Source organism: Halomonas sp. KM-1 (assembly GCF_000246875.1).
Classification (GTDB): domain Bacteria; phylum Pseudomonadota; class Gammaproteobacteria; order Pseudomonadales; family Halomonadaceae; genus Halomonas; species Halomonas aerodenitrificans.
The window spans coordinates 1-56,931 of sequence record NZ_BAEU01000044.1 but is presented as its reverse complement, the minus strand read 5'-3'; the positions used below and the strand labels follow the sequence as shown (position 1 = coordinate 56,931).

At 65.2% G+C, this 56,931-nt stretch carries 50 protein-coding genes and 1 pseudogene (1 of these 51 only partly in view); 25 read left to right on the top strand and 26 right to left on the bottom strand.

The window, feature by feature from the left end; all coding sequences use genetic code 11:
• Together B8115_RS03885 and B8115_RS03880 are read left to right on the top strand one after the other, a co-directional pair.
• Positions 1–87 carry the final stretch of an ATP-binding protein gene (locus tag B8115_RS03885; RefSeq protein WP_010626446.1) on the top strand. It extends 1,830 nt beyond the left edge of the window, so only the last 87 of its 1,917 coding nucleotides appear in the window; its start codon lies beyond the left edge, outside the window; its stop codon occupies positions 85–87.
• The gene (locus tag B8115_RS03880) at positions 80–1,462 is read left to right on the top strand and encodes a sigma-54 dependent transcriptional regulator (RefSeq protein WP_010626445.1); all 1,383 of its coding nucleotides are present in this window, start codon (positions 80–82) and stop codon (positions 1,460–1,462) included. The genes B8115_RS03885 and B8115_RS03880 overlap by 8 nt, the downstream gene beginning before the upstream one ends.
• Here the strand turns inward: B8115_RS03880 and B8115_RS03875 are convergent.
• From B8115_RS03875 to B8115_RS03860, 4 genes are all read right to left on the bottom strand, one after another.
• Entirely contained in the window at positions 1,438–2,109 is a 672-nt protein-coding gene (locus B8115_RS03875) for a metal-dependent hydrolase (RefSeq protein ID WP_010626444.1), read from the bottom strand. The two genes, B8115_RS03880 and B8115_RS03875, sit on opposite strands and share 25 nt — an antisense overlap.
• A gap of 87 nt (positions 2,110–2,196) precedes the next feature.
• Positions 2,197–2,787, bottom strand: a complete 591-nt coding sequence (locus B8115_RS03870; protein WP_010626443.1) for a LysE family translocator — start codon at positions 2,785–2,787, stop codon at positions 2,197–2,199.
• Positions 2,784–3,344, bottom strand: coding sequence for a gamma carbonic anhydrase family protein (locus B8115_RS03865; protein WP_010626442.1), 561 nt, complete (start codon positions 3,342–3,344; stop codon positions 2,784–2,786). Before B8115_RS03865 ends, B8115_RS03870 begins: the two co-directional genes overlap by 4 nt.
• Positions 3,345–3,386: 42 nt before the next feature.
• Positions 3,387–4,727, bottom strand: coding sequence for a sodium-dependent transporter (locus tag B8115_RS03860; RefSeq protein WP_010626441.1), 1,341 nt, complete (start codon positions 4,725–4,727; stop codon positions 3,387–3,389).
• A gap of 157 nt (positions 4,728–4,884) precedes the next feature.
• Here B8115_RS03860 and prlC point away from each other — a divergent pair, with 157 nt between their 5' ends.
• From prlC to B8115_RS03830, 6 genes are all read left to right on the top strand, one after another.
• A complete protein-coding gene (gene prlC / locus B8115_RS03855) occupies positions 4,885–6,936 on the top strand; it encodes an oligopeptidase A (protein WP_010626440.1) in 2,052 nt (683 codons plus the stop codon).
• Positions 6,937–7,011: 75 nt separating this feature from the next.
• A complete protein-coding gene (locus tag B8115_RS03850; protein ID WP_010626439.1) occupies positions 7,012–7,257 on the top strand; it encodes a YheV family putative zinc ribbon protein in 246 nt (81 codons plus the stop codon).
• 2 nt (positions 7,258–7,259) lie between these two features.
• Entirely contained in the window at positions 7,260–9,011 is a 1,752-nt protein-coding gene (locus tag B8115_RS03845) for a Na/Pi cotransporter family protein (RefSeq protein WP_051004593.1), read from the top strand.
• A 198-nt stretch (positions 9,012–9,209) separates the two neighbouring features.
• Positions 9,210–10,193: a TAXI family TRAP transporter solute-binding subunit gene (locus B8115_RS03840; RefSeq protein WP_010626437.1), complete on the top strand. Its 984-nt coding sequence runs from the start codon at positions 9,210–9,212 to the stop codon at positions 10,191–10,193.
• Between the two features lie 86 nt (positions 10,194–10,279).
• Positions 10,280–12,442: a TRAP transporter fused permease subunit gene (locus B8115_RS03835; protein ID WP_010626436.1), complete on the top strand. Its 2,163-nt coding sequence runs from the start codon at positions 10,280–10,282 to the stop codon at positions 12,440–12,442.
• Positions 12,443–12,518: 76 nt separating this feature from the next.
• On the top strand, positions 12,519–13,565 hold the full coding sequence (locus B8115_RS03830; protein WP_010626435.1) for a TAXI family TRAP transporter solute-binding subunit: 1,047 nt from the start codon (positions 12,519–12,521) through the stop codon (positions 13,563–13,565).
• 135 nt (positions 13,566–13,700) lie between these two features.
• On the opposite strand, the gene sodC is transcribed toward B8115_RS03830, so the two are convergent.
• Both sodC and metF read right to left on the bottom strand, forming a co-directional pair.
• The gene (gene sodC / locus B8115_RS03825; RefSeq protein ID WP_010626434.1) at positions 13,701–14,243 is read right to left on the bottom strand and encodes a superoxide dismutase family protein; all 543 of its coding nucleotides are present in this window, start codon (positions 14,241–14,243) and stop codon (positions 13,701–13,703) included.
• Positions 14,244–14,325: 82 nt separating this feature from the next.
• Positions 14,326–15,162, bottom strand: coding sequence for a methylenetetrahydrofolate reductase [NAD(P)H] (gene metF / locus B8115_RS03820; RefSeq protein WP_010626433.1), 837 nt, complete (start codon positions 15,160–15,162; stop codon positions 14,326–14,328).
• A gap of 307 nt (positions 15,163–15,469) precedes the next feature.
• Here metF and B8115_RS03815 point away from each other — a divergent pair, with 307 nt between their 5' ends.
• From B8115_RS03815 to B8115_RS03795, 5 genes are all read left to right on the top strand, one after another.
• Positions 15,470–15,781 (top strand): hypothetical protein, encoded by a 312-nt coding sequence (locus B8115_RS03815; RefSeq protein ID WP_010626432.1) that lies wholly within the window; start codon positions 15,470–15,472, stop codon positions 15,779–15,781.
• Between the two features lie 56 nt (positions 15,782–15,837).
• The gene (locus tag B8115_RS03810) at positions 15,838–16,206 is read left to right on the top strand and encodes a hypothetical protein (RefSeq protein WP_010626431.1); all 369 of its coding nucleotides are present in this window, start codon (positions 15,838–15,840) and stop codon (positions 16,204–16,206) included.
• Positions 16,207–16,298: 92 nt separating this feature from the next.
• Positions 16,299–17,228 (top strand): AEC family transporter, encoded by a 930-nt coding sequence (locus tag B8115_RS03805; protein WP_010626430.1) that lies wholly within the window; start codon positions 16,299–16,301, stop codon positions 17,226–17,228.
• Positions 17,229–17,298: 70 nt separating this feature from the next.
• The gene (locus tag B8115_RS03800) at positions 17,299–17,649 is read left to right on the top strand and encodes a DUF6152 family protein (RefSeq protein WP_010626429.1); all 351 of its coding nucleotides are present in this window, start codon (positions 17,299–17,301) and stop codon (positions 17,647–17,649) included.
• 9 nt (positions 17,650–17,658) lie between these two features.
• Positions 17,659–18,123 carry a hypothetical protein gene (locus tag B8115_RS03795; protein ID WP_010626428.1) on the top strand — a complete coding sequence of 155 codons (465 nt, stop codon included), beginning with the start codon at positions 17,659–17,661 and terminating at the stop codon, positions 18,121–18,123.
• Positions 18,124–18,194: 71 nt separating this feature from the next.
• On the opposite strand, the gene ahcY is transcribed toward B8115_RS03795, so the two are convergent.
• The 7 genes from ahcY to metK all read right to left on the bottom strand — a co-directional run bounded on the left by ahcY (position 18,195) and on the right by metK (position 31,725).
• The gene (ahcY, locus tag B8115_RS03790) at positions 18,195–19,604 is read right to left on the bottom strand and encodes an adenosylhomocysteinase (protein ID WP_010626427.1); all 1,410 of its coding nucleotides are present in this window, start codon (positions 19,602–19,604) and stop codon (positions 18,195–18,197) included.
• A gap of 202 nt (positions 19,605–19,806) precedes the next feature.
• Complete coding sequence (locus B8115_RS03785) at positions 19,807–21,405, bottom strand: SLC13 family permease (RefSeq protein ID WP_010626426.1); 1,599 nt, start codon at positions 21,403–21,405, stop codon at positions 19,807–19,809.
• Positions 21,406–21,508: 103 nt separating this feature from the next.
• Positions 21,509–23,617, bottom strand: a complete 2,109-nt coding sequence (gene lpdA / locus B8115_RS03780) for a dihydrolipoyl dehydrogenase (protein ID WP_010626425.1) — start codon at positions 23,615–23,617, stop codon at positions 21,509–21,511.
• Positions 23,618–23,629: 12 nt separating this feature from the next.
• Positions 23,630–24,946 carry a dihydrolipoyllysine-residue acetyltransferase gene (aceF, locus tag B8115_RS03775; protein ID WP_010626424.1) on the bottom strand — a complete coding sequence of 439 codons (1,317 nt, stop codon included), beginning with the start codon at positions 24,944–24,946 and terminating at the stop codon, positions 23,630–23,632.
• 17 nt (positions 24,947–24,963) lie between these two features.
• Entirely contained in the window at positions 24,964–27,633 is a 2,670-nt protein-coding gene (gene aceE / locus B8115_RS03770) for a pyruvate dehydrogenase (acetyl-transferring), homodimeric type (protein ID WP_010626423.1), read from the bottom strand.
• 52 nt (positions 27,634–27,685) lie between these two features.
• A complete protein-coding gene (locus tag B8115_RS24120) occupies positions 27,686–29,956 on the bottom strand; it encodes an NADP-dependent malic enzyme (RefSeq protein WP_010626422.1) in 2,271 nt (756 codons plus the stop codon).
• Between the two features lie 548 nt (positions 29,957–30,504).
• On the bottom strand, positions 30,505–31,725 hold the full coding sequence (gene metK, locus B8115_RS03760; RefSeq protein WP_010626421.1) for a methionine adenosyltransferase: 1,221 nt from the start codon (positions 31,723–31,725) through the stop codon (positions 30,505–30,507).
• 352 nt (positions 31,726–32,077) lie between these two features.
• Here metK and tkt point away from each other — a divergent pair, with 352 nt between their 5' ends.
• On the top strand, positions 32,078–34,069 hold the full coding sequence (gene tkt / locus B8115_RS03755; protein WP_010626420.1) for a transketolase: 1,992 nt from the start codon (positions 32,078–32,080) through the stop codon (positions 34,067–34,069).
• Positions 34,070–34,186: 117 nt separating this feature from the next.
• Here tkt and B8115_RS03750 read toward each other — a convergent pair whose 3' ends face one another.
• The 3 genes from B8115_RS03750 to B8115_RS03740 form a co-directional block, all read right to left on the bottom strand.
• Positions 34,187–35,239: a class I fructose-bisphosphate aldolase gene (locus B8115_RS03750; protein WP_010626419.1), complete on the bottom strand. Its 1,053-nt coding sequence runs from the start codon at positions 35,237–35,239 to the stop codon at positions 34,187–34,189.
• A 114-nt stretch (positions 35,240–35,353) separates the two neighbouring features.
• On the bottom strand, positions 35,354–35,743 hold the full coding sequence (locus B8115_RS03745) for an Hsp20/alpha crystallin family protein (RefSeq protein ID WP_010626418.1): 390 nt from the start codon (positions 35,741–35,743) through the stop codon (positions 35,354–35,356).
• Between the two features lie 51 nt (positions 35,744–35,794).
• Positions 35,795–36,253 carry an Hsp20/alpha crystallin family protein gene (locus B8115_RS03740; protein WP_010626417.1) on the bottom strand — a complete coding sequence of 153 codons (459 nt, stop codon included), beginning with the start codon at positions 36,251–36,253 and terminating at the stop codon, positions 35,795–35,797.
• 242 nt (positions 36,254–36,495) lie between these two features.
• Here B8115_RS03740 and B8115_RS03735 point away from each other — a divergent pair, with 242 nt between their 5' ends.
• The 6 genes from B8115_RS03735 (at position 36,496) to B8115_RS03710 (ending at position 42,533) form a co-directional block, all read left to right on the top strand.
• Positions 36,496–37,536 carry a type I glyceraldehyde-3-phosphate dehydrogenase gene (locus tag B8115_RS03735; RefSeq protein WP_010626416.1) on the top strand — a complete coding sequence of 347 codons (1,041 nt, stop codon included), beginning with the start codon at positions 36,496–36,498 and terminating at the stop codon, positions 37,534–37,536.
• Between the two features lie 42 nt (positions 37,537–37,578).
• Positions 37,579–38,742 carry a phosphoglycerate kinase gene (locus B8115_RS03730; RefSeq protein ID WP_010626415.1) on the top strand — a complete coding sequence of 388 codons (1,164 nt, stop codon included), beginning with the start codon at positions 37,579–37,581 and terminating at the stop codon, positions 38,740–38,742.
• A 78-nt stretch (positions 38,743–38,820) separates the two neighbouring features.
• Positions 38,821–39,885, top strand: coding sequence for a class II fructose-bisphosphate aldolase (gene fba, locus B8115_RS03725; protein ID WP_010626414.1), 1,065 nt, complete (start codon positions 38,821–38,823; stop codon positions 39,883–39,885).
• Positions 39,886–40,067: 182 nt separating this feature from the next.
• Positions 40,068–40,424 (top strand): hypothetical protein, encoded by a 357-nt coding sequence (locus B8115_RS03720; protein ID WP_010626413.1) that lies wholly within the window; start codon positions 40,068–40,070, stop codon positions 40,422–40,424.
• A gap of 60 nt (positions 40,425–40,484) precedes the next feature.
• The gene (locus tag B8115_RS03715; protein ID WP_010626412.1) at positions 40,485–41,066 is read left to right on the top strand and encodes a hypothetical protein; all 582 of its coding nucleotides are present in this window, start codon (positions 40,485–40,487) and stop codon (positions 41,064–41,066) included.
• Positions 41,067–41,147: 81 nt separating this feature from the next.
• The gene (locus B8115_RS03710; protein ID WP_010626411.1) at positions 41,148–42,533 is read left to right on the top strand and encodes an SLC13 family permease; all 1,386 of its coding nucleotides are present in this window, start codon (positions 41,148–41,150) and stop codon (positions 42,531–42,533) included.
• A gap of 76 nt (positions 42,534–42,609) precedes the next feature.
• Here B8115_RS03710 and B8115_RS03705 read toward each other — a convergent pair whose 3' ends face one another.
• Positions 42,610–42,933: a hypothetical protein gene (locus B8115_RS03705; RefSeq protein WP_010626410.1), complete on the bottom strand. Its 324-nt coding sequence runs from the start codon at positions 42,931–42,933 to the stop codon at positions 42,610–42,612.
• Between the two features lie 423 nt (positions 42,934–43,356).
• A complete protein-coding gene (locus B8115_RS23550) occupies positions 43,357–43,746 on the bottom strand; it encodes a hypothetical protein (protein ID WP_010626409.1) in 390 nt (129 codons plus the stop codon).
• A gap of 475 nt (positions 43,747–44,221) precedes the next feature.
• Here B8115_RS23550 and B8115_RS03695 point away from each other — a divergent pair, with 475 nt between their 5' ends.
• From B8115_RS03695 to B8115_RS03685, 3 genes are all read left to right on the top strand, one after another.
• The gene (locus B8115_RS03695; RefSeq protein WP_010626408.1) at positions 44,222–44,920 is read left to right on the top strand and encodes an HAD family phosphatase; all 699 of its coding nucleotides are present in this window, start codon (positions 44,222–44,224) and stop codon (positions 44,918–44,920) included.
• Between the two features lie 128 nt (positions 44,921–45,048).
• On the top strand, positions 45,049–45,423 hold the full coding sequence (locus B8115_RS03690; protein ID WP_010626407.1) for a translation initiation factor Sui1: 375 nt from the start codon (positions 45,049–45,051) through the stop codon (positions 45,421–45,423).
• A 13-nt stretch (positions 45,424–45,436) separates the two neighbouring features.
• Complete coding sequence (locus B8115_RS03685) at positions 45,437–45,847, top strand: YbaY family lipoprotein (protein WP_010626406.1); 411 nt, start codon at positions 45,437–45,439, stop codon at positions 45,845–45,847.
• Here B8115_RS03685 and B8115_RS03680 read toward each other — a convergent pair.
• Positions 45,819–46,691, bottom strand: a complete 873-nt coding sequence (locus B8115_RS03680; RefSeq protein ID WP_010626405.1) for an NAD-dependent protein deacetylase — start codon at positions 46,689–46,691, stop codon at positions 45,819–45,821. The genes B8115_RS03685 and B8115_RS03680 overlap by 29 nt on opposite strands.
• Positions 46,692–46,856: 165 nt before the next feature.
• On the opposite strand from B8115_RS03680, the gene B8115_RS03675 reads away from it, so the two are divergent.
• Entirely contained in the window at positions 46,857–47,771 is a 915-nt protein-coding gene (locus tag B8115_RS03675) for a nuclease-related domain-containing protein (protein WP_010626404.1), read from the top strand.
• Between the two features lie 45 nt (positions 47,772–47,816).
• Here B8115_RS03675 and B8115_RS03670 read toward each other — a convergent pair whose 3' ends face one another.
• From B8115_RS03670 to glnA, 7 genes are all read right to left on the bottom strand, one after another.
• Positions 47,817–49,154, bottom strand: a complete 1,338-nt coding sequence (locus B8115_RS03670) for a deoxyguanosinetriphosphate triphosphohydrolase (RefSeq protein WP_010626403.1) — start codon at positions 49,152–49,154, stop codon at positions 47,817–47,819.
• A gap of 131 nt (positions 49,155–49,285) precedes the next feature.
• Positions 49,286–49,885, bottom strand: a complete 600-nt coding sequence (locus B8115_RS03665; protein ID WP_010626402.1) for a hypothetical protein — start codon at positions 49,883–49,885, stop codon at positions 49,286–49,288.
• Positions 49,886–49,927: 42 nt separating this feature from the next.
• A complete protein-coding gene (locus tag B8115_RS03660; protein ID WP_010626401.1) occupies positions 49,928–51,097 on the bottom strand; it encodes a zinc-dependent alcohol dehydrogenase in 1,170 nt (389 codons plus the stop codon).
• A gap of 204 nt (positions 51,098–51,301) precedes the next feature.
• Positions 51,302–52,711 carry a nitrogen regulation protein NR(I) gene (gene ntrC / locus B8115_RS03655; protein ID WP_010626400.1) on the bottom strand — a complete coding sequence of 470 codons (1,410 nt, stop codon included), beginning with the start codon at positions 52,709–52,711 and terminating at the stop codon, positions 51,302–51,304.
• Positions 52,704–53,750 carry a nitrogen regulation protein NR(II) gene (gene glnL / locus B8115_RS03650; protein WP_010626399.1) on the bottom strand — a complete coding sequence of 349 codons (1,047 nt, stop codon included), beginning with the start codon at positions 53,748–53,750 and terminating at the stop codon, positions 52,704–52,706. The genes ntrC and glnL overlap by 8 nt, the downstream gene beginning before the upstream one ends.
• Positions 53,751–54,083: 333 nt before the next feature.
• Entirely contained in the window at positions 54,084–54,653 is a 570-nt protein-coding gene (locus B8115_RS03645) for a DUF4124 domain-containing protein (RefSeq protein WP_010626398.1), read from the bottom strand.
• A 120-nt stretch (positions 54,654–54,773) separates the two neighbouring features.
• Entirely contained in the window at positions 54,774–56,180 is a 1,407-nt protein-coding gene (gene glnA, locus B8115_RS03640) for a glutamate--ammonia ligase (protein ID WP_010626397.1), read from the bottom strand.
• A 560-nt stretch (positions 56,181–56,740) separates the two neighbouring features.
• Here glnA and B8115_RS03635 point away from each other — a divergent pair.
• Positions 56,741–56,931, top strand: a pseudogene (locus B8115_RS03635) (hypothetical protein); the annotation flags it as partial.

The window sequence follows — 56,931 nt, the reverse complement described above, 5'->3', positions numbered from 1 at the left end:
GCACGCTTCACCATTACTCTGCCCCGAATGGAGAAACCCGACGACGCTCAGCCATCGCCAATCCAGGAGCAGCAATCCCATGCATGACCCGGCGCCCATACCGGTACTGATCATCGATGACGAACCCCACCTGCGCATCACCGCCGGCCAGACCTTGGAGCTGGCCGGCTACCAGCCACAGTCCTACGCCAGCGCCGAGAGCGCCCTGAAGACTCTCACCCCCGACTTCCCCGGTGTGATCGTCAGCGACATCCGCATGCCGGGCATGGATGGCATGGCACTGCTGCGCGAGGTACGGCTACGCGACCCGGACCTGCCGGTCATCCTGATTACCGGTCACGGCGACATCTCCACCGCCGTGGAAGCCATGCGCGAAGGCGCCTGGGACTTTCTGGAGAAGCCGTTTGCCGGCGAACGCCTGGTCGAGATGGTGCGTCGCGGCATCGACAAGCGTCGTCTTAGCCTGGAAAACCGCCAGCTCAAGGCCGAACTGGAAGCCCAACAGGCCGCCCCCGGGCCGCGCCTGGTGGGCAGAACACCGGCGATTCAGCGACTCGCCTCCATGGTACAGCGCATTGCTCAGGTGGAAACCGACGTCCTGCTGTTCGGCGAAACGGGTACCGGCAAGGACCTGGTGGCCCGTGCCATCCACGAACGCAGCCCCCGCGGCGGGCACCCCTTCGTGGCCATCAACTGCGGCGCCGTGCCCGAAAGCATCATCGAATCGGAGCTGTTCGGCCATGAGAAGGGCGCTTTCACCGGCGCCGTGGAACGACGCATCGGCAAGTTCGAGCATGCCAACGGCGGTACGGTCTTTCTCGACGAGATCGAGTCCATGCCGCTGGCCCTGCAGGTCAAGCTGCTGCGCGTGCTGCAGGAGCGCTGTATCGAACGCCTCGGCGCCAACGAACACGTCCCTCTCGACATTCGCGTCATCGCCGCCACCAAGGTCGACCTGAAACTCGCCGCCGAGGCCGGCGAGTTCCGCGAGGACCTCTACTACCGCCTCAACGTGGTCACCCTGCCGCTCCCGCCCCTGCGTGAACGGCGCGAGGACATTCCCCTGTTGTTCCAGCACTTCGCCGTGGTCGCTTCCAACCGCAGCGGTCTGGAAGCGCCACCGCTGGGCACCAGCGGCGTGTCGACGCTGATGGCCCACGACTGGCCGGGTAACGTGCGCGAGCTGCGCAACCTGGCCGAACGCTATGTGCTGCTCGGCTCGGCCTTCGACTACCGGCTCGACATGCTGCTGGAGGGCGTCGAATCGGACGTTGCCGAGCTGGCCCTGCCGCAGCAGGTGGAGCTGTTCGAGAAGAGCCTGATCAGCCAGTCGCTGGTCAGCCATCGCGGCAGGATCACCGAGGTCTGCGAACACCTCGGACTGCCGCGCAAGACCCTCTACGACAAGCTGCGCAAGTACGGCCTCAAGGCCGAGGACTATCGCCACAAGGTCGCTCCCTGAGCCAGCAGCTCCAGCAGTACTGACCAGGCCGGCAGCCATGGCAGCAACGCCACACCGGCCATCAGCATAGCCAACGAGTTGCCCGGAGACTTGATGTCGAGGGGCTTGAGTGCCGTGCCGAAGGAGCGCTTGATGCGCGCCCCGGTGAGATCGACGCTGTAGATTTCATCCAGCGCCAGATGGATGACGAAGCCGAGGCAGACGGCAACGCCGTGCACCCATGCCAGCCGGGGCGGCTGGACGAACAGCTGGTGGCTCACCACTGCCGCCGCCAACCCGCACAGAACGGCAGCCAGCAGCGAATGCCAGATGCCCCGGTGCACGGTAAAGCGGCTGAATACGCCACCGGCAACATGGCGCACCGTGAGATAGAGCAAACCGCACACCACCAGCAAGTAGCCCGGGGCCAGATGCGCCTGCAACAGCACCGCTCCCAACACCACGCTGGGCACCGCCAGCAGATTGAAGATCAGGCGAATCGCCTTGGAACTGTCGGCATCGATGTCGGGCAGAATACCCCCGAAGCTCACCAGCCCGAACACGACCCCGCCCTGCCAAAGCTCCCACAGCCCTACCTGCCAACCGCCATGGGCCAATACGGCGCCGCCGGCGGCGGCCACGCCAAGGTGGGTGCGAAAATCGGCCATGCCGGGACGAGCCCTCTACTGGATAAAAAGCCAGATTATCGCTTGCCAGCGCAACCGAAGACAATGCCGACCGAGCGCCGGCTTGTCTCAGTGCAGCGTGCTCCACCCCAGAGAGAGGGAAAAACCGGCCAGTACCACAGCGGCACCGCGCTGGATGACAAAGGGCGATAGCCACGTCAGACGACCGCTGGCCACGGCGGTGCCGAACGCGATCCAGAACGCGGCTATCGGTATCAGCAGCAGGCTGAAGAGCAGCGCGGGCAGTACGAACTCGACGGGCCCGCGGAAAGCGCTTTGAGGGAAGATCGCGGCGGCGAACAGCAATGCCTTGGGGTTGAGCAGCGTGGCCAGGAACAGCCCCGAGTGGCTCACCACGGCCTTGGCGGCCACCTCCATGTCAGTGGCACTGCGCCACATGCGCAACGCCAGGTAAGCGATATAGAGCGCACTGGCAATGCGCAGTGTCACCGTCAGCCACTCCCACCGCTCCCCCAGGCTGCCCAGCACGCTGCCCCACAGGGCGATCGCCAGCAGGTAGCCGGCCAATTCGGCAGGAATCAGGCTCACCGATGCACGCATACCGCGCTGGCTGCCCGAGGCCGCCAGCAGGGTATTGGTGGGCCCGGGAGTGATCAGCAGGCCGATGACCGCTGCCATGAACCCCAAGGTTTCCGTCATGTCGCAGTCGCTCCTGCTTCAGCCAGGTAGTGGTCCTTGAGCTTGACGTAGTTGCCGGCGGTATAGGGAAAGAACTGCCGCTCGCTCTCCTTCAGCGGACGCAACGCCTTGGCCGGGTTACCGGCGTAGACATGACCGCTCTCGAGGCGCTTGCCCGGGGTCACCACGGCACCGGCGGCGATGATCACCTCGTCTTCGACCACGGCGCCGTCCATCACGATGGCCCCCATGCCCACCAGGATGCGATTGCCCAGCGTGCAGCCGTGCAGGATCGCCTTGTGACCGATGGTGACGTCGTCGCCGATGGTGAGCGGGAATCCGCCCGGGTTGAAATCGCTGGCGTGGGTGATGTGCAGCACGCTGCCATCCTGCACGCTGGTACGCGCGCCGATGCGAATACGGTGCATGTCGCCACGGATCACCGCCATGGGCCACACCGAGCAGTCGTCGCCCAGCACCACGTCACCCAGCACCACGCAGGCCGGATCCACGTAGACCCGCGCGCCCAGAGTGGGGCGCTTGCCCTGCCAGCTGCGCAGGGGATCGTTGACGCTCATGCAAACCTCCAGCCCGGCTTATGCGCCGGTCACATCGAATGGTTACAGCAGCCCGGCCGCCAGTACCACGACCGTCAGGGGAATCGAGATCCAGCGTAACACCGTTAGCCACAATACAAAGCTGGGCGCAGTCACACCAAGCGCCGCCTGTGCATCGCCTCGCGGCATCACCCAGGCGGCAAAGATGGCGATCAGCAGCCCACCCACCGGCAGGAAGATCTCGGTGGGAATGGTGGTCATCAGGTCGAAGGCGTTCATCCCGAACAGCGGCCGCCATTCGGCCAGGGCGGAGAACGACAGCACCGACAGCAGACCAAGCAGCCACACGGCGATGCCGACCGCCGCAGTGGCCTTGCCACGACCGAACCCCAGCCCCTGCAGCGTGGCCACCATCGGCTCGGCCAGATTGATCGACGAGGTCCAGGTCGCCAGCAACAGCAGCAGGAAGAACACGCTGAGCCACAGCGCCCCCCAGGGCAGCTCGGCAAAGGCAATAGGCAGGGTGACGAACATCAGGCCGGGCCCCTCGCCGGGGTCCAATCCCTGAGAGAATACCACCGAGAAGATGGCGATACCGGCCAGCAGCGCCACGCTCACGTCCAGCACCGCCACGGCAGCGGCGGCGCGCGGTAGGCTCTGGCGCTCCGGCATGTAGGCGCCATATGCCATCAGCGCGCAGGCCCCCACCGCCAGGGTGAAGAAGGCATGACCCATGGCATGCAGCACCACCAGTGGTGTGATAGCCGAGAAGTCCGGCATGAACAGCCATGCCAGCGCCGGGCCGAAACCGTCGGTGGTGGCGGCATAGAGCGCCAACAGCACCAGCAGCAGATACAGCAGCGGCATCAGCAGGTTGTTGAGCCGCTCCAGCCCCTTGGCCACGCCGGCCGCCACCACGGTCATGGTCATGAACAGGAACAGCGTGTGATTGAAGGTCATGCGCAGCGGGTCGGCGAGGAAGGCCTCGAAGCCGGCGCCGACCTCGGCCGCACTCAGCCCCACGAAACCGCCGTTCACCGCAGTGACGAAGAACTCGATGGACCAGCCCGACACCACCGAGTAGAACGACAGGATGCAAAAGACGGTAAAGGCACCGAACAACCCCAGCAGCCGCCAGTGAGGGCTGGCTCCGGCCTGCCCGGCCAGATAACCCAGCGCCTGCATCGGCGCGCGCCGGCCGGCCCGGCCGATCATGATCTCGGCCATCATCACGGGTAACCCCAGCAGCAGCACGAAGGCGATGTAGAGCACCAGGAAGGCAGCCCCACCGTTTTCGCCGGTGATGTAGGGAAAACGCCAGATGTTGCCCAGGCCCACGGCTGCGCCGGTCACCGCCAGGATGAAGGCGCGCCGCGTGCTCCAGCGCTCCAGGGTTGCATTCATGCCGTTGCCTCGACTTTCGTGGAGGCGCAAGCCTATCAGGCCGACACTCCGCGACCAATCCCCGGCGGGATTGAAACCCGTGACACCTGGCCGCATCTAATCGCTATTCTGCTCCCATATCCACTACGCTCTCATATCCACTACGCCCGAGGTGCGCATGTCCCACAACCCCCTGCTTGAATCCCACGAGCTGCCCCCTTTCGCCGAGATCAAGCCGGAGCACGTGGTACCGGCCATCGACAAGCTGCTGGCCGACAGTCGCGCCGACATCGAGGCGCTGGTCGAACGCGCCGAGCAGGAGACGCCCAGTTGGGACAGCCTGGCCGCACCGCTCGAGGCACTCAACGACCGGCTGTCGCGGGCCTGGTCGCCGGTAAAGCACCTCAACGGCACCATGAACTCGCCGGCCCTGCGCGAGGCCCATCAGGCCTGTCTGGGCAAGCTTTCGGATTACAGCACCTGGCTGGGCCAGCACGAGGGGCTGTTCCGTGCCTGGCAGGCCCTCAAGGAGGGGCCCGCCTGGGCCGAGCTGGACGAGGCGCAGCGCCGCAGCGTCGACAATGCCCTGCGCGACTTCCGCCTTGCCGGTGTCGATCTGCCGCCGGCCCAGCAGCAGCGCTACGGCAAAATCACATCGCGCCTGTCGGAGCTTTCCAACACTTTCTCCAACCAGCTGCTCGACGCCACTCAGGCCTGGCACAAGGACATCGACGATGCAGCCAGGCTGGTCGGCCTGCCCGAGAGCGGCCTGGCGACGCTTGCCGCCAACGCCGAGGCCAAGGGGGCGAAGGGCTATCGCATCACCCTCGACTTTCCAAGCTTCTATCCGGTGCTGACCTTCGCCGACGACCGCGAGCTGCGCCGTGAGGTGTACACCGCCTTCGTTACCCGCGCTTCGGACCAGGGCCCCAACGCCGGCGAGTACGACAACGCCCCGATCATCGAGGAGACGCTGCGCCTGCGCCGTGAACTGGCCGAGCTGCTGGGTTTCGCCAGCTACGCCGACTATTCGCTGGCCACCAAGATGGCCGAATCGCCACGCCAGGTGCTCGATTTCCTGGAGGATCTGGCCCGCCGAGCGGTGCCCCAGGCACGGGAGGAGTTCGCCGAACTCGAAGCCTACGCCCGCGATACCCTGGGCCTGACCGAGCTCGCTCCCTGGGACATCGGCTACGTCAGCGAGAAGCTGCGCGAAGCGCGCCATGCCATCTCCCAGGAGCAGCTGCGCCCCTACTTTCCCGCCCCCCGGGTCGTGGATGGGCTGTTCCAGGTGGTGGAACGGCTCTACGGCGTCACCGTCGAGGAAGACTTGCAAGCCCCCCGCTACCACCCCGAGGTGCACTATTTCCGCATTCTCGAGCAGGGCGAGCCGATTGCCGGCTTCTATCTCGACCTCTACGCCCGCGAGGGCAAGCGCGGCGGCGCCTGGATGGACGAGTGCCGGGTGCGCCGCTGCCGGGAAGATGGCGGACTGCAACTGCCCGTCGCCTACCTGACCTGCAACTTCACCCGCCCGGTGGGCGACCGGCCGGCCCTGCTCACCCATGACGAGGTCACCACCCTGTTCCATGAATTCGGCCATGGCCTCCACCACATGCTGACCCGGCAGACGGTGGCCGACGTTTCCGGCATCAACGGCGTGGCGTGGGATGCGGTGGAACTGCCCAGCCAGTTCATGGAGAACTACTGCTGGGAACGTGAAGGGCTCGATCTGATTGCCGGTCATGTCGACAGCGGCGAGGCACTGCCCGCCGAACTGCTGGAGCGCCTGCAGGCGGCCAAGAACTTCCAGTCGGCGATGGGTCTGGTGCGCCAGCTCGAATTCTCGCTGTTCGATCTGCGCCTCCATCATGAGCTGACCGCCCCTACGGCAGCCGAGGTGCAGGCGCTGCTCGACGAAGTGCGCAACGCCGTGTCGGTTGTGCCCAAGGCCGACTTCAACCGCTTCCAGAACGGCTTCAGCCATATCTTCGCCGGCGGCTATGCGGCGGGATACTACAGCTACAAATGGGCCGAAGTGCTCTCTGCCGACGCCTGGAGCGCCTTCGAGGAGGCCGGCATCTTCGATGCCGAGACCGGCCAGCGCTTCCGCAGCGAAATCCTCGAACAGGGTGGCGCTCGCGACGCCGCGGCGCTGTTCCGCGCCTTCCGCGGTCGCGAGCCCAGCGTCGAGCCACTGCTGCGTCACAGCGGCATTCGCGCCGCCTGACAGCGCAGGCACGGCACGCTATCGTAGCCACACCGCCGCCGGCGCTGCCGGCGGCTCTTTGCTCATGGAGGCAACATGGCCGTTCAGAAACGCTTCATCGCCGGCGCCGTCTGCCCCCGCTGTGCCGAGATGGACAAGATCCGCACCTGGGAGCAGAGCGGCGTGCGCTATCGCGACTGCGTCAACTGCGATTTCTTCGAACAGGCGCCCATCGAAGAAGAGACGGCGGCCGAGCTCGAGACCCGCGTCAATCGCGAGCGTGAGGAGCAGCGCCGCAATACCATCCAGACGGTGAGAATTCTCGACCCCGGGAGACGTTGAGCGTGGCGGAGGCGACCGACGCCGCCGGGTCGCGGTCGAGCAGTCGGCGACGCCTGGAGTTGCTCGGTCTGGCAGCCGCCGGCGCGCTGCTGCTGTCACGCCCCGACCTCGCCACGCTGGCCGCCGGTCTGGGGCTGTTCCTGTGGGGCATGAGCCTTCTGGAAGAGGCCATCAAACGGCTCTCCGGTGGCACTCTCGACCGCTGGCTGTACGCCGCCACGCGCCACCCCGGGCGTGCCATTGGCGTCGGCGCCCTGGCCACCGCCCTGGTCCAGTCCAGTTCGCTCATCACCCTGCTGGCGATGTCCTTCGTCAGCGCCGGCCTGGTCGCCCTGCCCGGCGCCATCGCTCTGCTGTTCGGCGCCAACCTCGGAACGACCACCGGGGCCTGGCTGATCGCCACGTTCGGCCTGCGCTTCGACCTGGCCCACTATGCCATGCCGCTGCTCGCCCTCGGCCTGCTCGGCCGTTACCGCCTCAGCGGCCCGCTGGCCGGTATCGCCGGGTTGCTGCTGGGCATCGGCCTGCTGTTCCTCGGTATCGACTTCATGAAGCTCGGCTTCGAGGCCTGGCAGGATGGCCTGCGGCTGGACGGCCTGGCCGGCGACCGGCTGTGGCACTGGCCGCTGTTCGTGGCAATCGGCATCGTCGCCACCGTGGTCATGCAGTCGAGCCATGCGACGCTGCTGCTCACCCTGACGGCCCTGGCCTCGGGGCAACTGCCCTACCTGCCGGCGCTGGCCATCGCCATCGGCGCCAACATCGGTACCACGGTCACCGCCGTGCTGGGCGCGCTTTCCGCCGGCGTCGCGGCACGCCGTCTGGCCGGTGCGCATGTAATCTTCAATCTGGTCACCGCCGCGGTCGCCCTGGTGCTGCTGGTACCACTGGCCTGGCTGGTGGATGTCCTTGCCGAACTGGTGGGACTGGCGGAAACGGCCTGGCCGCTCAAGCTGGCCCTGTTCCACACTCTATTCAACCTGCTCGGCATCGTGCTGATGCTGCCCTGGATCCCGCAGTTGGCCAGCCTGCTCGAGCGCCGTTTTCCCGAGCCCGCCCGACTGCCGCCGTCGCAGGCACGCTACCTCGACAGCTCCGCCCTCAATCATGCGGATACCGCCGCTGCCGCCATGGAGCAGGAGTGTCGGCGCCTCGACCGGCGTGCCTACCATCTGCTGTGCAGCGCCATCCTGCTGCCCAGTGCCGAGGTGATCGGCCACCCACCGCAGCGCCAAGCGGTGGCGGCCCGCATCGACCCCGACGCCTGGCCAGGCATCGATGCCCGCTATCAGGAGCGAATCAAACCGCTGCTCACCGAGATTCTGGAATTCCAGGCACGCCTCGACGTACCGCTGACAGACGCTCAGCAGGCGAGGCTGGACGAGCTGCAGGAACGTTCGCTGCGCATGGTGGAAGCAGTACGCCTCGGCGAGGTGCTGCAGCGTAGCCTTCTGCGCCATGCCGCGCCGGCCAGCCCGCTGCGTGAAGCCCACGACGATCTGCGCCTGGCCATTGCCACCGGCCTCAACCGGCTCGCCGAGGAGAAGGAGGCCGCCACCATCGCCGCGCCCGTCGAAGAAGTGCGCCGTCACTGGCAGCATGAGCTGGCCAAGCGGTTGCGGGAACATCGCCTCGATCCATGGCTCGCCTCGTCGTTGATGAACGACCTGCACCAGGCTGGCCGACTGATCGCAACGCTCACCGAAACGTTCTGCGCCACCCAGCGTGCGGATATCCACACACATATTACGTAACTAGTGCGAAATCCCAGCCAGATCTCATTTTCTCCATCTCGACTTTCGTCGAATGCAAAAAAAGTAATGTCTTGTTTTTACAAGCACTACCCCTGCATGGCGCAGCAATTGCCTATACTCATGTGCGTTACAACGTATTTCATAAGGACCCACTTCAGGTGGGCTCCAATAACGACAAAGGCAAATCGGAGTACTCCAATGCGCTATACCGCCTCCAAACTGATCGCCACCTCCGTGCTCGGTGCGGCTCTGGTCGCCGCCGGCGCCCAGGCCGACGACCGCAGCGACTGGCCCCGTAGCCTGACCGTGGGCACCGCCAGCCAGGGTGGCACCTACTACATCTACGGCTCCGGCTGGGCCAACATGGTCGGCGACGCCCTTGGCGTTTCCTTCGGCGCCGAAGTGACCGGCGGCCCCGTACAGAACGCCACTCTGGTACAAATGGGTGAGCACGACTTCGGCATGGTGACCATGGGTCCGGCCTACGAGGCGTGGACCGGCAACAGCGAACTTGCCCCGGGCGTCGAGCACACCGACATTCGCGCCGTATTCCCGATGTACCAGACCACCCTGCAGATCGTTGCCATGTCCGGCTCGGGCATCAGCTCCGTTGCCGACCTGGACGGCAAGACCGTGGGCGTCGGCCCGGCGGGCGGTACTTCGGACATGTACTATCCGCAGCTGTTCGAGAAGCTCGGCCTCAACGTCAGCACCCGCAACGGCGGTGCTGCCGACCAGGCAGGCCAGTTGCAGGACGGCCTGATCGACGCCTTCGCCTTCGCCGCGGGCGTGCCGATCTCAGCCTTCAACCAGCTCGAAGCCCAAGCCAACGTCAACATCTTCTCCTTCTCCGAGGAAGAGATGGAGCAGTTCCTGGGCGACTTCCCTGAGCTGAGCCCGGCCAGCATCCCGGCTTCCGTCTACAACAGCCTGGACGAAGACCTGCCGGCCGTTTCGATCTGGAACTTCGCCATCACCCATAAGGACATGCCGGAATCTCTGGTCTATGAAGTGACCAAGACCGTGATGGAAAACAACGACCGCATGGTCCAGATCCATGGTGCCGCCAGCGAGACGGTGGCCGAGAACTTCGAGTTCAACACCTTCCTGCCCTGGCATCCGGGTGCCGTACGCTGGTTCGAAGAGAACGGCTACGAGATCCCGGAGGATCTGCGCGGTTGATCTATACGCGCATCGACGCCGGCCTTCGGGCCGGCGTCAACGCCTTAGCCCTCTAAGGCAACTGTAACCCCTCAAGGCATCCCGGCATGACCCACGAAACCCAACCCGAACAAGCCGCCTCGAAGATCGGCACCGAAGGTGTCTCCGACATCCCGATCGCCCATAACGAGCGCGTGCTTTCCGGCCTGCTCGGCCAGACGGTATTTGCCGCCTGTGTCCTCTTTACGGCCATGCATCTCTATGCACTCAACGTCTCACCCATCGAGACCTGGGCGTTTCGCATCATTCACGTGGCCGGTGGCCTGGCCGTAGGCTTCGCCATCACCGCCGCCTATACTCTGGACCGCAGCCCGGGCGAAAGGCACATAGCCAAGGTCGAGTGGTTAGCCATGATTCCGGCCATAGCCGCCATCGTCTATGCCGCCTTCGCCATCGGTTATGCCTGGTTCATCCGGGAAACCCAGGGCACGCCCCCTGCCGGCTGGGTGCTGGTGCACATGAGCTGGGCACTGACGATCGCCACCGGCATCGCCATGATCAGCAGCTGGATCTGGCGCAGCTCGAGCCGCTCCGTCCATTGGGCCGACGCCGTCCTGATCGTCGCTTCGATCATCGTCGCCGCCTACCTGCTGTTCGTGCTGCAGCGCTGGCGCATGGCCGCCGGCACACCGTTTGCCGGACAGACCGAGTTCCTCGTCTCGGCCGTCGGGGTGGCCCTGATCATGGAACTCACCCGCCGCGTAGCGGGGCTGGCGCTGATCCTCATCACCGCCGTGTTCCTGGTCTATGCCTTTGCCGGCCCTTACTTGCCCGGCCTGCTGGAACACCGCGGCTACTCGCCGCAGCGCTTCTTCACCTATCTGTATACCGACAACGGTATCCTCGGCGCGACCACCGCGGTCTCGTCCACCTACATCATTCTGTTCATCACCTTCGCCGCCTTCCTGCAGGCCTCCCGCGTGGGTGACTATTTCGTCAACTTCGCCTTCGCCGCCGCCGGTCGCGCGCGTGGCGGCCCGGCCAAGGTGGCAGTATTCGCTTCCGGCCTGATGGGCATGATCAACGGCACCTCTGCCGGCAACGTCGTGGCGACCGGCTCGCTGACCATTCCGCTGATGAAGAAGGTGGGCTACCACCCGCGCAGCGCTGGCGGCATCGAAGCCGCAGCTTCCACCGGTGGCCAGATCGTACCGCCGATCATGGGCGCGGGCGCCTTCATCATGGCCGAGATCACCGGTATCCCCTATACCGAAATCGCCATTGCCGCACTGATTCCGGCCGCCCTGTACTTCCTCTCCATCTACCTGATGGTGGACCTGGAAGCCCGCCGCGGCGGCATGCAGGGTCTGCCCAAGGACCAACTGCCGGTATTCCGCAAGATGGTCAAACAGGTCTACCTGTTCCTGCCCATCATCATCCTGATCGGCACCCTGTTCATGGGCTACTCGGTGATTCGTGCCGGTACCCTGGCGATGGTCAGCGCCGCCGTGGTGTCCTGGTTCACGCCCCACTGGATGGGCCCCAAGGCGCTGCTCAACGCCCTCTCGCTGGGCGCGCGCATGGCCATTCCGCTGATCGCGGTGTGTGCCTGTGCCGGTATCATCGTCGGCGTCATCGCCCTGACCGGCGTCGGTGCCCGCTTCGCCTCCATGCTGCTGGGGATCGCCGATGCCAGCCATCTGCTGGCACTGTTCTTCGCCATGTGCATCTCGATCCTGCTCGGCATGGGCATGCCCACCACGGCGGCCTACGCGGTAGCCGCTTCGGTGGTGGCGCCGGGCCTGCAGCAGATCGGCATTCCGCCGCTGGTGGCGCACTTCTTCGTGTTCTACTACGCGGTACTCTCGGCCATCACCCCGCCGGTGGCACTGGCCGGTTATGCCGCCGCCGCCATCTCGGGAACCGATCCGCTGAAGACGGCCGTGACCTCCTTCAAGTTCGGTCTGGCCGCATTCATCGTGCCCTTCATGTTCTTCTACAGCCCGGCGCTGCTGATGGACGGCACCTGGATGCAGATCCTGCGCGTGGCCCTCACCGCGGGTGTGGGGATCTACCTGCTGGCCGCCTCGGTGCAGGGCTGGTTCCTCAACGGTGGCGTCAACTTCGTGCAGCGCGTGATGCTGCTGGCCGCCGCGCTGTCGATGATCGCCGGTGGCTGGATGACCGACCTGCTCGGCGTCGGCATCGGCGGGCTGGTGTTCATGTGGCAGGCTGCCGCATTGAAGGCCAAGCCCAAGGCCCTGACCTGATCCGAGATCGGGCGCAAGCCAAGGTGGCCTCGGCCACCTTGGCTTCACCGCCCACCTCACCGACAGGAGACACACCATGAGCACTGGACGGTTCCCCACGCTGTATCCGCTAGTCGCTTCCTGCGCCCTGCTGTTCGGGAGCGCCCCCACCCTGGCCGATGAACGGGCCGATTGGCCGACGGAAGTCCTGTTGGGCACTGCCTCCCTCGGTGGCACCTATCAGGTTTATGGCGACGGTCTGGTGACCCGCCTCATCGACGAACTCGGCATTGACGCCGTCTCCCAGGCGACCGGCGGGCCCTATCACAACATGACGCTGGTCCATACCGGCGAGGCGGAGCTGGGCCTAGTCACCTTGGGCCCGGCCCGCGAACTCTGGGACGGCGAGGCCGAATTCGCCCCCGGCGAGGAGATGCGCGACGTGCGCGCGCTCTTCCCCATGTACCAGACCCCCTTCCATGTGGTGACGCTGGCCGGCTCGGGCATCGAGAGCATCGCCGATCTGAGCGGCAAGCGAGTCGGGGTCGGCCCCATGGGCGGTACCTGCGCCGCCTATTGGCCGCAGTTTCTGGATGCACTGGGCGTCGAGGACGTGCATCTGCAGTATGCCGATGCCAACCATCTGGCCGACTACCTGACCTCTCGGCTGAGTGACGCCTTCGCCTTCTGCGCCGGCCTGCCGATCAGAGCCTTCGAGCGTCTCGAGCGGCGTCGTGACGTGCACATGTTCGGCCTGACGGAGCAAGAGCAGAGCACCCTGCTGGACGCCTTCCCGGTGTCGGCCTTCGAGATTCCCGCCGATACCTATGCCTCGATGGATGCCCCCCACGCTTCGGTGTCGTTCTGGAATTTCGCCATCGGCCACAAGGACCTGCCGGAAAGCTTCGTCTACGAATTGATGAAGCTGGTGCTGGACCACCCCGACGCCATGATGGAGATCCACCCCGCCGCCATCGAAACCCGGGCGGAGCACCTCGACAAGAATGGCGTGATCTGGTTCCACCCCGGGGCGGTACGCTACTACGAGGAGCAAGGCCTCGAAGTGCCGGTCGAAATGCTGCCACCCGAAATGCGCCCGGACGAGGATGCAGACGACGAAGACGCCAGCGACACGGACGACTGACGCCATACCTCCTGACACCCAATCTCACTGACACCCAATGAAGCGGCCCCGCCAGATGGCGGGGCCGAGTCGTTCAAGGGCCGAGTCGTTCAAGAGCTATGTCATTTAAGGGCTAGGAAGCGCAAGCGATAGCGCTCAGGACTCGACCACGCCACAGGCCATACGACCGCCGCCGCCGCCATCCTCCGGCTCGTCGGAGTAGGTGTCGCCGCCTTCGTGGATCATCAGGCTGCGGCCCTGCACGTCATCGACGGTGAGCCGCGGCGCCAGCACCGGCAGGTTCGCCTCGCCGTCTTCGTTGACGATCAGCACCGGCAGGTCGCCCAGATGACCGTCACCATAGGGCCCCTGGTGGCTATCGGTCTCCTCGGGATCGTAGTGGCCTCCCGCCTCGCCGGCGGCCGCCATGTTCCCGTCCTCGTCTTCACCCGGCTCGCAGCTGGGATTCTCGTGGACGTGGAAACCGTACACGCCGGGCGGCATCTCGCGCAGGTCGGGGGTTAGCAACAAGCCGTGGTCGGTATCTTCGAGCGTGATGGTACCGATGGAATCCTCGACGCCATCGGCACTCACCCAATTGATCTCGACTTCGTGGCCTTCCTGGGCCTGGGCTTGTCCCATTCCCGCAGCTAGCATCAGGGAGGCGAAAGCGACTCCCGAAAGGTTGGCATGGCGCATCTAGCGACCTCCTGTTCCTGATTCCATGGACATGCAGGAAACAGGCTAGTCGCAGATGCGCCCCAGCGCCAAAGCGATGGACTCAGCCCAGGTTGTCGAGGATGCGCAGGCAGGGCTCCGCCTGGTTGAGGGTGTAGAAGTGCAGGCCGGGCGCACCGCCGTCGAGCAGGCGCTGACAAAGCCGCGACACCACCTCGGTGCCGAAGGCCGCGATGGCCTCGCTGTCGTCACCGTAGGCCTCGAGCTGCTTGCGGATCCAGCGTGGAATCTCGGCGCCGCAGGCATCGGAGAAACGGGCCAGCTTGGTGTAATTGGTGATTGGCATGATGCCGGGCACGATCGGCGCCTCGACGCCCAGCGCCTGGGCGCGCTCGACGAAGTGGAAGTAAGCCTCGGCGGTGAAGAAGTATTGGGTGATGGCGAGATTGGCCCCCGCTTTCACCTTGCGCGCGAAGTTCTCCAAGTCGCGCTCGAAGCTCGGCGCCTGCGGGTGGGATTCCGGATAGGCCGCCACGGCGATCTCGAAGTGGTCGCCGGTTTCCTCGCGGATGAACTCCACCAGCTCGTTGGCATAGCGCAGCTCACCGATGCCGCCCATGCCCGAGGGCAGATCGCCACGCAGTGCCACCAGGCTGTCGATGCCCTCTTCGCGGTACTGAGCGAGCAGGTCACGCAACTGGGCCTTCTCGCTGCCGATGCAGGAAAGGTGCGGCGCGGTGGTGATGCCGGACTCACGCACGCTTCTCACGGTGTTGAGCGTGCGTCCCTGGGTCGAACCGCCGGCGCCATAGGTGACCGAGAAGAAGCGCGGGTCCCGCTCGGCCAGAGCGTCACGCACCCCGATCAGCTTCTCGCGTCCCGCCTCGGTGTTGGGGGGAAAGAACTCGAAACTGATGCCTAGCGGATATGAGCTGCTCATGAAAATCTCTCTGGTTTGCCGGGAGCGATGCGAATTCCTGCATTCTGCCGTTCGGCCGGACGCCTGACCAATGAAAAGTTCCACGCTGCCACATGAGCTTTCATCATATAGAGCCGGACGATTATAACCGTTCGGTCTGAATTGAGGCAGGTGGCAGACGGGCCTCGGCTGCAAAAGCTCAAACTTCGCTAACAAATCTTCGCTCATGTCACGTTGACCCACGCTCGCGAGACAACGACGCTGGGATAAGAGAAAAGGCGACCGGCCCGGTACGGACACCGGGTTACTCACCAATGAGGAGAACCCCATGACACAGGAACTGATCACCGGTACCGCCGTCTTCGACGACGAGGGCAAGCAGGTCGGCAAGGTGGCGGATACCAGTGACGTGGACAAGGTCGGCATCATCACCGAGACGGGCAGCCGCTTCTGGGTACCCAGCGCACTGCTTACCCACCGCGACCAACGTTGGATGCTGGAGCCTGGCTATACCGAGATATCGCCGGCCGAGGCGAAGACGCAGCAGGCGGAGCGTGAGCTGGATGAAGCCAACGCCGAGACCTTCCCGGCCAGCGATCCGCCCTCCTTCACCATGGGAGACGAGGGCAAGGGCGGCTGAACAGACGCCAACAGCGAAGGATAGGGATGCACGGAGCGCAAAGCAGGAGGTTGAACATGGAGAGATCACGCCAAGAGCGCAATGGCGGACAAAGCACGCAGATGAGCGAAAAAGAGCGTGAATCGTTGCGCGAGGGGGCTCGGCGGCTGACTGAGCGCGACGCTCCCGCCGACCACAAGCCCGACGAACACAGCCCCAACGACAGCGCCGGTCACAAAGGCGGGCGCTCACCCGCCCAGGACGACGTCTACCGTCCGGACGCCAACGTCGACGACCAGAAGCACAGCGGCAAGAAGCCCGGTATCGATACGCGGCGCGAGACGACCCCAGTAGGCGGCACCCAGGTCGTGCGCGACAAGACCTCGCACAAGGAGAACATCGACGACCAGGCCGAGCGGGCCAGGTCGAGCCGGCGCAACGGCTGATTTCGCCACCGCTGAGCGGGTCGATCATGCATGGCTGACAGCCGTCTCGCCGACAGGCATCATATCGGCTTTCGGCGATGGAATGGCGAGCGATGATCGACCCCAGTGCCCTGCTGGGCCCCCTCTGGACCCTTCTGGCCTTCGTCGGCCTCGGCTGGCTGGCGGCACGGCGGCTGGCCATCGATCCACGCCCCATCGCCACGCTGCTGATCTACCTGATCGCGCCGGTCACCTTCTTTCGCGGCCTGCTGCTGGGCGGCCCCACGCCCCACTATCTGCTGCTGACCCTGGCGCTGTTCCTGCTGGCAAGCCTGGTCGCCGCTGCCATCAACCCGCTGGCCAAGCGCTTCCTGTCACCACAGGAGGGCGCGGTGCTCGCCTTCTCCTCCGGCACCGGCAACACCGGCTATTTCGGCCTGCCCATCGCCATGATCCTGCTCCCTCCGGAAGGCGTGACGCTGTACCTGTTCTGTCTGCTCGGCGTGACACTCTACGAGTTCACGGTGGGCTTCTACCTCAGCGCCCGCGGCCAGTTCTCGGTGCGTCAGAGCCTGAGCAAGATCGCGCGCCTGCCCTTGATCTATGCCTTTCTCGCCGCGCTGCTGGTAAGCGGGCTCGGCCTGACGCTGCCGGCCGCGCTGATCGACAGCCTGGCGGTGTTTCCCTCCACCTACACCTTGCTCGGCATGATGATCATCGGCATGACCCTGGGCCGAGTCACGATTCGCGAGATCGACTTGCGTTTCATGACCGGCTGCGTGGCGATCCGCTACCTGCTGTGGCCCTGGCTGATGCTGGCGGTGGTGGTGCTGCTGCAGACGCTGATGACGCTGCCCGACGAGCTAGCCCTGGCGCTTCTGCTGATCGGCGTGGTGCCGATGGCGGCCAACGTGGTGGTGGTCGCCATGGAGCTCGGCATCAAGCCAGAAAAGGGCGCCCTGGCGGTACTGGCCACCACTCTGGCCGCCCCGCTGCTGATTCCGCTCTACCTGCCGCTGCTGATGCGCCTGGCCGGCCTGTAGAACGATTGGCCTTGAAGCCCGGCCCGGTAGAGCTAGCCTGAAGCAAGACACCTTCTGGAAGGAGACCATCATGCATCGTCATGCATATTGGGCGCTCGCCATCGTCATGCTGCTTTTCCTCGCCCCCGCCCAGGCCCACCACGGCTGGGTCGGCGGCGAGACCATCGAGATAGAAGGCACCATCACCCAGGTGCGGCTGGGCAATCCCCACGGCGAAGTGCAACTCGACGTGGATGGCGAAACCTGGACGGTCGAGGTCGGCCAGCCCTGGCGCAACGAACGCGCCGGGTTGGAAGAGGGCGACCTCGCCGAAGGCGTGGAGCTGCGCGTCTCGGGCGAACATGCGCGTGAACGTGTGCTCAAGGCCGAGCAGCTGTGGATCGGCGAGGAGCACTACGTGCTCTATCCAGGGCGAATCTGAATTGGTGACGTGGAAGCCCTGCTGACATCGCTCGCCGATACTGCCCTGGCTGAATGGGTGCGGCTCTCACGCTGGGGCTATGCGGCGATCAATGCCCTGCACGTGCTGGGCATCGCCCTGCTGATCGGCGCCATCATTGCCCTTGACCTGCGCCTGCTGGGTTGGCGCAAACGCTTGCCGCTGCAAGAGCTGGGCCGGCTGCTGCAGCCGGTGGCCGTCGCTGGGCTGCTGCTGGCAATGGCCACCGGGGCGCTGCTGTTTCTCGCCGACCCCAGCGGCTATGCCGCCATGCCGCTGTTCCTGCTCAAGCTGGCGCTGATCGCACTGGCCATCGCCAACGCCCTGCTGCTCAACCTGGGGCCGGGTCTGGCACATGCCACGCCCCGACGGCTGCTCGTGGCCGGCCTTCTGTCGCTGCTGCTATGGCCGGCAGTGCTGCTGGCGGGCCGCATGCTTGCCTTCGTCGATGGCTGACCAATGGAAGCGCCGCCCGCAGGCGGCGCTTCGTTCTCCGTTACTTCGCTTTCCGTTGCCTCGCGATACGCTCAATAGCGATAGGCGTCCGGCTTGTACGGCCCCGCCACCGGCACGCCGGTGTACTTGGCCTGCTGCTCGGTCATCTGCGTGAGTACGCCGCCGAAGCCCTCGACCATGTAGCGAGCCACCTCCTCGTCGAGATGGCGCGGCAGCACGGTAACAGCCAGGCCGCCCTCCTTCTCGGCCGGCGGCAGGTCGGCGAAGCGCTGCTGATAGAGGTGGATCTGCGCCAGCACCTGGTTGGCGAAGGAGCCATCCATCACCCGCGAGGGGTGCCCGGTAGCGTTACCCAGGTTGACCAGGCGCCCTTCGGAGAGCAGCAACAGGTAGTCGCTGCTGGCGGGGTCGAAGTGGCCCGGCGTGCTGTCGCGATAGACCTTGTGCACCTGCGGCTTGACCTCCTCCCAGTGCCAGTGGCGGCGCATGAAGGCGGTATCGATCTCGTTGTCGAAGTGGCCGATGTTGCACACCACCGCGCCGGGCTTGAGCGCCTCGAGCATGGCGGCGTCGCAGGCCTCGATGTTGCCGGTGGCGGTGACCACCAGGTCGATGCGCGAGAGCAACTGGCAATCCACGCTCTGCTTGCCGCGATTGATGCCGTCGACATAGGGCGAGACCACTTCATAGCCGTCCATGCACGCCTGCATGGCGCAGATCGGGTCGATCTCGGCGATCTTGACGATCATGCCCTCCTGGCGCAGCGAGGCCGCCGAGCCCTTGCCCACGTCGCCGTAGCCCACCACCAGCGCCTGCTTGCCAGCCAGCAGGTGGTCGAGGCCACGCTTGATGGCGTCGTTGAGCGAGTGGCGACAGCCATACTTGTTGTCATTCTTCGATTTGGTCACGGCGTCGTTGACGTTGATCGCCGGTACCTTGAGCGTACGGTCGCGCAGCATCTCCTGCAGGCGATGCACGCCGGTAGTGGTCTCCTCGGAGATCCCGTGGATGGCATCGAGCAGCTCGGGGCGCTTGTCATGCAGCAGCGCGGTGAGGTCGCCGCCATCGTCGAGCACCATGTTGGGGGTCCAGCCGTCGGGCCCCGCCACGGTCTGCTCGATGCACCACCAGAACTCCTCTTCCGTCTCGCCCTTCCAGGCGAACACCGGGATGCCCGCCGCGGCAATGGCGGCAGCGGCGTGATCCTGAGTCGAGAAGATGTTGCACGACGACCAGCGCACCGACGCCCCCAGGTCGATCAGGGTTTCGATCAGCACCGCGGTCTGGATGGTCATGTGAATGCAGCCGGCGATGCGCGCCCCGGCCAGCGGCCGTTCGTTGCGATACTTGGCGCGAATCTTCATCAGCGCCGGCATCTCGGTCTCGGCGATGCGGATCTCGCGCCGTCCCCAGTCGGCCAGGCTGATATCGGCGACCTTGAAGTCCTGCGCGGTCGCGGCGGAAACGGCGGGCTGGTTCATGCGTCACCTCTCTCGAGCGGAAAACGGTGCCCCTCACTATAGGCAGGGAACGCCGGCAGCGACAATCAACGCTCGCCTTCCCCTCGCTCATCGATACACTCGAACGGCACCGGAGGCGCCGCACGAAGCGGGGTGGCGGTCCGCTGGAGCCCAACCCGGCAAGAGCCCCAAGAGCCCGTCACGGTGCCACCCCCAGAGGGGATCAGAACTGCAGGCCCAGCGCAAAGCCGCCGAGCAGATAGCAGAACAGCGTGATCAACACGATCCCGACGATGTTGAGGACGACCCCACCCCGGGCCATCTGACCGATGCTGACCGCGCCGGTGCCGAACACGATAGCATTGGGTGGCGTGCCGACCGGCAGCATGAAGGCGCAGGTCGCGGCGAAGGCCGCCGGGATCAGCAGCGTCATCGAGTCGGTGCCGATGCCCACCGCCACACCGCCGAGCACGGGGATGAAGGTCGCGGCCGTGGCCGTGTTGCTGGTCACTTCCGTGAGGAACAGCACGATGGTGGCCACGGCAGCCACCAGCAGCAGGATTGGCAGCACGCCCAGTCCAGTGATCTGCTGACCGAACCAGCTGTCCAGGCCAGTGCCTGCCACGGCGCCGGCAAGGCTCAAGCCGCCGCCGAACAGCAGCAGCACCCCCCAGGGCAGCCCATCCTCGGCATCCTTCCAGTTCAGCACCATCTCGTTGCGACCTCGCGCCGGCAGCACGAACAGCGCAATCCCGGCGGCAACGGCGATGGCGGTATCGTCGAGATTACCCAGCGGCCCCAGCCACTGCCCCACCCCCGGGATGTTGCCGAGAACACCGGGCACCACCCACAGGAACGCCGCCGAGCCGAACACCAGCAGTACCATCTTCTCGCCCTGGGTGAGCGAGCCGAGCTTGCGGACCTCCCCTTCGATCATCTCCTGGCCGCCGGGAATCTCCTCGACCTTGAACGGGTAGAGCACCCGGGTCATCAGTACCCAGCCAACCAGGATGAAGGTGAAGGCCAGCGGCACGCCGAGCATCATCCAGTCGAGAAAACCGATATTGCGGCCCAGCTCGTCGGCGGCGTAGCCGGCGACGATGGCGTTGGGCGGGCTGCCGAGCAGGGTGCCGAGGCCACCCATGCTGGCCGACCAGGCGATGGCCAGCAGCAGGCAGAGGCCGAAGCGCTTGATGTTCTCGTCGGCGATGAAGTCGACGTGACCGGCCCGGTGATGGTCGTGGCCGGCGCTGACCGTCTCGGTGGATTCACCGCTGCGTTCCGCCACCAGGGCCAGCACGGAGAGCCCGATCGGCAGCATCATCAGGGTCGTCGCGGTGTTGGAGACCCACATCGACAGGAACCCCGTGGCAAGCATCATGCCGAGCACGATCCGGTGCGGCGAGACCCCGACCCGGGCCAGGGTCAGCAGCGCGATGCGCCGGTGCAGGTTCCACTTCTCCATGGCGATGGCGATCAGGAAGCCACCGAGGAACAAAAACACGATAGAGCTGGCGTAGGGCGCCGTGGCCTGGGCCACGGTACGCTCCGTCAGCATCGGGATCAGCACGATCGGCAGCAGGGCGGTGGCCGAGAGCGGGATAGCCTCGGTCATCCACCATACCGCCATCAGGGCGCCGATCGTCGCCACCCAGCGCGCATCCGGCGACAGCCCTTCGGCCTGGCCCATGGCGAGCCAGACGATCAGTGCCACCAGCAACCCGAAGGCGCGTAGCCCCCATATCAATCTGGCGGAACGCCCGCCGGCCTCTTCGCCTCCCGGCGCCTCGCCCTGTGTCTGCTCGTGGGGTTGCTTGTCCATTTGTCGGTCTCTCCATTACTTGCTTTACAGTCCTGGTCAGCGAGCGGCGGCCTGCCGGACCTCCATATGTTGGCTCCGACAGCAGCCGCCCGCTGGTGTTCGCCTATCGCTTCTTCTGCGGTGGCAGATCGGTACACACCCCCTCGAACAGTTCGGCGGCCATACCGACCGACTCACCCAGGGTCGGGTGAGGATGGATGGTCTTGCCGATGTCGACCGGGTCGCAGCCCATCTCGATGGCCAGGCACAGCTCGCTGATCAGATCCCCCGCCTGGGTACCGACGATGGCGCCGCCGATGATGCGATGGGTCTCCTCGTCGAAGATCAGCTTGGTGAACCCTTCGTCACGACCGTTGGCGATGGCCCGACCGGAGGCGGCCCAGGGGAAGACCGCCTTGCCGTACTTGATGCCCTCGGCCTTGCACTCGGCCTCGGTCTTGCCGGCCCAGGCGACTTCCGGGTCGGTGTAGGCCACCGAGGGTATCTGCCGGGCATCGAAGAAGCTCTTGTGGCCGGCAGCGGCCTCCGCCGCGACATGCGCCTCGTGCACCGCCTTGTGAGCCAGCATCGGCTGACCGACGATGTCGCCGATGGCGAAGATGTGCCCGACGTTGGTCCGCATCTGTTTGTCGGTGGCGATGAAACCACGTTCGTCGACCGCCACGCCAGCGTTCTCGGCACCGATCTTGTGGCCGTTGGGGCTGCGACCGACCGCTTGCAGAATCATGTCGTACAGCTGCGGTTCGGCGGGAGCGCCCTCGCCCTCGAAGCTGACCTTGAGGCCGTTCTTCTGCGCCTTCACGGCGGTGGTTCGGGTCTTGAGCATCACCTTGTCGAAGCGCGGCTGATTGACCTTCTCCCACACCTTGACCAGGTCGCGGTCGGCGCCGGCCATCAGCCCGTCGAGCATCTCGACCACGTCGATGCGCGTGCCCAGGGTGGAGTAAACCGTAGCCATCTCCAGGCCGATGATGCCGCCGCCGATGACCAGCATGCGCTTGGGAATGGTGGTCAGCTTCAGCGCCCCGGTGGAATCGACCACCCGAGGGTCGTCGGGGATGAAAGGCAGTTTCACCGACTGCGAACCGGCGGCGATGATGCACTTGTCGAACTTGATCACCTGCTTGGCGCCGGTCGGCTCCTGGCCGTCGCCATCGGTCAGGGCGACTTCCAGGTGATGCGGGTCGAGGAAGGTGCCGACCCCGCGCACGACCTCGACCTTGCGCGCCTTGGCCATGCCGGCCAGCCCCCCGGTGAGCTTGCCGACGACCTTCTCCTTCCAGCCGCGCAGCTTGTCGAGATCGATCTTCGGCTTGCCGAAGGCGATGCCATGATCGGCCATGGCGTTGGCCGCATCGGTGACCGCCGCCACATGCAGCAGCGCCTTGGAGGGGATACAGCCGACGTTCAGACACACCCCGCCGAGGCTGCCATAGCGTTCCACCAGCACGGTCTTCATTCCCAGATCGGCGGCCCGGAAGGCGGCCGAGTAGCCGCCCGGCCCGGCACCGAGCACCAGCATCTCGCACTCGAGATCGGCGCCGCCGGCATAGCTGGCCGCCGTGGGGGCGGGCACGGCCGCCGGCGGCTCCGCTGCCTGTGCGGCCGCAGGTGTGGCTGCGTGGGCCGCCCCTTCCGCCTCCAGCATCAGGATCGGCGTGCCTTGCGAAACCCTGTCGCCCACCGCCACCAGCACCTCGGCGACCCTGCCGGCCTTGGGCGCTGGCACGTCCATAGAGGCCTTGTCGGACTCCAGGGTGATCAGCGAATCCTCGGCGCGGATCGTATCGCCGGGGCGTACCAGCACCTCGATCACCGGGACGTCATCGAAATCGCCGATGTCCGGCACCCGCACCTCTTCCAGCCCGCCGCCGCCATAACCACCGCCGGCATCGCCGGGCGCCGGTGAACCGACCCCTTGCTCATGCACTACCGGCTGCGGTTCGCGGTCCATCACCCGGGAGCCCGTCTCGGCCGGCTCCAGCATCAGGATGAGCGAGCCCTCGGAGACCGTGTCGCCCTCCTTGACCTTGAGCGCTGCGACCGTACCCGACACCGGGGAGGGCACGTCCATGGAGGCCTTGTCGGTCTCCAGGGTGATCAGCGGGGTTTCGATGTCGATGGCATCGCCCGGCTTGACCAGCACCTCGATGATCTCGACGTCCTTGAAATCGCCGATATCGGGCACCTTGACTTCGATTGCATTGGCCATGTCGTCGACTCCTCACATAATGATGCGCCGCATGTCGGCGAGCAGGTTGGCGAAATGGACGTTGAAGCGGGCCGCGGCGGCGCCGTCGATCACCCGGTGATCCCAGGAGAGCGACAGCGGCAGCATGTAGCGCCACTCCGAGTGCTTGCCGTCCGGCGAGACCTGCTTCCAGAAGGAGCGACACACGCCCATGATGGCCACCTCGGGGGCGTTGATGATGGGCGTGAAATAGAGCCCGCCGATGCCGCCGAGGGAGGAGATGGTGAAACAGCCGCCCTGCATCTGATCGGGCTTGAGCTTGCCGTCGCGGGCCAGCTTGGCCAGCGCCCCCATTTCCTGGGCGATCTCGACCACGCCCTTCTTGTCCGCGTCACGGATCACCGGCACCACCAGGCCGTTGGGCGTATCGGCGGCGAAGCCGATATGGTAGTAGCGCTTGAGGATCAGCTGGTCGCCGTCCAGCGAGGCATTGAACTCGGGGAACTGCTTCAAGGTGGCGACCGCGGCCTTGATCATGAACGCCAGCATGCTGACCTTGGCGCCCGACTTCTCGTTGTCCTTGTTGAACTGCACCCGGAAGGCTTCAAGTTCGGTGATATCGGCCTCGTCGTGGTTGGTGACATGGGGAATCTGCACCCAGTTGCGGTGCAGGTTGGCGCCGGAGATCTTCTTGATACGCGACAGCGGCTGGGTCTCCACCGGGCCGAACTTGCTGAAGTCCACCTGGGGCCAGGGCAGCAGATCCAGCCCCCCGCCGCCGGCTGGAGCGCCGGTTGAAGTGCTAGCCGCCGCCGAGGCACCGCCCCCAGAGAAGTTGTGGACAGCGAAGTTGCGGATGTCCTCCTGAGTCACCCTCCCCTTGAGGCCGGTCGCCGGCACGCGGGTCAGGTCCACCTCCAGCTCGCGTGCCAGGCGGCGCGCAGAGGGGCTGGCATGAACCCTGCTGAAATCCGCGATCGGACCGCTCGGCGCTGCGGTAGCGGTCGCCGTAGATGAAGCAGCCGGAGCAGCGGCCGCTGCCGCTGGCTGCCCTTCGCTGCCGCCGGGCGCCGCTGGCTTTTCATCCGCCCCGCTCGGTGCCGCCGCCCCCGCTTCGCTCTCCAGCAGCAGCACCAGGCTGCCCTCGGAGACCGTGTCGCCGAGCTTGACCTTGAGCTCCTTGACCGTGCCCGCCGCTGGCGCCGGCACATCCATCGACGCCTTGTCCGATTCCACGGTGATCAGCGGGTCCTCGACCTGGATCGTGTCGCCGGCCTGGACGTGGATTTCGATGATCGGGACATCGGTGTAATCGCCGATGTCCGGTACCTTGATCTCTTGAATGGCCACTGTTGTTCTCCTTCGGCTCAGGCGTACAGGGGGTTGGGCTTTTCGGGGTCGATGCCGTACTTGGCGATGGCATCGCGCACCTTGGCGCTCTTGAGCTTGCCCTCGTCGACCAGGGCCTGCAGCGCGGTCAGGACGACGTAGTGCCGATCCACCTCGAAATGGCGGCGCAGCGCCTCGCGGCTGTCGGAACGACCGAAGCCGTCGGTACCCAGCACCTCGTAGCGCCGCGGCACGAAAGGCCGGATCTGTTCGGCGAACATGCGGATGTAGTCGGTCGAGGCGATCACCGGCCCTTCGGTGCCTTCCAGGCACTGCTCGACATAGCTCTTGCGCGGTGTCTCGCCGGGGTGCAGCCGGTTCCAGCGCTTGACCGCATGGCCGTCGCGGGCCAGCTCGTTGAAGCTCGGGCAGCTCCAGACGTCGGCCGCTACGCCCCAGTCGTCGCGCAGCAGCTCCACCGCGGCAATCACCTCGTTGAGGAGGCTGCCGCAGCCCAGCAGCTGCACCCGCGGCGCCTTGGCCTTGCCCTCGGCCTGGCTGAACCGGTACATGCCCTTGATGATGCCCTCTTCGGCGCCTTCGGGCAGAGCCGGATGGTGGTAGTTCTCGTTCATAGTGGTGATGTAGTAGAAGACGTCCTGCTGCTCTTCGTACATGCGCTTGAGGCCATCGCGCACGATCACCGCCACTTCGTAGTGGAAGGTCGGGTCATAGGCCATGCAATTGGGGATGAACTGGGCGAACAGCTGGCTGTGGCCGTCCTGGTGCTGCAGCCCTTCGCCGTTGAGGGTGGTGCGCCCCGAGGTGCCGCCGATCAGGAACCCCCGCGCCAGCATGTCGCCGGCCGCCCAGGCCAGGTCGCCGACGCGCTGGAAGCCGAACATGGAGTAGTAGATGTAGAACGGGATCATGGTGACCCCGTGGTTGCTGTACGAGGTGGCGGCGGCGATCCACGACGACATGGCCCCGTCCTCGTTGATGCCCTCCTGCAGGATCTGCCCCTTCTGGTCCTCGCGGTAAGGCATGATCTCCTCGGCGTCCATGGGCACGTATTTCTGCCCTTCCGGCGCGTAGATGCCGATCTGCCGGAACATGCCTTCCATGCCGAAGGTGCGCGACTCGTCGGCAACGATCGGGGTCAACCGCGGCCCCAGGGTCTTGTCCCGGGCCAGGGAGACCATGATGCGCACCATGGCCATGGTGGTGGACATGGTGCGCTCGCCGGTGTCCGCCAGCACCTGCTTGAACATCTCCAGAGGCGGCGCCTCGAGCCGGTCGCCGTTGCGCTGACGCTGGGGCAGGTAGCCTCCCAGGGCCTGGCGCTGAGCGTGCAGGAACTGCATCTCGGCGCTCTCTTCCGGCGGCTTGATGAAGGCTGCCGCGGTGACCTGTTCGTCGCTGAAGGGCAGATCGAAGCGCTTCTGGAAGTAGCGCAGGTTGTCCTCACCCAGCTTCTTCTTCTGGTGGGTGATGTTCTGGCCCTCGCCGCCCTCGCCCATACCGTAGCCCTTGACGGTCTTCATCAGCAGCACCGAGGGCTTGTCCTTGGTGTTGACCGCGGCGTGATAGGCGGCGTAGACCTTCTGCGGGTCGTGGCCGCCGCGGATCAGCTTGTAGTAGATGTCGTCGTCCGACAGGTGAGCGACCATCTCCTTGAGCTCCGGGTACTTGCCGAAGAAGTGCTCGCGGATGTAGCCGCCGCCCTTGACCTTGAAGTTCTGGTACTCGCCGTCGACGCACTCCTCCATGCGCTTGCGCAGCAGGCCCTGGGTGTCCTTGGCCAGCAGCTCGTCCCAGCCCGAGCCCCACAGGCACTTGATGACGTTCCAGCCCGCCCCGCGGAAGTTGCCCTCCAGCTCCTGGACGATCTTGCCGTTGCCCCGCACTGGACCGTCCAGGCGCTGCAGGTTGCAGTTGATCACGAAGATCAGATTGTCCAGCTTCTCGCGGCTGGCCAGGGCGATGGCCCCCTGGGACTGGGGCTCGTCCATCTCGCCGTCGCCGAGGAAGGCCCACACCTTGCGCCCCTCGGTGTCGGCCAGCCCGCGGTTCTGGAGATACTTCATGAAGCGGGCCTGATAGATGGCCATGATCGGCCCCAGTCCCATGGAGACGGTGGAAACCTGCCAGAAGTCCGGCATCAGGTAAGGATGGGGGTAGGAGGAGATTCCCTTGCCGTCCACCTCCAGGCGGAAGTTCTCCAGCTGCTCCTCGGAGAGCCGCCCTTCCAGGAACGCCCGCGCATAGATGCCCGGAGCGCAATGGCCCTGCACGTAGATGATGTCACCGCCGTGGCCGTCGCTGGGGGCCTGCCAGAAATGGTTGAAACCCACCTCGTACATCACTGCCGAAGACTGGTAGCTGGCGATATGCCCGCCGGGTTCGGCGGGTTTCTTGTTGGCGCGTACGACCATGGCCATGGCGTTCCAGCGCAGATAGGCGATCAGCCGCTGCAGCAGGGCCGCGTCGCCGGGCAGCTTGGCCTCCTTGTGGGGCGGGATGGTGTTCACATAGGGCGTGCGGGTGGTGTCCGGCGCCTCGGCCCCGGTGCGGTAGGCCTCCTCCACCGCCTTGTGCAGCAGGTAGGTGGCCCGCTCGGGGCCCACCCGTTCCACCACCACGTCGACGGCTTCCTGCCACTCCCGGGTTTCCTGGGGATCGAAGTCGTTGTAATCATCGAAAGCCATGGGGCGTCTCCCTTGATCGTTGGCTCGGGCTTGTTGTTGTTGGTGTTCGCTGTCAGCGATGGGTCTGCGCCTCGACCACGGCGAAAGCGCTCATGTTGGCGATGCCCCTTGCGGTCACCGTGCGGTTGAGCACATGCACCGGCTTGGCGGCCCCCAGCAGGATGGGCCCCACCGGCACGCCGTTGCCCAGCACCTTCAGCGCGGTGAAGGCGATGTTTGCCGCGTCCAGGTTGGGCATGATCAGCAGGTTGGCCTCACCCTCGAGCAGCGAATCGGGCAGGATGCGTCCGCGTACGCCCATGGAGAGCGCCGAGTCGGCCTGCATCTCGCCATCCACCACCAGCTCCGGATCGCGTTCGCGGATCAGCGCCAGCGCTTCACGCATCTTCACCGCGCTGGCGAAGTCGGAGCTGCCGAAGTTGGAGTGGGAGACCAGGGCGGCCCGGGGGGTGATGCCGAAACGTCGCACCTGCTCCGCGGCCAGCAGGGTGATCTCGGCGATCTGGCTGGCGTCGGGGTCGTAGTTGACGAAGGGGTCGGCAATGAACAGCGTGGCCCGCTCGAGGATCAGCAGCTGCAGGGCGGCAGGCGTGCTGACGCCCTCGCGCAGGCCGATGACGTCCAGCACCAGATCCAGGTGCTCGTGGTAGGTGCCCACGGGGCCGGCGATCACGGCATCCACCTCGCCCCGGCGCAGCAGCAGCGAGGCCAGGATGGTGGAGCGGCTGCGCACGCGCTTCTCGGCGGCCTCGGGATGCACGCCACGCCGTCCCATCAGCTGGTGGTACTCGCTGGCCAGGGTGGAGCAGTCGGGATAGTCCCGCGCGTCGATCAGCTCGAAATCGACGCCGGCCCTCACCGGCAGGCCCAGCTCTTCGATGCGCGCCTCGATGACCTTACGGCGGCCGATCAGCACGGGCTTGGCATAGTGCTGGCTGACGCAGACCTCCATGGCACGCAGGACGCGCTCGTCCTCGCCTTCGGCGTAGAGCAGGCGCAGCGGGTTCTGCCGAGCCCGCTCGAACACCGGCTCCATCACGTTGCCGGAGCGGTATACCAGCCGCGACAACGAGCGGGCATAGGCCTTCAGGTCGGCGATGGGTCGGGTGGCTACACCGCTGTCCATGGCGGCCTTGGCCACTGCCGGCGGGATGGTGTCGATCAGACGCGGGTCGAAGGGTTTGGGCAGGATGTAGTCCGGGCCAAAGGTCAACGCCTGGCCGCCATAGGCCACCGCCACCGTTTCCGGCACCGTGGTGGTCGCCATGTCGGCGATGGCCTTGACGGTGGCCAGCTTCATCTCCTCGTTGATCGTGGTGGCGCCGCAGTCCAGCGCTCCGCGGAAGATGAACGGGAAGCACAGCACGTTGTTGACCTGGTTGGGGTAGTCCGAGCGCCCGGTGGCGATCACCGCATCCGGGCGTATCGCCTTGGCCTCTTCCGGCATGATCTCCGGGATGGGATTGGCCATGGCCAGGATCAGCGGGCGGTCGGCCATGGTGGCCACCATCTCCGGCTTGAGCGCGCCCCCGGCCGAGAGACCGAAGAACACGTCGGCCCCCTCGATGGCATCGGCCAGAGTGCGGGCCTCGGTGGCCACCGCGTAACGCGCCTTGTAGGGATCCATGTCGTCGGTGCGCTCGGTGTGGACCACGCCGCTGCGGTCGCAGACCAGGATGTTCTCCGGGCGTACCCCCAGGGAGACCGCCAGGTCCAGACAGGCCAGGGCCGCAGAGCCCGCGCCGTTGCACACCAGGCGGATATCCCCGAGCTCCTTGCCCACCACCCGCAGGCCGTTGAGCAGGGCGGCCCCCGCCACGATGGCGGTACCGTGCTGGTCGTCGTGAAAGACCGGGATCTTCATCCGCTCGCGCAGACGACGCTCGATCTCGAAGCACTCCGGTGCCTTGATGTCCTCCAGGTTGATGCCGCCGAAGGTCGCCTCCAGGCCGGCGATGATCTCGATCAGCTTGTCCGGGTCGCGCTCCTCAATCTCGATATCGAACACGTCCACGTCAGCGAACTTCTTGAACAGTACGGCCTTGCCTTCCATGACCGGCTTGGAGGCCAGAGCGCCGATGGCCCCCAGCCCCAGAACCGCCGTGCCATTGCTGACCACGGCTACTAGGTTGCCGCGGGCGGTGTACTCGGCGGCCTGGAGAGGGTCGCGCTCTATCTCCTCGCAGGCTGCGGCCACACCGGGAGAATAGGCCAGGGACAGATCCCGCTGGCTGGCCATCGGCTTGGTCGCCTGGATCGCCAGCTTGCCGGGGCGGGGAAACCGATGGTATTGCAAGGCGCTGTCGCGCAAATCGTCTGCCATGTGCTTCGCCTCTTCTCGCTTTCACACTTCGCGGCGATAGAGGAGTCGATGATCGCGTTGCCGATCGCCTTCTCGAACTGTTGCCAGGCCGGTTCCGCTGGCCACACCACAATTCCCTCTACGCCGCACTCAGCTCGTCATGTCGTGCCCACTTGTCATTGTAGGAGCCGCGCGTCTCATGGGGCGCAGTCTGCATTCAGCAACCAATGCGCCTAAATGAGTGAAAGAAAAGGCTTTCAATCGCTTAGCGAACCGCTATGCGACTTTGGTCGCAGCAACGACGACTCAGGTTTGGCTGGATATGTGCACAATCGGCGAATTCGGCATACGAAGTTCCGCACAGCAACGCAAGCGACTGCCTTACCTACGAATTATCCTCGCGAAAGGAACCGGCAGCGGTAGCAGGCGCACCATGCCTCGTGCGCATTCCCGCACAGGCAGCCTGCGCCCCGGCCCCTTGTGCCCCCGTCCCTCGTGTTCCCCACCATAGCAGCAGGCCCCGCACGGCGAAGCCGGCGGGGCCTGTCATTTCGAGCTTGGGCGAGTGCTTACAAACCGGCGGCCTGACGCAGTGCCGCGGCACGATCGGTGCGCTCCCAGGGGAAGGCGGTGAAGGTCTCGGTGTGCTCCTGGCCCTTGGTGTCCTTCCAGTGGTAGCTGGTCTCGAAGGGCTCGCGACCGAAGTGGCCGTAGGCCGCGGTGAGCTGATACATCGGGTGCAGCAGATCGAGCATGCGGGTGATGGCAAAGGGGCGCAGATCGAAGTGCTCGCGCGTCAGCTCGATGATGCGCGCCTCGTCCACCTTGGCCGTGCCGAAAGTGTTGATCGACACCGAGGTGGGCTCGGCTACGCCGATGGCGTAGGAGACCTGGATCTCACAGCGGTCGGCGAGCCCGGCGGCAACGATGTTCTTGGCCACGTAGCGCCCGGCGTAGGCGGCGCTGCGGTCGACCTTGGAGGGGTCCTTCCCGGAGAAGGCACCGCCGCCGTGGCGCGCCATGCCGCCGTAGGTATCGACGATGATCTTGCGCCCGGTGAGGCCACAGTCGCCTACCGGGCCGCCGATGACGAACTTGCCGGTAGGGTTGATGTGGTACTTGGTCGACTCGGTCAGCCACTCCGCCGGGATCACCTCCTCGATGATCTCGCGCTTGACCATGCGCCGCAGCTCCTCCTGATCGATCTCCGGCGCGTGCTGGGTCGAGAGCACCACCGCCTCGACCCCGCAGGGCATTCCCGCCTCATCGTAGCGGAAGGTGACCTGGCTCTTGGCATCCGGGCGCAGCCAAGGCAGCAGGCCGTGCTTGCGCAGCTCGGCCTGACGTTCCACCAGGCGATGGGCGTAGTGGATCGGCGCCGGCATGTAGGTGTCGGTCTCGTTGGTGGCGTAGCCGAACATCAGGCCCTGATCGCCCGCCCCCTGATCCTCCGGCTTGCTGCGATCCACGCCCTGGGCGATGTCCACGCTCTGCTTGCCGATCAGGTTGAGCACGCCGCAGGTCTCACCGTCGAAACCGACCTCGGAGGAGGTATAGCCGATCTCGATGATCACCTTGCGCACCAGCTCTTCCAGGTCGACCCAGGCCGAAGTGGTGATCTCGCCGGCGACGATGGCCACCCCGGTCTTGACCAGCGTCTCGCAGGCCACCCGGGCATGCTTGTCGCGGGCAATGATGGCGTCCAGCACCGCATCGGAGATCTGATCGGCGATCTTGTCCGGATGTCCCTCGGAGACGGATTCGGAGGTGAACAGGGAATATTCGCTCATGCGTGTCGACCCTTCTATGTATCGGCAAGCTTTAATATCGATAAGCTTTAGTATGGCAAGCGCTAGTATCGGCAAGGCGCGGCGGTGCGTCGAAGCAGGGTGACGACACCTCATGCTGCATGATGCCTGGCTTCCTGCCTGGCGAGCCTGCAGCGCTGTGAGCACCCGAGTTTACATGCTGCCACCCGGGCTGGCACCCGTCATTTGATGACCGGCGGCAAGTCGGCGACAATAGGCGGCCGAATTCGACCGCGCCGTGCCTTCCTGCGGCGCCCAGCCAGAACGCTATCGGCAGGCCCGGCAGGCCGCCGTTGACTTGCCCCATTCTGCCGCAGGCGAGGAGCTTACCCAAATGCCATCCCGTTTCGAACTGGCCAACGCCATTCGCGCCCTGTCCATGGATGCCGTCCAGAAGGCGAAATCCGGCCATCCCGGCGCGCCCATGGGCATGGCCGACATCGCCGAAGTGCTGTGGAACGACTACCTCAAGCACAACCCCGACGACCCGAAATGGCCCGACCGCGACCGCTTCGTGCTCTCCAACGGTCACGGCTCGATGCTGCTCTACTCGCTGCTGCACCTGACCGGCTACGATCTGGAGCTCGAGCAGCTGCGCAACTTCCGCCAGCTGCACTCCAAGACCGCCGGCCACCCCGAGTTCGGCTACGCCCCGGGCGTGGAGACCACCACCGGCCCGCTGGGCCAGGGCCTGGCCAATGCCGTGGGCATGGCCATCGCCGAGAAGACCCTGGCTGCACAGTTCAACCGCCCCGGCCACACCATCGTCGACCACCAGACCTACTGTTTCGCCGGTGACGGCTGCATGATGGAAGGCATCTCCCACGAGGTCTGCTCGCTGGCCGGCACCCTGGGCCTGGGCAAGCTCACGGTGTTCTACGATGACAACGGCATCTCCATCGACGGCGAGGTCGAGGGCTGGTTCACCGACGACACCGCCAAGCGCTTCGAGGCCTACGGCTGGCACGTGGTGCCCAACGTCGACGGTCACAATCCCGAAGAGATCAAGGCCGCCATCGAACTGGCCCGCAGCCACGAGGAGAAGCCGAGCCTGATCATCTGCAAGACGGTGATCGGCTTCGGCGCGCCCAACAAGCAGGGCAAGGAGGAGTGCCACGGCGCTCCGCTGGGCGACGAGGAAGTGGCCGCCGCGCGCAAGCAGCTCGACTGGCCCCATGCGCCGTTCCACATTCCCGAGCCCGTCTATCAGGGCTGGGACGCCCGCGAGCGCGGCAAGTCGCAGCAGGAAGACTGGCAGACCCGCTTCGCCCGCTACCGTGACGAGCACCCCGAGCTGGCCAAGGAGTTCAGCCGTCGCAACCAGTGCAAGCTGCCGACGGAGATCACCAGCGAAGCCTTCATCGAGAAGATGCAGCAGAAGGGCGAGACCATCGCCACGCGCAAGGCCTCGCTGTTGTGCCTCAACGAGCTCGGCCCGCAACTGCCCGAACTGCTCGGCGGCAGCGCCGACCTGGCGCCTTCCAATCTGACCTTCTGGAGCGGCGCCAAGCCGATCTCCCGCGAGAACCCGGGCGGCAACTACCTGCACTACGGTGTACGCGAGTTCGGCATGGGCGCGATCATGAACGGCATCGTGTTGCACGGTGGCTTCATCCCCTACGGCGCTACCTTCCTGATCTTCATGGAGTACATGCGCAACTCGGTGCGCATGGCGGCGCTGATGGGCAAGCGCGCCATCTACGTCTTCACCCACGACTCCATCGGCCTGGGCGAGGATGGCCCCACCCACCAGCCGATCGAGCAGCTGACCAGCCTGCGCAGCACGCCCAATCTGAGCACCTGGCGCCCCTGCGACGCGGTGGAGACTGCCGCCGCCTGGGACGCCGCGATCAAGCGCAACTCCGGTCCCACCGCGCTGGTGCTGTCGCGCCAGAACCTGCCGCACCAGGAGCGCAGCAAGCAGCAGCTGGCCGAGATCCAGCGCGGCGCTTATGTGCTGAAAGAGAGTCAGGGCGCCCCCGAGCTGATCCTGATCGCCACCGGCTCCGAAGTGGCGCTGGCCATGGCGGCCGCCGCCGAGCTGGAGGGCCAGGGCCGCGCTGTGCGTGTGGTCTCCATGCCCTCGGCCTACCGCTTCGACGGCCAGGACGCCGAGTACCGCGAGAAGGTGCTGCCGCGTGCGGTGACCAAGCGCATCGCCATCGAGGCCGGCCACGCCGACTACTGGTACAAGTATGTGGGCCTCGACGGCCGCGTGATCGGCATGACCACCTACGGCGAGTCCGCCCCGGCGGATGATCTGTTCAAGCACTTCGGCTTCACCAAGGAGAACGTGGTGAATCAGGCCAAGGAACTGCTGGGCTGAGGGCTTGCCCTAGCGGTAGCTAGTAGCATGTCGCTAATAGCATGAAGAAAGGGCATGACCGGCGGTCATGCCCTTTTTGCTTTGGCTGTTTGCCTGAGAGTGCTTGCTTGAGGGTACTCAGGCCACCGTCACGCTCTGGTCGAGATAGACGTCCTGAATGGCGTGCAGCAGCTCGACCCCCTCGCTCATGGGCTTCTGGAACGCCTTGCGTCCGGAGATCAGGCCCATGCCGCCGGCGCGCTTGTTGATCACCGCAGTGCGCACCGCCTCGCCCAGGTCTGAGTGGCCCTTGGAGCCGCCGCCGGAGTTGATCAGCCCGGCACGGCCCATGTAGCAGCAGGCCACCTGATAGCGAGCCAGGTCGATGGGGTGCTCCGAGGTCAGCTCGCTGTAGACCTTGGCGTGAGTGTGGCCGAAGCCGATGTCCTGATAACCGCCGTTGGTCTCGGGCAGCTTCTGCTTGACGATGTCGGCCTTGAGGGTCGCCGCCAAGTGGTTGGCCTGGCCGGTGAGATCCGCCGCCACGTGGTAGTCCTTGCCCTCGTGCTTGAAGCCAGGGTTGCGCAGGTAGGCCCACAGCACCGTGGCCATGCCCAGCTGGTGAGCACGCTCGAAGGCCTCGCTGATCTCCATGATCTGGCGACGGCTCTCGGGGGAGCCGAAATAGATGGTCGCCCCTACCGCCACGCAGCCCATGTCGTGGGCCTGCTCCACTTCGGCGAACAGGGTCTGGTCGTACATCGCCGGGTAGCTCAGCGTCTCGTTGTGGTTGAGCTTGAGCATCATCGGAATACGATGGGCGTAGCGCCGCGCCACCGACGAGAGCACGCCCAGGGTGGAGGCCACACCGTTGCAGCCGCCCTCGATGGCCAGCTCGACGATGTTGGCCGGGTCGAAGTAGCGCGGGTTGGGGGCGAACGAGGCGCCCGCCGAGTGCTCGATGCCCTGGTCCACCGGCAGCAGGCTGAGGTAGCCGGTGCCGGCCAGGCGACCGTGGCCGAACATCGCCTGCAGGCTGCGCATCACCGCCGGGCTGCGGTCGCTGTCGGCGACGACCCGGCTGACGAAATCCGGCCCCGGCAAGTGCAACTGTTCGCGGGGAAAGCCACGGCAACGGTGATCCAGCAGGTATTCGGCGTCGTCACCCAGCAGTTGGGTAATGTCGGTCATGTCTTCCTCTCCATGGTGTCGTGAATCGCTATTCCCAGCGTAGTGAAAACCGTACCGAGCGTTGCCCCTGCTTGCAAACGGAAGCGCCCTTTCACAAGGAAAGGGTGCTTCGCATCATGCAGCCTGTATCTCTATGCGTCGGCTCCTGTGCCTCTCCTTCCTCGGCAATCGCAGATGGAGCACGCCGTTTTCCAGGCGCGCCTCAATGGCAGCGGTATCGATCTCGTGGCTGAGCGTGAAGCGCCGCTCGTAGCGCTGCGCCTGAGCTTCGGCATAAGTGGCCGACAGGCCCTCGGGCATGTCGATGCGAATCTCGCCTTCGATGCTGAGCAGATTGCCATCGACCTCCACGTTCAGCCCCTCGGGAGTGACCCCTGGCATGTCGGCAACCACGAACAGCGCATCGTTCTCCTCATAGATATCCACGGGTGGCCGCATTGCCCGGCTACGCCGCTCGCGCGCCGGCACACTGGCCTGCGCCTCATGACGAGTGACTTCATTCATGTTCATCACCTCCAATGCACTGACTTGACGCAATCGTGACATCGAAGCGACTCATGCCGCCTGGACATCGATGCGACGCGGCTTGAGCTCCTCTCGCTTGGGCAGATGGATCTCGAACACCCCGTCATGACAGCGCGCCTCGGCACGCTCCACGTCGATGCCGTCGGGCAGGCTGATGGAGCGCACGAATTCGCCGTCGAAGCGCTCACGACGGAAGCAAGGCCGCTTGCGATCGCCCGCTTTCTCTCCCGGCAGGGCATCGCGCCGCCCGCGCAGGGTCAGCACGTTATCCTGCACGCTGATGTCGAGATCCTCCCGGGCCAGGCCGGCGGCGAGCACGTACACGCGAACGGCATCGTCGGTGCGTCCGACGTTGATCATCGGGAAGCTGCCGCGGGGCACCGAGCGGATGTCCGCGGCACCCTCCTGGAAGATCTCATCGAGCCACGGGCGGAACCAGTCGAGGCCCGAGCCGATGCCATTATCGAAACGCTTGAGATCTCCGAACATATCGAACACCTCCTACGCTTGGCAGATCGTTGACAGGTAAGGTCATCTAGACACGACACATAGGCCGAAACCTGCTGTGCCGTATCGTTTCAATAGGGTCTCGGCGCCCTTTTTCAAGAGCTGCGACAGGCCTGATCTGGCCAAGCGGAGCCAGCGACGGGAGCGCGGATCACAAGGGGAAAAAAATGCCCAGATGCGCTAGAATCGCCGCTTTCCGTCGGCAAGAGCGAGTTCCCCGCCCCATGGCCCAGCGCATCGCCATCAATGGTTACGGTCGTATCGGTCAGTGCGTGCTGCGCGCGCTGCTGGAGCGGCAGTTGAACCGGCCCGACGCCCAGGCGCTGGAAGTGGTGGCGATCAACGAGCTCTCCGACCTGGACACCATCGCCTACCTGACCCGCTACGACACCACCCACGGTCGCTTCCCGGGGCAGGTGACGACCGCCGGGGATCGCATGATCGTCGACGGCTCGTCCATCACGATTCTCACCGAGCCGGAGCCAAGCCGCCTGCCCTGGGCAGAACTCGGCATCGACCTGGTACTGGAGTGCTCCGGCAGCTTCAAGGATCGCGCCACCGCCGAGGCGCATCTTGCCGCCGGGGCCGGACGGCTGCTGTTCTCCCAGCCCGCCGAGAGCGACGTCGACGCCACCATCGTCTGCGGTATCAACGACGGCGAACTGGCCGCCGAGCACCGCATCGTCTCGGCCGCCTCGTGCACCACCAACTGCCTGGTGCCGGTGCTCACGGTACTCGACCGGGCGCTGGGCATCGAGCACGGCGTTACCACCACCGTGCACTCGGCGATGAACGACCAGCCGGTGATCGACGCCTACCACCAGACCGACCTGCGCCTGACGCGCTCGGCGATGCACTCCATCGTGCCCGTCGACACCAGCCTGGCCCGCGGCATCAACCGCCTGATGCCGCACCTGGCCGGACGCTTCGAATGTCTGCACATGCGCGTGCCGACGATCAACGTCTCGGCCATGGACCTGTCGCTCTGCGTACGCCGCGACACCACCGCCGCCGAGGTCAACGCCCTGCTGCGCGAGGCCAGCGACGGCCCCCTGGCCGGCCTGCTCGGCTACACCGAGGAGCCCATGGCCTCGATCGACTTCAACCACGACCCCCGCTCGGGTATCGTTGACGCCACTCAAACCCGGGTGGCGGGCAAACGCCTGATCAAGCTGCTGTGCTGGTTCGACAACGAGTGGGGCTTCGCCAACCGCATGCTCGACGTCGCCCAGCGCCTGGCGGTGCTACCCGCGGCGAGCCGCTGACCCGGCTTCGGTTTCCCTCAATCAAGGAAAGGAAGACGCCCGATGAACGTGCTCAAGATGACCGACCTGGCATTGCAAGGTAAGCGAGTACTGATCCGCGAGGACCTGAACGTACCCGTCAAGCACGGCAAGGTGACCAGCGACGCCCGTCTGCGGGCCAGCCTGCCGACCATCAAGGCAGCCGCGGAAGCCGGCGCCAAGGTCATGCTGATGAGCCACCTGGGGCGCCCCACCGAAGGCGAACCGGCCGCGGAGTTCTCGCTGGCGCCGGTGGCCGAGCGCCTCGGCGAACTGCTCGGACGCCCGGTGCGGCTGGTCGAGGACTATCTCGACACCGCCCAGGATCTGGCCGAAGGCGAAGTGGTGTTGCTCGAGAACGTACGCTTCAACGAGGGCGAGAAGAAGGACGACGAGACTCTCGCCCAGCAGTATGCCGCCCTGTGCGACATCTACGTGATGGACGCCTTCGGCACCGCCCACCGCGCCCAGGCCTCCACTCACGGCGTGGCACGCTTCGCCCCGCAGGCCTGCGCCGGACCGCTGCTGGCCGCGGAGCTCGATGCCCTGGAGAAGGCGCTGGCCACGCCCAAGCGCCCCATGGTCGCCATCGTAGGCGGCTCCAAGGTCTCGACCAAGCTCGAGGTGCTCAACGCCCTCTCCGCCAAGTGCGACCAGCTCATCGTCGGCGGCGGCATCGCCAACACCTTCATCGCCGCGGCAGGCCACAACGTGGGCAAGTCGCTGTATGAAGCCGACCTGGTCGCCCAGGCCAAGGCCCTGATGGCCAAAGTCGAGATCCCGCTGCCCACCGATGTGGTGGTGGCCACCGAGTTCTCCGAATCGGCCGAAGCCGTGGTCAAGCCGGTCGATCAGGTAAGCGACGACGAGATGATCCTCGACATCGGCCCCGACACCGCGGGCCGACTGGCCGGCCTGCTCAAGGACGCCGGCACCATCCTTTGGAACGGCCCGGTAGGCGTGTTCGAGATCGACCAGTTCGGCAAGGGCACCGAGGCACTGTCGCGCGCCATCGCCGAGAGCAACGGCTTCTCCATCGCCGGCGGCGGCGACACCCTGGCCGCCATCGACAAGTACGACATCGCGCAGCAGGTCTCCTACATCTCCACCGGCGGCGGTGCCTTCCTCGAGTACGTCGAGGGCAAGGTGCTGCCGGCGGTGAAGGCGCTGGAAGACGCTGCACACTGACCCGACCCGCTACCGCTCGGCCATGCCGGGCGGCAGCCCCTAGTCCCCCAGATAGATCGAAACAGAACAGGTGAGATCATGGCACTGATCAGCATGCGCCAGATGCTGGACCACGCCGCCGAGCGCGGCTATGGCATTCCGGCATTCAACGTCAACAACCTCGAGCAGATGCGCGCCATCATGGAAGCGGCCGACGCCACCGACTCCCCGGTGATCGTCCAGGCCTCCGCCGGCGCGCGCAAGTACGCTGGCGCGCCCTTCCTTCGCCATCTCATCCTGGCCGCGGTGGAGGAGTTCCCCCACATCCCGGTGGTGATGCACCAGGACCACGGCACCTCGCCGGCGGTGTGTCAGCGCTCGATCCAGCTCGGCTTCTCCTCGGTGATGATGGACGGCTCGCTGGGCGAGGACGGCAAGACCCCGATGGACTACGACTACAACGTCGACGTCACCCGTCGCACCGTTGAGATGGCCCACGCCTGCGGCGTCTCGGTGGAGGGCGAGCTGGGCTGTCTGGGCAGCCTGGAGACCGGCATGGCCGGCGAAGAGGACGGCATCGGCGCCGAGGGCGTGCTCTCCCACGACCAGCTGCTGACCGACCCGGAAGAGGCCGCCGCGTTCGTCAAGGCGACCCAGGTCGACGCCCTGGCCATCGCCATCGGCACCAGCCACGGTGCCTACAAGTTCACCAAGCCGCCCACCGGCGACACGCTGTCGATCCAGCGCATCAAGGAGATCCACGCGCGCATCCCCGATACCCATCTGGTGATGCACGGCTCCTCCTCGGTGCCCCAGGAGTGGCTCGCCGTGATCAACGAGTTCGGCGGCGAAATCCCCGAAACCTACGGCGTGCCGGTCGAGGAGATCGTCGAGGGCATCAAGTACGGCGTGCGCAAGGTCAACATCGACACCGACCTGCGTCTGGCCTCCACCGGTGCGGTGCGTCGCTTCCTGGCCAAGCACCCGGGCGAGTTCGACCCGCGCAAGTACCTCAAGGAGACCGTCACGGCCATGCGCGACATCTGCATCGCCCGTTACGAGGCCTTCGGCACCGCCGGCAATGCCAGCCGCATCAAGCCGATCAGCCTCGAAGCGATGTACGAGCGCTACGCCCGCGGCGAGCTGGACCCGAAGGTGAAGTGATCCCGCAGCATTCGACAACGACAGGCGGCCCCGGTGGGCCGCCTTTTTCATTCGCCCTCGCTGACATTCCCTCGCGTGGCCGCTTTGCCTACCGCACAACCCAGGTTATTGCAGCGCAACAATGTTCGGGCGCATAGTCGCGAGAGTAGTCGCGAGAGTTACCCCGCACAAGGAGGCCTGGTATGAAGACGATGACGCCCTACTCGCTGGTCCCGCTCAACCCCGCCGCCATGATGGACGTATGGAAGCTCGGCATCATGGCATTCGAACTCTGGTCGACGTCACTCTCCACCATCACCATGCGCCATGGGCTGTGGCAAACCCAGTCCCCTACCAGCGCCCGCATGCTCAGAGAGAATCAGCGCATGGTGACCGAAAAGCTCGAGGCCGGCCTGGAAACCGGTTTCGAGATCCAGAAGGCGATGCTGCAGATGGCCTTTGGCCAGAGCAATCCCTGGTGGCACACCGGTCGACGCACCATGGCGCCTTACCACCGCCGCAGCAGTGCCAATTCGCGGCGGCTCGCCAGGCGACGCTGACTTGCATGGCGGCCCAGGGCCTACCTACAGTGAAGAGGCAGTTGCCAAGGAGAGGTCGACATGAAGTCACGCACGCTGACCGGAGGCATCCTGGCCGCAACGCTCGTCACCGCCTCGGCTTTCGCTGCGCCGGAGAGCGCCGACACCAACGGCGACGACCCGGCCCAGGTAGAAGGCATGCATCCGGAGGAATCGGAACAGCAGCTCGATGCAAGACCCGACCCCATCGATCAGGCCAGGGTGGAAGTCGGCGAGCAGGAGCCCTTCGGCCGCTACCTGACCAACCAGAACGGCAAGAGCCTCTACATGTTCGAGCAGGATGAGCAAGGCGGCGAGTACTCCACCTGCTACGAGACCTGTGCCATTGCCTGGCCGCCCTACACCACCGAGGAAGCGCCCGCCGCCGGCGAGCATGTCGATGCCGAGCGCCTGGGTACGATCGAACGTGACGACGGCACGCGGCAGGTCACCTACGACGGCTGGCCACTCTATTTCTTCGCCCGTGACGTCTACCCCAGCGATGCACTCGGCCAGGGCATGGATCACATGGGTGGCCGCTGGTACCTGATCGCTCCCGGCGGCGAGATCATCGAGGACGAAGGACCGGAGCAGGCCGACCCGGTGGAGCCAAGTAGCCCCTGACCCCACAGACAGGCCGGCGAACATGACCGCTCATTACTTCGCCTGCTAAACTCTCCGGTCTTGTCCGAGACCGGAGTCCGCATGCCTGCCGCCGCCAAGTCCTTGCCTACCCCGCGCCAGTGGATCTCCCTCTTCGCCACGGTCGCGGTGACCCTTTTTCTGCTGCTGAGCCCCGAGCTGCCGCTGCTGGTGAGAGCCGGCGCGGTGATCGGGCTGTGCATCGGGCTGTGGGCGACCGGCTGGCTGCCGCAGTGGCTGACGGCGCTGGTGTTCTTCACTCTGTGTACCGTGGCCGGGGTGGCCTCGGCGGACATCGTCTTCGCCGGCTTCGGCTCGGCGGCGACCTGGCTGGTGTTCTCCGGGCTGATCATCGGGGCGGCGATTCAGTACACGGGGCTCGGCAATACGCTTGCCCGGGGCGTCGGCCCCTGGCTGGAGGGTTCCTATCGGCGCGCGCTGATCGGGGTGATTCTGCTGGGTCTGGCGATGGCCTTCTTCATGCCATCCGGCATGGGGCGCATCCTGCTGATGGTGCCGATACTTACCACCCTGGCCGACCATCTGGGCTACGAACCCGGCGACAAGGGCCGCACCGGGCTGATTCTCGGCGGCATGATGGGCACCTTCCTGCCCACCTACGCCATCCTGCCCGCCAACGTGCCCAACAACGTGCTGATGGGTGCCGCCGAGGCGGTACTGGGCACGCCGCCCAACTACAGCGAGTACCTGCTGCTGCACTTCCCGGTGCTGGGACTGCTCAAGACGCTGCTGCTGATCGCGGTGATGCTGTGGCTCTACCCGGCACACGCGCCCAGGCACAGCGACTCGGTTACCGAGAGGCCCCGTCTCTCACGCCCCGAACTCGGCCTGGCAGCGCTGCTCTCGGTGGCAGTGCTGCTGTGGATGAGCGATGCCTGGCACGGCATCTCCCCGGCCTGGATCGGCATGCTGGTGGCACTGGTCTGCTTGTTTCCCGGCAGCCGCCTGATGGGCGCCAACCCCCTGCAGTCGATCAGCTTCGACTCGTTTCTCTACGTCGCCGGCATCGTCAGCCTCGGTGCCTTGGCCTTCCACAGCGGCCTGGGGGAGCGAGTGGCAGGCAGCCTGCTCTCGGTGCTGCCGCTGCGCGAGGCCACCGATGCCGCTGCCTTCGGCATGCTCTCGGGGCTTGCCATGGTACTTGGCACGCTGGTCACGCTACCGGGTATCCCCGCCATCCTGACCCCCATGGCACCGGGGCTCGCCACCATCACCGGCTGGACGCCGGAGGCTGTCTACATGACCCAGGTGGTGGGGTTCTCCACGGTGCTGCTGCCTTATCAGGCACCGCCCTTGATCGTCGGCATCCTGGCGGCACGCATTTCCCTGCGCGAGACCGCCAGGCTGTGCCTGATCACGGCCCTGCTCAGCGTGCTGTTGCTGTGGCCGCTGAACTATCTCTGGTGGGAGTGGCTCGGCTGGATCTGAGCCGTTTTTGCGGCAGAAACGAGTCGCCCCCGGCCTTGGCCGGGGGCGACAAGAGGGGAACTACCCGCTCAGGCGATTACCAATCCTGGTCATCGTCCTCATCGGTTTCCCACTCTTCCTCTTCATCTTCGGTTTCCCACTCGTCATCAGCGGTTTCCCACTCTTCCTCTTCGTTCTCCTCTTCCCACTCGTCAGCGTCCCACTCTTCCTCCTCGTTCTCGTACTCAATGCCATCGATCACGGGAGCCTGGCCGCTGGTTTCCGGAGCGGTCTCTTCAGGGAAGGTATCCTGGCCCTCTTGCTCTTCTTCATCAAAACCGGCCATGGCCAGCGGGCTGGCACTCAGGCCAAAAGTAATACCGACGATACCGAGCTTCTTGAGGAATTCCTTGGACATCATGTTCGTACCTCCAGCGAAGTTTGAACTGCTTTCCTGAATGATTCGAAACCCCTGTGACAGTGATTCCGATCGGCCCTTTGTATAAAGCGAGATGCAGGCCAACCTGCCAAATATAAAGAAAAGCACATTAAAAACAGCAATTTATAATGACTCAAAGCACATCAATGAGATCGTGAAGAAACCGAGACGGTGGAGAAATATGGCACATGGGCACAAAATGACCGTGTCAGGGCCACTTAGCCTATGCTCACGAACAGTCGAGAAATAACGCCTCATTAACTTTGCACCCGGCGATATAATCGGACATAAACAAAACCGCCCCCGGCAGTGCCGGGGGCGGTTCCGAGGAGGTTGAATGTTTCAACCTTCAGATGACGTCGCCATCTTCCTTGACAGCGACTGCCCATCCCTGGGCATCAGGCCTTACCAATCCTGGTCGTCATCATCCTCTTCCCATTCTTCCTCTTCGTTCTCTTCTTCCCATTCATCATCGGCGTCGAAGCCGTCGTCACCGTTGAAGCCAGTGTCGCCTTCGGCACCGGCGCCTACACCGGTATCTGCACCAGTTTCCCCGGCCCCGACACCAGCGCCTGCATCTGTGCCAGCACCGGCCCCAGCTTCGCCTTCACCAGCGCCCATGTCTGTGCCCATGTCAGCACCTGCACCGGCATCCTCACCCGGTACGGTCTCCTGCGGCACTGCACCCTGGTCGTCCTCTTCGTCATGGAAATCAGCAAAGGCCAGCGGGCTGGCGCTCAGGCCAACAGTGATACCGACAATGCCGAGTTTCTTGAGAAATTCCTTGGACATCATGTTCGCACCTCCAAAGGAGTTGAACGTGAGTTTTCCTATCGAAGCCGAGGCTTCACGTCATACCGGGGAGCTAGCGTTGCTCGTTTGGCTGAGTCCCACCGGCATGTCCTGCTCACCCTGGAAGCTGCATGCATCGGGCCAAGCTGCGCCAAAAAAAGTAAAAATATCTTTAAATACAAGAATATAAATCAATTCAAGAAGACCAGAACGACAGCTGAAAAGCGCCCCAGATGTGGTGCGTTATGACACATGGGTCTGTTCTAGGCAGGCACACTCCCAGCAGGCAAAGGCCCCGCTAACTGGCGCATTGCAGGCTGCGACGCGATGTTACTCAGGGACTTGAATATGGCGTGCTTTAGCGCAATACTTAGGAAACAGCGTTCGCAAACATGCGGCGGCCTAAATTTCAAGCCCTGCATGCCGATACAAGAGGTATCCAAGCTCGACAGTCATAAGACTGCGAAGGAAGTTCGGTATGATTCGCCCTTTTTGCCTGCTCTTCGATTGTGATGGCACGCTGGTCGACAGCGAACCCCTGCTGGCCGCCGAGATGGCGACCAGCCTGACCCGGCTGGGGCTGCCCTTCCAGGCCAGCGACTACATCGGCGAATTTCGTGGCAGCCGCTTCCGCAATATCGTGGCGGCACTCGAGGAGCGCTACGGCAGCGTCGACCCTTTGCATCTAGCCGAGACCGAAACCGAGATGCGCAGCAATCTCAATCGGCGCCTCGAAACCGAACTCACCGCCATCACCGGGGCTCGCGAAGCTCTCATGGCCTTGATCGACTACCCCTGCGGCGTGGTCTCCAACGGGCCCGAGAACAAGATCCGTACCTCCTTGAATGCCATCGGCTTCGGCGACTTTTTCGGCGCGCATCTCTTCAGCGCGTATAGCGCCAACTGCTGGAAACCCGACCCCCGTCTCTATCTTCATGCCGCCGCGGCTATGGGCTTCGATGCCGAAGACTGCATTGCCATCGACGATGCCCTGGTCGGCGTCAAGGCCGCGCTCGATGCCGGCATGACGGTGGTTCACTTGAATCGCTTTCCCGATGCCGAGGAAACCCCCGAAGGCGCCATCATGATCAGCAGCATGTATCAGCTGCCCACCGTGATCGAGAATCTGGCTCACACCCGGGCTCTGGAGAGCCGGCAGCTCGCCTACGCCCGCTGATCCGCCAACGGCACTGCGAGACATGACGCCGCCAGGGCGTATCCTGCCACCCTGACCATAGGCAGATCCTTCCCAGGGACGTTATCATCGCCTCTCCACCCATGCTGCCCAAAATGTCAGGAGCTCTCATGGCTTCACTGCAGGACCAGCTGCGCGGCCTGGTCTACTCCACCGAGCACGGCGACATGTGCCCCGGCTGTCGCCAGCCCCAGGCCGACTGTCGCTGCAGCGAGCTTGCCGAGCAGGAGCGTCTCGCAGCGCTGGACGGTGTCGTTCGCATTCGCCGCGAAACCAGCGGTCGCAAGGGCAAGGGAGTCACCACCATCAGCGGTATTCCGCTGCCCGCCGACGAGCTCAAGGCGCTGGCCAAGACACTCAAGAAGCGCTGCGGAACCGGCGGCTCGCTACAGGACGGCATCATCGAGATCCAGGGCGATCACCGCGAACTGTTGAAGGCCGAGCTCGAGCGCCAGGGCTTTACCGTCAAGCTTGCCGGTGGCTGAACGAGGAGAGGACATGGCTGTTGCACGAAATTCCCTGCTGAGCGCTGTGCGCCATCACCGTATCGGCATCGCTGCGCTGACGCTGCTGATGCTGGCGGGCTGCGCCGGTACTCCCGAGTTCGCCGACCTGGACGTTCAGGTCGAGCCGCCAGGCGGCGTGGAGCTTGCCCAGGATGCCGAGCTGCGCGTCTGGCTGAGCGATGCCGGGGGAACCCTGGCGGAAACGCGGGCGACGCCAAGCGGGGCCGGCCCGTGGCCTGCGGCGCTGCGCTTCGACCGACGCACTCTAGAGGCCGCCAGCGCGCCGCGACTGGCCGCCGAGCTACGCCAGCAGGGTCGCATCACTCACATCACGCCGGAACCGGCGGAGATGCCGGCTGGCGGCCGAGGCCCGGTCAGCCTGCCGCTCGAGCCACGCCCGTAAACGCGAGCGCGGCGGCTTCGAGCACCTGCCCGATCGGCGCCTCTAGCTTGAGCGCATAAAGCGCATCGGCGCGGGTGCGCCCGCGGTTGAGGCAGGCGATCGGCAGGCCGGCCTCGCTGGCCTGCCGGGCGAAGCGATAGCCGGAATAGACCATCAACGACGAGCCCACCACCAGCAGGGCTTCGGCTCCCTCGACCAGTGCCCGGGCCCGCTCGACGCGCTCTCTGGGCACGCTGTCGCCAAAGAACACCACGTCGGGCTTCCAGATCCCTACCCCGCAACGCGAGCAGCCGGGCACCTCGAAGGTGGAGAAATCGGTTTCGAGTGCGGCATCGCCATCGGGACGCACTTCGGCCTCGTGCTCGAGCCATTCGGGATTGCGCTCGGCGAGTTCGGCATGCAGGTCATGGCGCATGCGCAGTGCCCCGCAGCCCATGCAGCGTACCTGTTCGGCGCGTCCATGCAGGTCGATGACGTTGCGCGAACCGGCCTTCTGATGCAGTCCATCGACGTTCTGGGTGATGACGCCACTCACCACGCCGGCCTGCTCCAGGTATGCCAGGGCCCGATGGGCAGCGCCGGGGCGAGCGCCATGCAGGGTACGAAAGCCCACCAGCGCACGCGCCCAATAGCGCTGCCTGGCGGCCGCACTGCCCATGAATTGCTGATGTTGCATGGGCGGCGCGCACTTCCACGCGCCGGTTTCATCCCTGTAGGCGGGAATGCCGCTGTCGGTGCTGACCCCGGCACCGGTGAGCACCGCCAGGCTGGAATAACGCACCAGAAACTCGCGCAGGCGTTCGACCGCTTCTGTCCCGGCTGGCTGTCGTGTATCGTTCATCATCTATCCGTCATGCTGCGGCGCATACGCCTCTGTACCGAAGACCCAGTACTGAAGACATGGTACTGAAGACACGGTACTGAAGACACGGTACCGAAGATGGCTCCGGGCGCCTCAGGTTGTCTAGAATGTCACGCTCACGTGACTCCCACCGGCAAGGACGAACCCATGGCCTGGCTGGAATACCTGCTGCCACTCATCTTCCTCTTCCCGCTCGGGGCCATGGCCGTCATCGTCATCGCCTTGCGCAACCTGCACGATGCCCGGGTTCGCTCGCCGTTCAACGCACGTCCCCTGAGAGAGCCCGGCCAGGCCCTGCGCAATCGGCTCGACCGTGCCTTTGCCACGCTGTTTCTCAACGGCGCCCTGGGGCCCATCCTGACCCTGGCGCCACTGGTCTACGGCATGGGCCGCATGCTCTTCGCCAGTCGTCAGAACTGGGTCGAATGGGCGCTGTACGGTGCGCTGAGCACGGTGCTGGTGCTGGTCTACTGCTTCCTGCTGATTCGCGACTTCCAGCACATCCGGCGCATCAAGCTGGGGCTGGCCTGCGACCTGGCCGTGGGTCAGGAACTGGAGCGCATGGTAAGTCCCGAGGCGCATCCCTACTTCGTCTTCCACGACGTGCCCACGGATACCGACATCATCGACCACGTCGCCATCACCCCTCACGGCGTCTTCGTGGTCGAGACTCGCGCCCGCACGCGGCCGTTCACCGCGGACGGACGCGAGATCAATGTGGTGACCGTCGAACCGGAGCGGCTGCGCTTCCCGGGCTGGAGCGAGCATCGACCCATCCTCAAGACACTACGCGCCTCCCACTGGCTGGCCGGCTGGCTGGAGCAGCGCTGCGGCCAGCCGGTACCGGTCATGGGCGTGCTCACCCTACCCGGCTGGGACATCACCTGCGCCGGCACCCCAGAGGGGCTGATGGTCGTCAGCGGTGAGTCGCTCTCCCAGCAGCTCAGCGAGCGGCGCCTCGGCGAGCTCGACGGCGAACTGCACGACAGGGTGATCGAGGCCCTGATCGAGCGTGCCGCCGAGCTGGACCGTAACCCGGGGCTGAGCGAACCCTCGATCTGAGCTTTTTTCACCCTTCACCTTTCTTTCACTCTCTCTTCCCCCGGCTCAGTCGCCCCTGAGCCGTCCGCCCATCTCCTGGGCCAGGTCGACGGCGTAGTGGTCGGTCATGCCGCCGATGAAGTCGAGCATGCGCCGGTAGCTGTCGTACAGCGGCCAGGAAGGACGCGGGGTGTTCTCGCCGATCAGCGCCAGCACCCGCTGATGCTTGAAGCTCGATTGTCCGCTGAAGTGCAGCTCATGGGCGGCGCCGATGAAGGCTTCGAGCAGGATGCCCAAGGTAGTGTAGGCGCCGATCTCCAGCTTGGCCTTGCGCTCGTTCTGGAAGATGCGCTCACGAGCCAGCTGCTTGGCCGCGGCCACGCCCCAGCCCAGGTCGGGGTGGCAGAGTTCGAGCAGGTCACTTTCGAGCGTGCCGTTGAGCAAGGCGTTCTCGTGTTCGACGAAGACGGCGCCCACGTCGTTGACCGCCCGCTCCATGGCAGCACCGCGCAGCGCCGCGATGCGCCGCCGCTGGGAGACGCCGTCGCGGGCCATGCGGGCGTAGTCCGACGGCGCATCGCCGGCGATCTGCAGCAGCACCTCGGCGACCTCCTCGAAGCGCAGGATGCCCATCTCCAGACCGTCTTCGAGATCGAGCAGCGCATAGCAGATATCGTCGGCCGCTTCGACGAGCCAGGCCAGTGGATGGCGGCACCAGCGCCCTTCACCGCGGGGCAGCAGACCCAGACAGCGGGTCACGTCCTCGAGCAGTGGGCGCTCCGACTGGTAGCAGCCGAACTTGCCGGCGCTGCCGCCGTGCTCCACCGTCCAGGGGTATTTGAGTAGGGTGCCCAGGGTCGCCGCCGTGAGACGCATGCCGCCGCGAAACTGGTTGTATTCGATCTGGGTGACGATGCGAAAGCCCTGGGCGTTGCCTTCGTAGGTCAGCAGGTCGGCGCGTTCGCGCTCGGAAAGTCCTTCCAGCAGCCCGCTGCCGTCCGCCTCGGCGCGCTTGAACCAGTCGCGGATGGCGTACTCGCCGGCATGACCGAAGGGCGGGTTGCCGATGTCGTGCCCCAGGCAGGCGGCCTGCACGATCACGCCGAGATCGGCGGGAGTGATCCATTTCGGCAGCCGCTCGCGCAGCAGCTCGCCGACGATCATGCCCAGGCTGCGCCCTACGCAGCCTACCTCCAGCGAGTGGGTCAGGCGGGTATGGATATGGTCGTTGTCGGTCAACGGATGGACCTGGGTCTTACGCCCGAGCCGCCGGAACGAACCGGAGAAAACGATGCGGTCATGGTCCTTGTGGAACGGGCTGCGCCCGATCTCGTCCCGCCCGCTGGTGGGCTTGCCGTGCAGCCGTGAGGGGTCGAGCAACTGCTGCCAATGCATCTGGGTCATGGGCTTCCTCCTGAAGCCTCCATTCTGGCACTGCCATGGGCGGCATGACCATTGTCGCTGCGCTTCAACAATGCGACAGGCCGAGCCTCATGAAGCTCGGCCTGCATTTTTCGTCAGGTGTAAACGCCAGCTCAGTAGTCGTAGTCGCTACCTTTGATATAACCGCTGGTATCGCGTTGGCGCACGGTGGTGGCCTGTAGACGGGGTCCCGGTGAGCGTGCCGGCGAAGGCAGCGCCGCAGGGCGTGACGGCAGACCAGCCTGGCGCGCCGCCGCGCCGCGGGCAAGCTCCACGCCCTGAGGAAAGCCGCTGCGACCACTGTAGTCGGGTGTGCGTCCGGCCTGGTAGGCGTGACGTCGGGTCTGGTCCTGAGCGCAATACAGGCTCACCGCGGCGCTTGCCCCCACCACCACTAGCGCCAGCTTGACGCTGCCGTGCTTGGGATGGTCGCGGTCGGCCAACAAGGCCAGCAGCGCCGCCACATCCAGCGCATCGCCGGCACTGCGCGCCCACAGCGCGGGCTTGGGATTTTCGGTCAGCGCACCGATGCCGGTGGCCACACCGCGTGCCCCGCAAAGACGCACGATGGCTTCCGCCCCTTCGACGCCCAGCGCTCGGGTCACGCTGCGCGGCGCCAGCAGTTGGTAGAGCCCCAGCCCGATGCCCAGCCAGCCGAGACCACGTGCCAGCCTGTCGCTGGCCTGCAACGAATGGCTCCGGTCGAGATTCATCTGTTCACCTCCATGTCGGTTTCTGCATCCGGCGCAAGTCGCTCAAGGCTTGAGCACCACCTTCACGCAGCCGTCCTGCTTGTCGCGAAAGGTGTTGTACATGTCCGGTCCCTGCTCCAGCCCGACGCTATGGGTCACCACGAAGGAAGGGTCGATCTGCCCTTCGTCGATCAGACCCAGCAGCTCGTCGGTCCAGCGCTTGACGTGGGTCTGGCCGGTACGCATCGTCAGGCCCTTGTTCATCAGCGGCCCCATGGGCACCTTGTCGATCAAGCCGCCGTAGACGCCGGGAATCGACAGGATGCCGCCGGGACGGCAGACGTAGATCATCTCGCGCAGCACGTGGGCGCGGTCGTTCTCCAGCATCATCGCCTGCTTGAAGCGGTCGTAGACCGAATCGAGGGAGCGCGGCACGTGAGACTCCAGCCCCACCGCGTCGATGCACTTCTCCGGCCCCTTGCCCCGGGTCAGCTCCTGCAGGCGGGCGAGCACGCTCTCCTCGTCGAAGTTGATCGCGATCGCCCCGCCGGCCTCAGCCATGGCCAGGCGCTCGGGCACGTTGTCGATTACCACCACCTGCTCGGCACCCAGCAGCACGGCGCTGCGCACGCAGAACTGGCCGACGGGTCCCGCGCCCCAGATGGCTACGGTATCGGTGGGCTCGATGTCGCACTGCACTGCGGCCTGCCAGCCGGTGGGAAAGATGTCGCCGAGGAACAGCACCTGCTCATCGCTCAGGTTGTCGGGCACCTTGACGTGGGTGGTGTCGGCGAAGGGCACGCGCACGTACTCTGCCTGGCCGCCAGCATAACCGCCGGTGAGATGCGAGTAGCCGAACAGACCGGCCCCGGCATGGCCGAAGACCTTGTCGGCCAGCGCCTTGTTGCGGTTGGAGCGTTCGCAGAGGGAAAAATTGCCGCGCCGGCACTGCTCGCACTCGCCGCAGGTGATGGTGAAGGGCACCACGACACGGTCGCCGACCTTGAGCTCACGGGTCTCGCTGCCGACCTCCATCACCTCACCCATGAACTCGTGCCCCACCACGTCGCCCGATTCCATGGCCGGAATGAAGTGGTGGAACAGATGCAGGTCGGAGCCACAGATGGCGCAGCTGCTCACGTTGATGATGGCATCGCGTGGATGTTCGATCTGCGGGTCGGGAACCGTTTCGTAGCGGATATCGTTCTTGCCGTGCCAACACAGCGCTTTCATGACTCTCTCCCTGTCTTTGACTGCCTGCGAAAGCGAATGACCTGAACTCACCTTAGTTCAGCGGCGTCCGACGACAGGTAAGGGAGTTTGGGTGCTCGGTTACGATCCTTTGCGCACATGTACAGGCCCGGCGCCCTGGCAAAGCACCGGGCGCTTGTCACCCGCAGCGAGTACTGCGGTCCACCACAGATTTCCGTGCCCAGCTCAGTCTTCCGCCAGCGAGGGCAGTAGGGTCTTGAGCTTGCGCGTCAGCGTGTTGCGCCCCCAGCCCAGCAGCTCGGCGGCCTCGCCCTTGCGCCCGCCGGTGTGCTTCAGCGCCGTCTCGATCAGGATGCGCTCGAAGTCCGGCACCGCCTCTTCCAGCAGATGGGTGTGGCCGGCGGCCAGGGCGCGGTCGGCCCAGTCGCGGAAGGCGGCACGCCAGTCGCCGCTGGGCGCCTCGCCGCCCTCTCCTTGGCGCAGCTCCGGCGGCAGGTCCTCGACCAGGATCTCACGCCCCGAGGCCATTACCGTCAGCCAGCGGCAGGTATTCTCCAACTGTCGCACGTTGCCTGGCCACGGCAGCCGGGTCAGGTGGGTCTCGGCATCCTTGGTCAGCACCTTGACGTCAGTGGCGAGCTCCTTGGCCGCCTCGGCCAGGAAGTGCCGCGCCAGTCGGGGAATGTCCTCGCGCCGTTCGGCGAGCTTGGGCAGATGGACACGAATCACGTTGAGGCGATGGAAGAGATCCTCGCGAAAGCGACCGTCCTCCACCAGCGCCTCCAGGTTCTGGTGCGTGGCGGCAATGATGCGCACGTCGACCTTGACCGGGGTATGACCGCCGACACGGTAGAATTCGCCGTCGGCCAGCACCCGCAGCAGCCGCGTCTGGGTCTCGGCCGGCATGTCGCCGATCTCGTCGAGGAATAGCGTGCCGCCGTTGGCCTGCTCGAAGCGTCCCTGGCGCTGCGCGGTGGCGCCGGTGAAGGCCCCCTTCTCGTGACCGAACAGCTCGGACTCGATCAGATCCCGCGGGATGGCCGCCATGTTCAGGGCGATGAACGGGTGGGCCGCGCGCGGGCTGTGCTGATGCAGGGCGCGCGCCACCCGCTCCTTGCCGGTGCCCGACTCGCCGTTGATCAGTACGGTGATGTGCGAGTGCGACAGACGGCCGATGGCGCGAAACACCTCCTGCATGGCCGGCGCCTCGCCGATGATCTCGGCGGAGAGCCCTTCGGGTACGCTCACCGGCCGCTTGCGCTCGCGGGCATGGGCCACGGCACGGCGTACCAGAGCCAGCGCCTCGTCGACGTCGAAGGGCTTGGGCAGGTATTCGAAAGCACCTCCCTGGTAGGAGGCCACGGCACTGTCGAGGTCGGAATGGGCCGTCATGACGATGACCGGCAGATCGGGATGCACCTCGCGAACCCGCGACATCAGGTCCAGGCCGTCGATACCCGGCATGCGGATGTCGGTGACCAGCACGTCGGGGGGATCGTCGAGAAGACGGCTGAGCGCCATATCGGCCCGGTCGATGCACTCGACCTCGAGGTCGGGCTGAGCCAGGGCGCGCTCCAGCACCCAGCGAATGGCGCGGTCGTCGTCGACCACCGCGACACGTGCGACATCAGTCATGGCGCTTCTCCAGTGGAATAAGCAGACGAAACTCGGTATGACCGGGGCGGGACTCGCATTCGATCAGTCCTTGATGCTGATGCAGAATGCCCTGGGCAATGGACAGTCCCAGTCCACTGCCGTCGGCACGCCCCGATACCATGGGGTAGAAAAGGGTTTCCTGCAGGGCTTCGGGAACACCGGGGCCGTTGTCGATCAAGGCCACCTCGCAGACCAGGCGATGACGCTCGGCGCCCAGGGTGAACTGGCGACGGGCACGGGTACGCAGCAGCAGGCTAGGCGCTTCGGTACCGGCTTCGGTCATCGCTTCCACCGCGTTGCGCGCCACGTTGAGCACCGCCTGGATCATCTGCGCCTCGTCACCGGGAAAGTCCGGCAGGCTGGGGTCGTAGTCGCGCTCGATTCTCACCCCCGGCGTCTCGGCGGAAAGCAGCGTACGCACCCGCTCCAGCACCTTGTGCACGTTCAGCGGCTCGTGACGCAGCAGCTTGTTCGGTCCCAGCATGCTGTCGACCAGGTCGCGCAGACGGTCGACCTCCTCGACGATGATATGAGTGAACTCCCGCAGGGCGGGGTCGTCGAGGTCACGCTCCAGCAGTTGAGCGGCGCCACGGATGCCGCCCAGCGGGTTCTTCACCTCGTGGGCCAGCCCACGCGACAGCACCTTGATCGCCTCCTGACGGTTGAGCAGGGCTTCCTCACGGGAAATCCGCAGCAAGCGGTCGCGCGGCTCCATTTCCACCAGCAGCTCGGCCGCAGAGAGCGGCGTGACCGTGTAGTCGATGGTCACCACGGTGCCGCCCAGCAGCGCCAGACGCACTTCGCGCTGGGTAAAGGGATGCTGGTCGTCCCGCGCCTTGGCCAGCACCTCGCCCATGCCGTCGTCTTCGACCAGCAGTGCCGCCAGGCTGTGCCCCTTGACCCGCCCCAGGCTGACCGCCAGCAAGGCCTCAGCCGCCGGATTCATCCAGCTCAACTGCAGCTCATCGTCCAGCAGCAGCACCGCCGTGGTGAGATGTTCCATCAGGCGTCGATACATTTTCGACCTTTTCTCGCAGAATGAAGGGGGCTGCTTGCATCGTCATGGCGCATGCCCTGCTCGTCGCCGCAGCGGCATCTCCCCTCGGCTTTACCTGCCCCTACACAAGAAGCAAGCAAGAAGCGCGCCAACCCTCACAAGGGCGATATAGCGCCGTTTCGGGGCGGATGCTGCACCCACCTATGCACCATAATGGTGCGAGCAGACGAAAAGCGCCAGCGAAGAAAGCGCACGCCCCACCCATCATGGTGCGACATCCTACCTATATCGGGGCAACTCTACTGGCGATGACATCGTGGCGGCCCTTTGGACGAGCGATGCAGCAGAAGGCGCTCAGCCGCCGCCACCCTGAGGCAGCGTGGCGTTGGAGCGCTGCACGTAGAGCGAGACCGGTGCCGTACGGTGGCGTATCTGCCCTTGGGCATCGAGCAACTCGGCCTGCAACACGTACTCGCCGCGGGGCAGGTTGGTCAGCATGAAGGCACTGGTATGCATGGCGGTCTGGCTCACCTGCCCGTCGACGAGCAGCCTCACGCGGTGGTCGGGGCGCAGCGCCGGCACGATGGCCAGCTCGACCTGCAGGTTGCCGGCGTAGCTGCCGGGAAGGTCGCCCCCGTGCTCCGGCGAGCGAATACGGAAGGTGTCGTAGGGCATGAACGGCTGGCCCGGCGACTGACTCGCCCGCGGGGCAGTTCCCTCGACCCGCGGCGGCTCGGCCTGCCGCCCTTCGCTACGCGCAGGGATCACGGTCAACGGCGCCAGTTGGACCGGCTCGCCCCCGCGATTGGGATCGTCGGTGAAGATCACGTTGCCCTGGGCATCGGTGGTGCGATAGATGGTCGTGGCCTGCACCGAATGCGCCACCAGCACTCCCAGCAGGCACGGCACGATCAGCTTGAGCATGGGTCGATCCCCCTTGCTGGGCACGTGTGACGAAACGTTCGCCTAGTATACAAAAAAGGCCCCGCAAAGCGGGGCCTTTCGCGGCGGGCCGGCGGCAGTGCCACCGGACGCGGCGGCTGCTTAGCAGCTGTAGTACATGTCGAACTCGATCGGATGCGTAGTCATGCGGATACGCTCGACGTCTTCCATCTTCAGCTCGATGTAGGCATCGATCATGTCATCGGTGAACACGCCACCTTCGGTGAGGAAGGCGCGATCCTTGTCCAGGGCTTCCAGGGCCTGATCCAGGCTGTGAGCCACGGTCGGCACCTTCTTGCCCTCTTCCGGCGGCAGGTCATAGAGGTTCTTGTCCATGGCGTCGCCGGGGTGGATCTTGTTCTTGATGCCATCGATACCGGCCATCAGCATGGCGGCGAAGGCCAGGTAGGGGTTGGCGGTCGGGTCCGGGAAACGGGCCTCGATGCGCTTGCCCTTGGGGCTCGCGGTGTACGGGATACGGATGGAGGCAGAGCGGTTACGGGCGCTGTAGGCCAGCATGACCGGCGCCTCGAAGCCCGGCACCAGACGCTTGTAGGAGTTAGTCGAAGCGTTGGTGAAGGCGTTCAGGGCACGGGCGTGCTTGATGATGCCGCCGATGTAGTAGAGCGCCATTTCGGACAGGCCAGCGTACTGGTCGCCGGCGAACTGGTTCTGACCGTCCTTCCAGAACGACTGGTGCACGTGCATGCCGCTGCCGTTGTCGCCGACCAGCGGCTTGGGCATGAAGGTGGCGGTCTTGCCGTAGGCGTGGGCCACGTTGTGGATCACGTACTTCATTTCCTGGACTTCGTCGGCCTTCTTCACCAGGGTGTTGAACTTCACGCCGATCTCGTTCTGGCCGGCGTTGGACACCTCGTGGTGATGCACCTCGACGGTCTGGCCAATGGCTTCCAGGGTGTTGCACATGGCGCCACGGATGTCATGGAAGCTGTCGACCGGGGGCACCGGGAAGTAGCCGCCCTTGACCCGCGGACGGTGGCCCAGGTTGCCGCCTTCGAGCTGGCGATCGGTAGACCAGGCACCCTCTTCGGAGGTGATCTTGTACATGGCGCCTTCGATGTCGGCCTTCCAATGAACCTCATCGAAGATGAAGAACTCGGGCTCGGGGCCGAAGAAGGCGGTGTCGCCCAGGCCGGTGGACTGCAGGTAGGCCTCGGCGCGCTTGGCGATGGAGCGCGGGTCGCGCTCGTAGCCCTGCATGGTGGCCGGCTCGATGATGTCGCAGCGCACTACCAGGGTGGAATCTTCGGTGAACGGGTCGAGGAAGGCGGTGCCGTCTTCCGGGCGCAGAATCATGTCCGACTCGTTGATGCCCTTCCAGCCATGGATGGAGGAGCCATCGAACATCTGGCCGTTCTCGAAGAACTCCTCGTTCACGTCGCGGGCCGGAATGGTGACATGCTGTTCCTTACCCCGAGTGTCGGTGAAACGCAGGTCCACCCACTTCACATCATGTTCTTCGATCAGGGCGAGAGTCTTGGCTGACATTGTGTCCTCCGTTTGAGCGGTAGCTCGATTCGTTTTGGCTGAAGTCCACTGCGCTGGTTCATTCCAGCATGTGTTGTAGCACGCGGCAGATTTCCTGCCCACGTTCACCATGCACGAACATGGCGCTGGCCAACCTAATGCAGGTTGCGTGCCAACTTGCACCATCAATGCCCCAGCGGCACGCAACCTACTGTGCTAATTATAAAAAGCCGCCTGATGGCGTGCACCACTCTGTGGCGGCAGCGTGTTGCATCATGTAGCCGGGCGATTTTCAGGTTTTTTTCGCTCCACGGTGGTGCAATTTCTCCAGTCATGCACCATGTTGGATCGCCAGCTTCCACCAACATAGCCAATGTCTCTCCGTCGGAACTCATTCGTCTGCGTTGATTAAACGTCGAACCAATGGATTGAGCCGGATTCCACCAGCGCATAGGGTGCTGTGTCTGAGCACAACTCAGCAAAAGTTTTTAGCGACAAGCCCTAATTCAAGAAAAAACGCTGCTCGCTGCCCACTCACCGATAAATAACCTGTTCGCTCCACTATGTCTGATTCGCTACGCATGAATTTCTGGTCTGGCCTGGGCGTCGCCGCCCTCGCGGTGCTGCTGCTCACCTGGGTCGTGCCCACCTACGGCGGCCGCGGCTTCGCCGTCGGCATGCATCCCCGCACCCTGGCCACGCTCGGCGCCTGGGTCATGCTGGGCTGTGCCCTGGCCCTGGCGCTGCTCAGCGCCATTGCGCTGATTCGCCA

What these genes read in the sequence shown, in the direction of transcription:
- B8115_RS03880 (WP_010626445.1), top strand. Translation starts at nt 80, where the DNA reads ATGCATGACCCGGCGCCCATACCGGTACTGATCATCGATGACGAACCC.
- B8115_RS03875 (WP_010626444.1), bottom strand. Translation starts at nt 2,109, where the DNA reads ATGGCCGATTTTCGCACCCACCTTGGCGTGGCCGCCGCCGGCGGCGCC.
- B8115_RS03870 (WP_010626443.1), bottom strand. Translation starts at nt 2,787, where the DNA reads ATGACGGAAACCTTGGGGTTCATGGCAGCGGTCATCGGCCTGCTGATC.
- B8115_RS03865 (WP_010626442.1), bottom strand. Translation starts at nt 3,344, where the DNA reads ATGAGCGTCAACGATCCCCTGCGCAGCTGGCAGGGCAAGCGCCCCACT.
- B8115_RS03860 (WP_010626441.1), bottom strand. Translation starts at nt 4,727, where the DNA reads ATGAATGCAACCCTGGAGCGCTGGAGCACGCGGCGCGCCTTCATCCTG.
- prlC (WP_010626440.1), top strand. Translation starts at nt 4,885, where the DNA reads ATGTCCCACAACCCCCTGCTTGAATCCCACGAGCTGCCCCCTTTCGCC.
- B8115_RS03850 (WP_010626439.1), top strand. Translation starts at nt 7,012, where the DNA reads ATGGCCGTTCAGAAACGCTTCATCGCCGGCGCCGTCTGCCCCCGCTGT.
- B8115_RS03840 (WP_010626437.1), top strand. Translation starts at nt 9,210, where the DNA reads ATGCGCTATACCGCCTCCAAACTGATCGCCACCTCCGTGCTCGGTGCG.
- B8115_RS03835 (WP_010626436.1), top strand. Translation starts at nt 10,280, where the DNA reads ATGACCCACGAAACCCAACCCGAACAAGCCGCCTCGAAGATCGGCACC.
- B8115_RS03830 (WP_010626435.1), top strand. Translation starts at nt 12,519, where the DNA reads ATGAGCACTGGACGGTTCCCCACGCTGTATCCGCTAGTCGCTTCCTGC.
- sodC (WP_010626434.1), bottom strand. Translation starts at nt 14,243, where the DNA reads ATGCGCCATGCCAACCTTTCGGGAGTCGCTTTCGCCTCCCTGATGCTA.
- metF (WP_010626433.1), bottom strand. Translation starts at nt 15,162, where the DNA reads ATGAGCAGCTCATATCCGCTAGGCATCAGTTTCGAGTTCTTTCCCCCC.
- B8115_RS03815 (WP_010626432.1), top strand. Translation starts at nt 15,470, where the DNA reads ATGACACAGGAACTGATCACCGGTACCGCCGTCTTCGACGACGAGGGC.
- B8115_RS03810 (WP_010626431.1), top strand. Translation starts at nt 15,838, where the DNA reads ATGGAGAGATCACGCCAAGAGCGCAATGGCGGACAAAGCACGCAGATG.
- B8115_RS03805 (WP_010626430.1), top strand. Translation starts at nt 16,299, where the DNA reads ATGATCGACCCCAGTGCCCTGCTGGGCCCCCTCTGGACCCTTCTGGCC.
- B8115_RS03800 (WP_010626429.1), top strand. Translation starts at nt 17,299, where the DNA reads ATGCATCGTCATGCATATTGGGCGCTCGCCATCGTCATGCTGCTTTTC.
- ahcY (WP_010626427.1), bottom strand. Translation starts at nt 19,604, where the DNA reads ATGAACCAGCCCGCCGTTTCCGCCGCGACCGCGCAGGACTTCAAGGTC.
- B8115_RS03785 (WP_010626426.1), bottom strand. Translation starts at nt 21,405, where the DNA reads ATGGACAAGCAACCCCACGAGCAGACACAGGGCGAGGCGCCGGGAGGC.
- lpdA (WP_010626425.1), bottom strand. Translation starts at nt 23,617, where the DNA reads ATGGCCAATGCAATCGAAGTCAAGGTGCCCGATATCGGCGATTTCAAG.
- aceE (WP_010626423.1), bottom strand. Translation starts at nt 27,633, where the DNA reads ATGGCTTTCGATGATTACAACGACTTCGATCCCCAGGAAACCCGGGAG.
- B8115_RS24120 (WP_010626422.1), bottom strand. Translation starts at nt 29,956, where the DNA reads ATGGCAGACGATTTGCGCGACAGCGCCTTGCAATACCATCGGTTTCCC.
- metK (WP_010626421.1), bottom strand. Translation starts at nt 31,725, where the DNA reads ATGAGCGAATATTCCCTGTTCACCTCCGAATCCGTCTCCGAGGGACAT.
- tkt (WP_010626420.1), top strand. Translation starts at nt 32,078, where the DNA reads ATGCCATCCCGTTTCGAACTGGCCAACGCCATTCGCGCCCTGTCCATG.
- B8115_RS03750 (WP_010626419.1), bottom strand. Translation starts at nt 35,239, where the DNA reads ATGACCGACATTACCCAACTGCTGGGTGACGACGCCGAATACCTGCTG.
- B8115_RS03745 (WP_010626418.1), bottom strand. Translation starts at nt 35,743, where the DNA reads ATGAATGAAGTCACTCGTCATGAGGCGCAGGCCAGTGTGCCGGCGCGC.
- B8115_RS03740 (WP_010626417.1), bottom strand. Translation starts at nt 36,253, where the DNA reads ATGTTCGGAGATCTCAAGCGTTTCGATAATGGCATCGGCTCGGGCCTC.
- B8115_RS03735 (WP_010626416.1), top strand. Translation starts at nt 36,496, where the DNA reads ATGGCCCAGCGCATCGCCATCAATGGTTACGGTCGTATCGGTCAGTGC.
- B8115_RS03730 (WP_010626415.1), top strand. Translation starts at nt 37,579, where the DNA reads ATGAACGTGCTCAAGATGACCGACCTGGCATTGCAAGGTAAGCGAGTA.
- fba (WP_010626414.1), top strand. Translation starts at nt 38,821, where the DNA reads ATGGCACTGATCAGCATGCGCCAGATGCTGGACCACGCCGCCGAGCGC.
- B8115_RS03720 (WP_010626413.1), top strand. Translation starts at nt 40,068, where the DNA reads ATGAAGACGATGACGCCCTACTCGCTGGTCCCGCTCAACCCCGCCGCC.
- B8115_RS03715 (WP_010626412.1), top strand. Translation starts at nt 40,485, where the DNA reads ATGAAGTCACGCACGCTGACCGGAGGCATCCTGGCCGCAACGCTCGTC.
- B8115_RS03710 (WP_010626411.1), top strand. Translation starts at nt 41,148, where the DNA reads ATGCCTGCCGCCGCCAAGTCCTTGCCTACCCCGCGCCAGTGGATCTCC.
- B8115_RS03705 (WP_010626410.1), bottom strand. Translation starts at nt 42,933, where the DNA reads ATGATGTCCAAGGAATTCCTCAAGAAGCTCGGTATCGTCGGTATTACT.
- B8115_RS23550 (WP_010626409.1), bottom strand. Translation starts at nt 43,746, where the DNA reads ATGATGTCCAAGGAATTTCTCAAGAAACTCGGCATTGTCGGTATCACT.
- B8115_RS03695 (WP_010626408.1), top strand. Translation starts at nt 44,222, where the DNA reads ATGATTCGCCCTTTTTGCCTGCTCTTCGATTGTGATGGCACGCTGGTC.
- B8115_RS03690 (WP_010626407.1), top strand. Translation starts at nt 45,049, where the DNA reads ATGGCTTCACTGCAGGACCAGCTGCGCGGCCTGGTCTACTCCACCGAG.
- B8115_RS03685 (WP_010626406.1), top strand. Translation starts at nt 45,437, where the DNA reads ATGGCTGTTGCACGAAATTCCCTGCTGAGCGCTGTGCGCCATCACCGT.
- B8115_RS03680 (WP_010626405.1), bottom strand. Translation starts at nt 46,691, where the DNA reads ATGATGAACGATACACGACAGCCAGCCGGGACAGAAGCGGTCGAACGC.
- B8115_RS03675 (WP_010626404.1), top strand. Translation starts at nt 46,857, where the DNA reads ATGGCCTGGCTGGAATACCTGCTGCCACTCATCTTCCTCTTCCCGCTC.
- B8115_RS03670 (WP_010626403.1), bottom strand. Translation starts at nt 49,154, where the DNA reads ATGACCCAGATGCATTGGCAGCAGTTGCTCGACCCCTCACGGCTGCAC.
- B8115_RS03665 (WP_010626402.1), bottom strand. Translation starts at nt 49,885, where the DNA reads ATGAATCTCGACCGGAGCCATTCGTTGCAGGCCAGCGACAGGCTGGCA.
- B8115_RS03660 (WP_010626401.1), bottom strand. Translation starts at nt 51,097, where the DNA reads ATGAAAGCGCTGTGTTGGCACGGCAAGAACGATATCCGCTACGAAACG.
- ntrC (WP_010626400.1), bottom strand. Translation starts at nt 52,711, where the DNA reads ATGACTGATGTCGCACGTGTCGCGGTGGTCGACGACGACCGCGCCATT.
- glnL (WP_010626399.1), bottom strand. Translation starts at nt 53,750, where the DNA reads ATGTATCGACGCCTGATGGAACATCTCACCACGGCGGTGCTGCTGCTG.
- B8115_RS03645 (WP_010626398.1), bottom strand. Translation starts at nt 54,653, where the DNA reads ATGCTCAAGCTGATCGTGCCGTGCCTGCTGGGAGTGCTGGTGGCGCAT.
- glnA (WP_010626397.1), bottom strand. Translation starts at nt 56,180, where the DNA reads ATGTCAGCCAAGACTCTCGCCCTGATCGAAGAACATGATGTGAAGTGG.